Source organism: Veillonella denticariosi JCM 15641 (assembly GCF_002959855.1).
GTDB classification, from domain to species: Bacteria; Bacillota; Negativicutes; order Veillonellales; family Veillonellaceae; genus Veillonella; species Veillonella denticariosi.
In genome coordinates this window covers 288,358-346,028 of sequence record NZ_PPDB01000001.1, presented here as the reverse complement: position 1 = coordinate 346,028, position 57,671 = coordinate 288,358, and the positions used below count along the sequence as shown (strand labels likewise).

Here is a 57,671-nt window from a genome sequence, read left to right as displayed (position 1 = left end):
GAATTTTTCACATTTATTAGAAATTCTAATCTTTTCATTAATAAGATTATCTTTACTTATAAGTCTAGACCGATTATACTTATTTTGTCAACTCCATAAACGGAATTTATACATTTGAGGAGGCTACAATGGCTATTCAACGCTTATTCGTAACGAAACGAGAATCTTTCAATCAAGAATCAGAACGTATGTTACACACCTTACAGCAGGAGTTATCCTTGCCGGCTACCGCGGTAACAATCTATGAACGTTATGATATCGAGCATCTATCCGAAAAGGACCTGGGAAAAGCCAAAAATCTTATTTTCTCCGAACCGCCGGTAGATACAATCATGGATACATTACCGTCTATAGACGGCCTCGTATTCGCTGTTGAATATGTACCGGGGCAATACGATCAACGAGCGGACAGTGCGGAGCAATGCATCTCCATGCTCACCCTTACATCGGGACACATCGTGCGTTGCGCCCGTGTATATGCCATAGAGGGAACTTTCACGGAAGCACAAAAACAGGCGATTAAAGCCTACTACATCAATCCCGTGGACTCCCGCGAAGCAAGCCTCGATATGCTGAGCACATTGGCCCTCGACCTTGAGGAACCGAATCCGGTGGCGACCATCGACGGTTTCACAGAGATGAGCGATGACGATTTAAAGTCCCTCATCGACAACTACGGTCTTGCCATGACCGTAGCGGATCTTCAATTAATCCGCCAGCAATACACCGATGTGGAGCGTAGAAACCCGACGATTACGGAAATTCGCCTCTTCGATACCTACTGGTCCGACCATTGTCGTCATACTACATTTATGACGGAATTGACGGATATCACCATCGAGGATAATCGTTTCACCGGCCCTATCAAGGAAGCCCTCGAAGAGTATATAAACGGCCGCAACAAATTATATGTATCGAAAACAAAGGCTCGTTCTCTCATGGATATGGCTACCCTGGCCGTAAAGGAATTGCGTCATGCAGGCGGCTTGACGAATCTGGACGAATCGGAGGAAATCAACGCATGCACGATTATCGTACCCGTAGACGTGAACGGTACGACCGAGGAATGGCTCCTCTTATTTAAAAACGAAACACACAATCATCCGACTGAAATCGAACCGTTCGGCGGTGCCGCCACATGTCTCGGCGGATGTATCCGCGATCCGTTGAGCGGTCGCGCCTATGTATATCAGGCTATGCGCGTAACCGGAGCCGGCGACCCGCACACAAGCCTGGAAGATACATTGAAAGGTAAATTACCGCAGAAGAAAATCACCCGCGAAGCAGCTCGCGGCTATTCCTCATACGGCAATCAGATCGGTCTCGCCACAGGTGAAGTAAAAGAATACTACCATCCCGGCTATGTAGCGAAACGCATGGAAATCGGCGCCGTTATCGGTGCCGCTCCACGCAATCAGGTACGCCGCGAGGAACCCGTCGCAGGTGATGTCATCGTTCTGTTGGGCGGGAAAACAGGTCGTGACGGTTGCGGCGGTGCAACCGGTTCCTCTAAGGAACACACCACGGAATCTCTCGCAACTTGCGGTGCGGAGGTGCAAAAAGGGAACGCCCTCACGGAGCGTAAAATCCAACGCCTATTCCGCCGCCCAGAAGTAACGACACTCATCAAACGCTGTAACGACTTCGGTGCAGGCGGCGTATCCGTAGCCATCGGAGAATTAACGGACGGTGTCACCATCAATCTGGACTCAGTACCTAAAAAATATGCCGGACTTGACGGTACGGAACTTGCTATTTCCGAATCTCAAGAGCGCATGGCTTGCGTCATCGCCCCTTCCGATATAGACCGGTTCAAAAAGTTCTGCGATGAGGAAAATCTTGAATGCACAGTCGTCGCCGATGTAACAGATACGAATCGCCTCATCATGAACTGGAAGGGCGAAACTATCGTCGACATTAGCCGTGACTTCCTCAATACGAACGGAGCAAAACAGCAACAGACCGCCATCGTAACCACACCTGACGAAAAATCCTATTTCCGTCGCGGTTCCGCCAGTGTGGACAACTTTAAGGAGCAATGGCTCGCCGCCGTATCCGATTTAAACACGGCATCACAGCAGGGACTTGTCGAATGTTTTGACAGCACCGTAGGTGCCAACACGGTACTCATGCCATTCGGCGGTAAATTCCAGAAAACGCCGACCCAGGGCATGGTAGCAAAATTACCGGTTCTTCATGGCGAAACGACGACTGCCAGCATCATGACTCACGGATTCGTGCCGGAATTATCGGACTGGAGTCCATATCATGGAGCGCAGTACGCTGTACTCTTATCAGTTGCCAAACTCGTAGCCCTCGGCGGCAATCGCAAAAGCGCATATCTTACATTACAGGAGTATTTCGAGCATCTTACGACAGCAGAATCCTGGGGTAAACCGGTATCAGCTCTCTTAGGTGCTTACAAGGCGCAAAAAGAACTGGAAATCGGTGCCATAGGCGGCAAGGACTCCATGAGCGGAACCTTTATGGATCTCACGGTCCCTCCTACACTCGTATCCTTTGCGGTAGATACGACATCCGCCAAAAATATTATAAGTCAGGACTTAAAAGGCGCAGATCATCGCCTAGTATTCTTCGATGTGCCTCGAACCTATAACGATACGCCGGACTGGGATCGCTTCAAGGAAAACTGCGATATCTTACAGGAAGAAATAGAAAAAGGTCGCATTTACTCAGCCTATGTTGTTGACCATGGCGGTATTCCCGAAGCCGTTACCAAAATGGCCCTCGGCAACAATATCGGTGTGAAGTTTGACAAATACGCCGAACGAGTTCTTTTCCAACCGGCCCTTGGCGCTTTCATTGCAGAGGTGGATATCAAAGCAGTCAACCACCTGCTAGAACTATTGGATTTAAAAGTTATCGGTGTCACACAATCCGATCCGGTTATCGAGTGGAACGGTCAATCCGTATCGCTTAAAGAGGTCCAAGCAGCATACGAAGCTCCATTAAATGATATCTTCCCTATGTATGCAAAAAACGGTACGGGTGAAGCCGTAGCCTATATTCACGATCAACACGCGAAGCCTCGCAGCACATCCTTAGGGGCAAAACCGAAGGTACTTATCCCTGTATTCCCGGGTACGAACTGCGAATACGATTCAGCCCGTGCTTTTGAACGGGCCGGTGCCGATACGGACATCGTCATCATCAGAAACCAGACCCCGGAACAGCTCAAAGAATCCATCGATGTGATTAAAGGGAAATTAGCTCAATCGCAGATTCTCATGTTCCCCGGCGGCTTCAGTGCCGGAGACGAACCGGACGGATCCGGTAAATTTATGGCCACCCTCTTCCGCAATCCATACCTTGCGGAAGGCCTTGAAAATCTCCTGTACAAGCAAGACGGTTTGGTACTCGGCATCTGTAACGGATTTCAGGCACTCATTAAATTAGGCTTATTACCGGGCGGACATATTGAAACATTGACGGCAGATCATCCTACATTGACCTACAATACGATCGGTCGCCATATATCCCGCATGGTTCATACAAAGGTAATTTCTACAAAATCACCATGGATGAGCGAAGCGAAAGCCGGAGAAATCTACACTGTACCTATTTCTCATGGTGAAGGTCGCTTCATCGCCTCTCCTCAACAGGTATTGGAATTCAATAAAACCGGTCAGATTGCCACACAATACGTCGACTTTAACGGTATTGCCTCCATGGACAGCCGGTTCAATCCGAATCAATCCGTAGCCGCCATCGAGGGCATTTACAGTCCTGACGGCCGCGTATTCGGTAAAATGGCTCACTCCGAACGTTGTGGCGCGGATATCAGCAAAAACATTCCGGGCAATTTGGAACTACCTATATTCACATCCGGCGTAAAATATTTCAAATAATAAATATGTGATTCATAGCCTGCTCTTTTGAGTAGGCTATATCCTTACAGTTATAACCATATTAATGACTTTTATGCCGCCTGTTGAAAGCTGTCTTACTCATATATCGGCCCGAAATCAATCGAAAAATCAGTATTCCAAAAGTTATCATATTGATTTTTTTCGAAAATATTAGTATTATAAAGTGTCAATATAATTTACAATCATGATGATTCACGTGAATCTATATGTATACAAATGTGAGTGAAGAAAGGATTTTATTATGCATTGTGCTCAGAAAATGACTCATCATATCTACTGGATCGGTAGTAATGACTGGACGACTGAACGTTTTGAAAACTTATTCCCCATCCCGAACGGCGTAAGCTACAACAGCTATTTCATCGACGATGAGAAAACTTGTGTTGTAGACAGCGTGGATGCAGAAATCCGCGAAGAATACTTTGACAACTTGACTCACCTTCTAAATGGCCGCGAACTCGATTACATCGTGGTAAACCACATGGAACCGGATCATTGCCAGACATTACTCGAAACATTACAACGCTATCCAAATTGTAAATTGGTCGGTAACGCAACTACATTCCGTATGTTCGAGCAATTTTATCGCACGCCGATGCCTGATAATTACTATCTGGTAAAAGAAGGCGACGAAATCTGTCTCGGCAAGCATACACTCGTATCCTATACGATGCCTATGGTTCACTGGCCAGAAGTAACATGTACATACGAAAAATCTACAGGCACCTTGTTCTCCGCCGATGCATTCGGTACATTCGGCACCATTAACGGCAACATTTTTGCGGACCAGACCGATTTTGTTGCGACCTATGAGGAAGAAGCTCGCCGTTACTACACCAACATCGTCGGTAAATACGGTCCTCAAGTGCAAAATGCGATCCGTAAAGTATCCGCTCTTGAAATCAAACGTATTGCACCGCTTCATGGCCCGATCTGGCGCACACCGGAAACAATCCAGTATATCCTGCAAAAATATATGCACTGGTCCAGCTATACGGCTGAGAAAAAAGGCGTTGTTATCGCCTTCGGCTCCATGTACGGCAACACCCGCGATATTGCACAGCAATTGGCAAAACAATTAGCGAAACGCGGTATTCCGGACATCAAAATCTACGATGTATCCAAAACTAACGCGTCCTACATCATCGCTGATGCATGGAAATATACAAATTTGGTAACTATCGCGCCTACGTACAACTTGAATCTGTACCTCACCATGGAAAACTTCATCCATGAATTGAAAGCGCTCAACTTCCAAAATCACAAAGTATCCATCATCGGCAACCATTCTTGGGCATCCGCTGCGATGAAAATGATGGTGGCTCACTTTGAAAATGATTTCAAAGATATAGAAATCATATCTGAACCGCTCGATATCAAATCCTCTTTGAAAGACGAAGATCTTCCGTTAATCGAGAAGATGGCGGACGATATCAAAGCATCCATCGATGCAGCAGATATCAAGGATGTACAATAATATCCGGATAACAGTAAAAGCCACCCCATCGAGGGTGGCTTTTATATTATAAATTCACCGGATCTAACCGTATTCATCATATATTTATGGATCAGAAAACCGGATGAATCTTCTATTTTTTCCTTGACATGGACATCCCTTTTTCGTATACTATTTGAGTAGCTGTAAAACAACAGAATACATGGAGAGGTGTCCGAGCGGCTGAAGGAGCATGATTGGAAATCATGTGTGCGGTTATACCGTACCCAGGGTTCAAATCCCTGTCTCTCCGCCAAAGCAAATAAGACCCTAGGTTTAACCTAGGGTCTTACTTTTATGTATTCTCGTTGCTATACTTTCAATAATTTCAGGATTCGTCCTACAGCAACCACCGATAATATTTGCCCCTGCCTTTCGCCAGGTATCAACATAATCAATAAATGAGGTTTGACCTCCGGACCAGGTTTTAGTAACACCGTCATAGGTTTCACCGAGATTCGGATAAACTACGACGGGTTTATCCGTGACAGAGCGAATATCTTTGATCAACGATTCCACATACTCAGGTGCCGTGCAATTTATACCAAGACCCGTTACAGGACGTACCTTATCAATCATGTCGGCACATTTAATAATCGTTTCTCCGCTGGAGATGTGATGCTCATCCTTACAGGAGAAGGATATCCACGCGGGAATTCCTCTTGTCGTAAACGGATCCGATAAAGCCCTTGCAATAGCAATAGCTTCATCATAAGACGGTACTGTTTCACATGCGAGTACATCAGGATTCTCTTCGCAAAAAAGTGCAAGACGAGGAATATGGAACACCTCAAGATATTCCGTTTGTACCCCATAATCGCCACGATATTCGGAGCCGTCTGCGAGAAAGGCCCCATAGGGACCTACAGAAGCGGCTACCAAAGGTTTAGGCAAGGCTCCTTCCGAATAATACCGAACCCCATCAGCAGTTTTTTCGCCGAGCTTAATCCCCCTTAATGTAAGAGCTCCGCTCGCCTTTGCTTCTATAAACTCATTTCGCGCTTGTACGGCAAGACGGACGGATAACTTTACAAGATCCAGGGCCTCTTCCGTTCCATACCCATGAGCCTTAAACCCCGCTACGGTAGCTTGATAGCCGGAGCTTTCAATAATATCCGCCCCGGCCGCCAAATACGAGATATGCACCTTTTTGATAATATCCGGATTTTCGATGAGCATTTTGGATGACCACAGTTCATCATGAATATCACAGCCATGGCGTTCCAGCTCGGTACCAAAAGCGCCGTCCAGCACGAGTTGTCCCCTCTCCTCAATAATATCTAAAAATGCACTTCGTCTAGCCATTACATCACCCATTCCAACCATATCTCATAGCACGAGATGCGCTTCTCAAACTATACATTGACCGCTATCAACCTCAAGATTCTACTATACAAATATCTATTTCAAATCTTCTGCCGGAGGCTCCTTGCCGAACCACTTCTTATAAATCTCACGATACTTACCGTTCGCTTTGATCTTCGCAAGTCCATCATTAATTTTATTTAGTAATTCGCCATTCCCCTTTTTCACAGCGATGCCGAGCGGTGCCGCTTCATAATCTTCACCCGTTACTTTAGCGATTCCCTGCCCTTTATTCATCACATAATATTCATTAACAGGCGTATCGTTAATTACAACGTCTACGCCCCGGTTCTGCAATTCTAAAAACGCATCGACAATGAGATTAAACTCACGCACTTGTGCATTCGGAATTTTACGGGCAATTTCGGCACCCGTAGATCCGATGGATACACCGATACGCTTTCCTTCCAAATCCTTAAAACTTTTGATATTTGTATTATCCATATTCACAACCAGTCCATTACCGGCAATATAATACGGATTACTGAAATCTACGGACTTAGCACGCTCCTCGGAGATAGTCATATCTGAAATAGCGATGTCCAAGGTATTACTTTGCAATGCCGGTAACAAGGCATCAAAATTCAAATTCTGAATCTCCGCCTCCACGCCTTCTTCCTTCGCGATAGCATTAATTATATCAATATCAAATCCATCCAGTTTGCCCGTATTCTTTTCTTTAAATCCGAATGGCGCATATGTCGCATCCGTCCCTACACGCCAAACCTTATCATGATTGCTTGTATTACTGCCACAGCCGGCGATAAATAAACTGCCGGCGATTGTGAAAGCACACAGCAGTGCTCCAAATTTTGTAAATCTCATTCTATACCTCTAACAGAATTAACCCCCATTAATAAAGATATGCACGAAATCGATATACCTATAGGGGTAATATATACATATCATATCATCGTATATATACGAGGTCAATAATCCCGACTATAAAAATAGGTTTTAAGACAATATAACTTATAACTATGACCGAGGCTCAACTGAAATATCCAGATACCTGAAATGATGGCTAAAAGCTGCGTTAACTATACAGCAGAATGCACTTAGCAACACATCAAATCAGCTACGTGCCCTTATCTATATTTCCTTATCGATAACCTGAATTAGCTATGAATCGAAATATCTAATAATGCACTTATTTTCGCAAGAAAAAGAACTCCCGTTGAAAAATCTCAAAAGGAGTTCTTTTATGAATGAAAGATATTCGCAATCTATGACGACTCTATTTTGCTACTTTTTTCTCTTTTATGTACATAGCGACCTTATAAAGGAATGTACATAATAACAAATACATTACAATACCAAGATATGTAGCTTCCGGTGTTTCCACCCATGTTTCAGCAAATACATTGACCCCGGCAATGCGAAGAACCGCACTGAATAGGGATCCGATTGCACCACCGGCAACAAGACCGGATGCGATTGTACTGCCTTTAGAGAAACGAAGATCAGCTAACGCTTTATCTTTTGTACTATTTTGTACAAGGTAGGAAATCAAACCGCCGATAAGTAGAGGCGTATTGATTTCCATCGGCAAATATGTACCGAGGGCAAATGCCAAAGGCGGAACCTTTATCATCCACAAGATAACGGCAAAGAATGCACCGGCCATATATAAAGGCCACTGAGCACTACCGCCCGTCATCATCGGTTCAATAATGGCAGCCATAGCGTTCGCTTGCGGAGCATTAAGAGCATGGTCCCCTACGAATCCGTATGCATCGTTCAAGAGAATCATAACACCGACGGAAAGAACGGCGCAAAGGATGGTACCAACGATTTGCCATTGCTCCATTTTCTTAGGTGTTGCACCCGTCATATGCGCCACTTTTAGTTCGGACATGAAGTTGCCGGCCATACCGATGGTCGTACCGATAAAGGATGCCATCATGAGGACCGCAACCATACCAACTTTACCGGTCATACCTGCTGCTGTCAAACATACAGCGGAGATGATAATCATAAAAATCGTCATCCCTGAAACCGGTTCCGTCCCTGTATAAGCGATAGAGCTGATGCCTACTACTGCCAACAGGAAGGACATGATGAGAACAATAAGAAACGCTACAATTGTTTGAGCGAAGCTTTCAGCATACATCACATGGAAATATGCGGCAAATAAAACCGTACATAACAGGATACCCGCACCGATCCAAGACGTAGGCACGTCGCGTTGCGTGCGAAGCAAATTAACATCCACCGTCTTGGAGCTGAAAATATCGAGAACCGCATTTTTAACGACGCTGGCCACGACCTTGGACATCGTTAAAAGTCCGATAATACCGGCCATAGCAAGCATACCGATACCGATATGACGTACATAATCAAGGAAGACCTTACGAATAGGCGCATCCCCTAAAAGGACCTCCTGTCCGTTGATGTGCATCACATGTTCCGGTGCCAAGAAATAGACAATCGGGATGCATACAAACCAGGAGAAGAAGGAGCCGGCAGCGATGATAGCCGCATAACGAAGCCCCGTAAAGTAACCTAACCCGAGCAATGCAGCATCCGTATCGACCGCGGCAGATATTTTCGTCTTATCCGCTAAGATAGACCCCCATTTAAAGCTCATGGTGCGAATAACCTCTTGCCACCACCCTAAACTGTTGAGGATAAAATCATACAGCAAAGCGACAAGACCGGAACCGATCATGAGTTTTGCCCTGCTACCTTCATTACTCATCAACACTTCCGCAGCGGCACGACCACTTGGGAACGGATATACATAATGCATTTCCTCTACGAAATAGCGACGGAACATAACGCATAATAGAACACCTAGTACACCACCAAGTATAATAGGAATCGCCATTTGTGCAAAGGATACATCCGTTACGCCCCAAATATAGAGCGCCGGCAGAAAGAACATGGCCCCTGCCAATGTGTTCGTACTGGAGCTGGCAATCGCTTGAATATGAACGGTTTCAGCAAAAGCATTTTTCCGTTTCAAGATAACCGCCGTCCCCATAGCGAGCACGGATACCGGTGCAAAGGCATCTACAGTTTGACCGATTTTCAAGCATAGATACCCTACGGCCAGTGTAAAAATTGCCGCGTAGAACAGGCCCCAGAATACTACATAAGAATTGATTTCCGTATAGTCCTTCTTAGGATCCAACACAGGTTCTACGGGCGGAATTGAACGAATTTCGTCCGACATGGTAAAACCTCCTCACATAACATTAATAGAATCGTATATCTATTCACCTTTATACTATCACGGCATTATACATGATTCAATTACTTTATATGCATAACAGGAATATTTTTACACTTTATATTTCAATATATTTTGCATTTTCTCCGCCTCTGTTCTACAATGAAAGTATATTAAACATCTTTATTATGTAACGGCATAACAAATACTGATATGTATAACACGTATGTTTACTTACAAGGAGGCTCATTATGGAACCAATGATTGAACGTTTTGTACGGTATACGAGTATAAATACACGGTCCAACGAGGACAGTACGACCATCCCAAGCACACAAACGCAGGTGGATTTTGCCACCAATGTACTGGTGCCGGATTTGAAAGCTATCGGTCTTAACGAAGTCATCTATAATCGTGACAACGGATTTGTTATCGGAACCCTCAATGCCAATACGGATGAGCCGGCCCCTGCTATCGGCTTTATCGCGCACATGGATACAGCGGACTACAATGCGGAAAATATCAAGCCGCGCATCATCGAAAACTACGACGGCAACGATATCTGCCTCAATGAAGAGCATCAGATTTTCACGCGTCGTGCGGACTTTCCGAATCTTAAAAATTACATCGGCAAATCCTTAGTTGTAACAGACGGGCTCACATTGCTCGGCGGCGACGATAAGGCGGGCATCTGTGAAATCATGGAGGCTCTCTCCTATCTCGTGGCTCATCCGGAAATCAAGCATGGTAAGATCATGTGCGCCTTCGGTCCCGACGAGGAAATCGGCACCGGCGCCGACCATTTCGATGTATCTCAATTTCCTGTAGACTACGCATACACAATCGATGGTGAAAGCCTGGGGCAGCTTGAATACGAAACATTTAACGCCGCCGGCGGAACCGTTATCCTCAAAGGCGTATCCGTTCATACAGGCACTGCCAAGGGTATCATGATAAACTGTGCTAAATTAGCCATGCAGTTTGATGCGCTTCTACCGGGTGCAGCGGTTCCTGAGCACACAGCAGGACGTCAGGGATTCTTCATGCTCATGAGCATGGAAACGCAAGTCGACACAGGCAAAATGAACTATATCATCCGCGACCACGACAAACAGTTATTTGAAACGAAAAAAGCTTTCTTTATACAGGCAGGTCAAACGCTAAACGATATTTACGGCCGTGAAGTCTGCGAAGTCTCTGTCAAAGATCAATATTACAATATGTACGATATCATCAAGGACAATATGGAATGCGTGAACGTAGCCAAAGCGGCTATGGAAAAAGCCGGTATTACTCCGCTTTGCGACCCTATCCGGGGCGGTACGGACGGCTCAAAAATTTCCTTCATGGGCATTCCTACGCCGAATATCTTTACAGGTGTGGAAAACCTTCACGGTCGCCATGAATTCGCCTGCATCGATGACATGAAAAAAGCTGTGGAGGTTATCGTCAACATCGTAAATATTGATAAATAATTTGCACCTGCCATAACTATGTATATACACCATAAACATAAGCGTTAGGATAAATAGTATAGGAAAAAATTTTATAACACTACACCCAAACTAAACAGCAATAACAAAGCCCTCTATCCCGAACAGGACAGAGGGCTTTCATTATATACATCGCAATATAAGCAATTAAATTTCCAAATACTTATTTGCCGAACATATTAAAAATATTATCTATACGTTATTAGACCTATTCTAATAAGCGATTAAACTTTTTCTGCCGAACGTTTACGATTTTTAATTTCCTCTTCTTCGGCACGAGCTTTCAAAGAAAGATCATTATCGGTTCCCACAAGACGACCGTATAGAAAATAATACGCAACAAATGCCACGAGAGCTACCACAACGGTAAGTTGGAACATACTGGTATATCCAACCATTTCTTTCACCCCACCGAGTATATATGGCCCGAAACCGAGCCCCATATCAAGAGCGATAAAATAAGTAGATGTAGCCACGCCGATACGATGAACCGGTACGATTTTAACGGTTACCGCCTGTCCGTTGGACATGAATGTACCATAACCGAGGCCGACGAATACGGCGGACAACAATACAATCCACGTAGAATCGGCGATACTCAACAAAAAGATACCGAATGCCAACGAGATAAAACAAGGATACAATACGAAGTTTTCCCCTTTCATATCAAAGAGGAGACCCAGTAAAGGGCGTGTGATGGTAATGACCACAGCGTATACAACAAAGAAGAACGTGCCCGCCATAATGAGATTAATCTCACGCGTATAGGATGCCATAAAACCGATAACACCGGAGTAAGCAAACCCCACCAACACGGACACGAGGCTGATAGAATTCATACGAGGCTCAATATAATCGGAAATTCTGATACCCTTATGGCTTTCAGACTCAATGGCAAGATTCGGTTCTTTAAATTTCATGATAACCGCCCCGATCACACAAAGAATAATGAGGGCCACACAGAAGGCAATAATAAAATCATATCCGACGGTGTGAAGCATGAGAATCCCGAGGAATGGACCTACCGCGGCAGCGAGAGATGTAGACAGCCCGTAATAATTGATACCTTCCCCGCGACGGGACATAGGAATAATAGCGGCCACGATAGTACTCGTCGCCGTAGATGTAATACCGTAAGCAAAACCGTTCAAGAATCGTACGCTATCAAGAATCAAAAGATTCGGTGTATAAAAGTACATCGCTGTAGATGCCAGATAAATCAAAAGTCCTACATAGAGCATTTTACGACATCCGAGAATACTGATAAAGCGCCCTGCCAAGAGTCGTGCCACAACGGTACCGATAATATAAATGCCTACAGCCAAGCCGGCCTGACTCGCAGTAGCATGAAGTGTATCTTTTGCAACAACCGCAATAATAACAATCAATAAATAATAAATTAAAAATACAAGAAAATTAATCACCGTATCGAGGACAAACGCCTTCGTCCATAAGGCCTCTTTAGCCTTATCCATAATATCAACTCCAATTCTCACGTAATTGTCAACCATGTGATGACAATGGTTAATTATAGACCTCTCGCGACAAAAAGCAAGAATTAAAAAGTTATTTTTGTTATTAATTTTATTTATAAATAATTCTATAAATCTTTTATTATATTCATACTATAAGTATTTAAATTCTCATATTATTTTTTGATAATTCAACTCATTCAACAAATTTGATCGATAACAAATCACATATATTCCTGCAACGTTGTAGCAGACATAAAAATACCTTTGAAAATACATCCTGAGTCTTACTATTCTCATCTTACAGACCAGGTGAAACTGTTTTCAAAGGTATTTCTTATGATTATTTTGTTGTTAATCCGCACTGACGAAAGAAATTCTTATAAGCGTCAGCCTTTTTCACCAAACTTAACGGATAGGCTCTCGATGTCGACGGCAATCGGGTTAATGTCAATTCGCGACCATCGTATACAAAGGGAATCGTTTCTCCTGTCTTCGGCAATTTCACCTTCTCAGGCAAAAGGCTCAATAGGATTTCCGTCGCCTTACCGCCTGTAGTACCGATATGTTTGCAATCAGGAATTTGTTTAAGCACGTCTCCCAAATTAACTGTTTCCACCACATCAAGAAATGCGTCGGATGCATTACCATGCTCACGAATCGCTTTATACACAGTCGGACAAGAAGCAATCCCTTTTTCATCTAAAAACTGTTTAATTTTTTCAGGATCCATCGCCTTTTCTTCACCTTTTCTGAAATGATCTTTCTCACCAAAGAAAACAAGGCCAAATACGCGCCACATATCATTCTGAAAATTTGGATAGTGAAACTCCATAGCCCGTTTCTCCGCAGCGGGAGGAAATGTTCCCATCATCATAACCGTCGCTTGAGGCGGTAAAAACGGAGGAAACGGTCTCGTTTCAATTACTTCTGCCATACGGCATCAACTCCTTTCAACATCCATTATGCACCCAACAGTGCTAAATAATCCAATGAATAATATCACACTAAGAACTATTGTCCTAAAGGCTTGGAAACAAGCTCATTAATATAATCAAAACCGACAGGTTCCGGATATACGAGGTACAAACATATTACCGCCATTACCGCAAACCCGATAGGTAGATACGAAAAGCCGCCGGTTCTCGGGAATTCATACAGTCCGAAGAAACGAATACCGATAGCGCTACCGATAGCGGTGATTAACGACGGAATGGAGAACATACCGTATACCGCAAAAACAACCATAAGACCCGCATATCCGCCTACAACAGTAAGCATCGGCAACATACGGGTCATCGGGCTTGTAAAGGAACGCTTAATCCCTTCCGGGTAATTCGATGCTTCAACGCCGAACATACCGAGGAGTACATTAAAATCAACCCAGATAAATTCCCATGTACTTTTAAAAGCATCACGATGATTGCCTGCGTACCAGGCAAAAGCGGTGATTACCAAAATAGCCGCACCGGCACAGATAAAGTAGTATTCACTCGGAATTTGAGGTCCTGCATAAGCCCCTACCGCTGTCACAACGGCACTTAAAACAGCCAATACTATCACGCGATAAACCTGAGGACGTTGATTTTCAGGAATCCGTTTATATACAGTCGCCACCATCTCTAAAACAAAACAAGCCATAAAAAAGGCAAGTCCTGCAGCAGGGAGAAGGAAGAACGTAATAACCAAGGTTAAAATGAACGGAATGCAAATACGCCATTTAGGAAACAGAACCAAATCCTTATAATCAAGTCGTATATCCTGTGTTTCCGTCGTAAAGTTGTTGTATACCACGAACAACAACATAAACGCGATTACGTCCACCGGTGCAGCACCCCAAATCAATATAGTCGGAACAATAATCATCGATAGAGCTACCCCTGATAAACGAGACAGTCCGGCTGCAATAAACCCGAGTAATAAAAAAGGTACAAAAGCAGATATAATTTCAAGCATAATAATCCTCCCATCGTTGTATAAATTTAAGTATATAGTATCTGCCTCATTACATCAAGGATATACGATAGCGTACCTAATGATTATATGTCGAATAATTACGTTCCAGCCGTTTTCTCACCGCCGAAGCCGAACATCCCATCATTTGGGCTATACGCCTGACCCCTAGGCCTTCTCCGCGCAATGTGCGTATGCGATTTTCATCAAGGTCCAATCTATTTGAACGAAGGGTAATACCGTATTCTCTCAAATATACGGCAACCGTCGCGCCCTTTACGCCATACGCAAGGGCGATATCATCAGTGCTCATACAATGATGTGTATAAAGGTACGCCATCTCATCCACCCGATCCGACTTGTGCCTGTTCCGCCTTACCGAAAGGCCCATATGACGCAATACATGCAGCACCTTCCACCGTGACAGTCCATAAATCCGTGCAATATAATCCGTACTATTACCACTTTCATAGGCCTTACATATTTTCACTACATCCATCGATACAGGGCTATGAGATGTGGAACACAAAAGTCCATGTTCACGCATGCGATTAGCCATCGTTGTGACCGACACGCCATACAGTTTCGCCAAGGCACAGAGAGACCACCGCCCCGTTTCATACAGGGATTGAACATGTCTCATATTGATTTCTTTTTTCAGAGGTCGCCGAGGAATCTGATACGCCTTCATGCGACGTTCAATCGTATCTACGCTACACTGAAAGTATTCCGCCAAATCTCTCAAACTCCATTTCTTCTCTACATACAATTCATATAATAACCGACGCGGAATGACACGCACATTTCGATACATAAAGACACCTTCTCTCATAAACGAACTCCTCTCCCCTGTATTATGAAAGCTATACACCTAAAATACAATAAATAAGAGGTTCCCATCAGTCACAGGGGTGACCAATAGGAACCTCTTTAAATATGTAATTATATAATAACCCTAAGCCACGATAAAATCAGCGATATCTGCGTTCAAGAGCTTTCGGTTTTCCTAAAATGAAAGACCATTTCATCCCCTCTCTTACAGAGAGATGCTTTTTATTAACCTTCGGCTTTGTTATTGATGATGCAGTCACGCCTATATTATCAGCCAGAACTTTACCTATTTTTCCTGCTTTATCACGTTTAAAGGCCGCCAAGCGCTCCTGCAACGTAGGACCCTCGACAGATCCTCCAGCAGTTCCTGTAGCTGTTCCTATAGGATTTGATGAGCCTGTAGGCTTATCTTGCACAGGCTTTGCAACCGTTTTCTGTGATTCTACAGTTTCAGGCTCCTGAGTTGTAGTTTTAAAGGAAGTCGCCTGCTCTTCGGCAGCACGTTCAACCGTCCTCTCCACATCAGGTTCTGAGGAGGCTTCCTTGCGCTCTATAGAAATGCCGTACTCTTTTTCCATATCCTCCCACGTCATCTCTTCAGAGTTTGAATACGAAGTGTACGCTTCTTCATCAGAATCCTGAGAATCCTTAGATTTTGAATTCTTCAAAAAGGAAAATAAGACATATCCGATAATCATAAGCGCAAATACCGGGTTATGCTCAAAAATCGATAGCACTGTAGACAAGATAGAGTCCATAACCGCTCCTATTCACCATCCGCTAAATTTTCACGCATTTTAGTATCGGCGATAATATTATTCATATTATAGTAATCCATAACACCTAAATTGCCGTTTCTGAAAGCTTCCGCCAATGCTCTTGGCACCTCTGCCTGCGCTTCCACAACCTTAGCCTGCATGTCTTGTGTTTTAGCACGCATTTCCTGCTCTGTAGCAACCGCCATAGCACGGCGTTCTTCGGCGCGGGCCTGAGCGATTTTCTTATCAGCTTCAGCCTGATCAGTTTGTAACTGCGCACCGATATTACGTCCTACGTCCACGTCCGCAATGTCGATGGACAAGATTTCAAATGCTGTACCCGCATCAAGACCTTTACCCAATACGGTACGTGAGATGTGATCCGGATTTTCCAAAACATCCGTATGTTCTTCAGAGGAACCTACCGTAGTTACAATACCTTCACCTACACGGGCGATAATCGTAGCTTCACCGGCACCACCAACGAGGCGGTCAATATTGGCACGCACCGTTACACGAGCGCGAACTTTCAATTCGATACCGTTTTTCGCCACTGCGGAAATAATCGGCGTTTCGATAACCTTAGGATTAACGGACATCTGAACGGCTTCCAACACATCACGTCCGGCGAGGTCGATAGCGGCGGAACGTTCAAAGGTCAATGGGATCGATGCACGTTCAGCGGCAATCAACGCATCTACAACACGGTCAACATCACCGCCTGCAAGGTAATGTGCTTCCAGTTGGTTTACATTCACATCAAGGCCTGCTTTGTTCGCCTTGATGAGAGGCATTACGATCTGAGATGGATTAACGCGACGCAACCGCATCCCTACAAGGGTAAAAATACCCACATTAACGCCCGCTGCGAGTGCGGACACCCATAGTCCCAACGGAACTACATATAAAAATACCATAATCCCGATGACCAGAATGGGAATCAAAATTAAAATACCTATATCCATAATTACCTCCATAGAATCATAAAACAGCCTGAAAAATTTTTAACCTAAATTTTTTAGCGAATTTTGCGAATATTAGATAATAATTTACTCATAAAAAATATCACTAATAAAACAAACTGAGAATCTTTTAAATATCATCCCTGTTTTCTTACGATATTCCGTCCTCCCACTACACGAAGCACCACAATAGGTGTGCCCTCATCGATAAAATCCCCCTCGGTAACGACATCTACCAAGGTATCATCGATTTTTGCAATTCCTGCAGGACGCAATGTAGTGTGCGCCACACCGGTCTTACCGACTAAATCGGCCTGTACATCATTAGATATATAACCGGCTTTCGCGGTCGATCGCTGCCCTAGGGTAAAGAGCCGACCGAGCCAAGTTTTTTCAAAATGATTAAAAAATACCACTAATAATACGATTAAAAGTGCGGTCAACGCCAATACTGCATAGAGTGCTGTCGTTCCTTCCCCTAGCGCCACATAAACACCCCACAGGAAGAAACAGTATCCGATGATTCCTAAAATTCCGCCGGGTACGACCAATTCTACAGCCATCAGAGCTATCCCTATGACCATCCATATTAAAAACTCCATAGAGCCTCCTCTCTTTAATTAATTTTACACAACTTATATGTCTATTATACAATACGAACGATAATTTACAAATAAAAAACGACTACTTTCACCATCATACATATGATAAAAGCAGTCGTTTTGTCGCGTATAGATATTAATTTATCGATATACTGTACATTCAATGTTTAATTATATTTATAATACATTGTTCTGTTATATTGATTGTACATCAAATTATGTTTAAAAACAATTTTTATACATCAGTTTTCTTAAGCTGATCATTACCGATACCCGTTTTCTGCAAAATCAATAAGATGATACTCATCGCCATACCTACCACTGTAGCAAGGCCCATACCTTTCAGCACAATCGGTCCCACAACGAGTTCCGCACCGCTAAGACCTACGACGAGAATAACGGATGTAAGAATCATATTAACGGGATTCGTATAATCCACCTTGCGCTCAACGAGCATGCGCAATCCGGATGCGGCGATAATGCCGAATAGCAGAATCGATACGCCGCCCATAACCGGTACCGGAATCGCATGAATTAAGGCAGCCACCTTACCTACGAAGGAAACAATCATCGCCAGTACGGCCGCTCCGCCTATCACCCAGACGCTGAAGCATCGAGTAATAGCGAGAACCCCGATATTTTCACCGTATGTCGTATTCGGAGTGGCACCGAAAAAGCCGGATAAGATGTTAGCTAAGCCGTCCCCCAACAAAGACCGTTGCAAACCCGGTTCCTTCATCAAGTCCTTTCCTACAATGTTACTGGTAACCACCAGATGGCCTACATGTTCCGCAAATACAACGAAAAGTGCCGGCATAATCATGATAATCGCATTGATATCAAAGACAGGCATACCGTAGAACTGCGGCAACGAGAACCATGGTGCCGCCTCTACGCCGGAAAAATCCACAACACCCATAAAGGCGGACAGAATATATCCGGCCACAACACCGATAAGAACCGGAATGACCGCAAGAAACCCTCTGAACACAACCGTACCGAGCAATGTTACAACCAATGAGAACATAGAAACGATGATGGCTTGACTATGACTCATCCCGAGGTTCTGATCTCCGATGAGGCCGGACATTCCCATGGCAACCGGCGCCAGTTCGAGGCCGATGATAGCAACGATGGCCCCCATCGCAGCCGGTGGAAAAAGCTTATCAATCCAACGCGTTCCGATATATCTGACCAGAAAGGACAAAATCACAAAGGACAGACCGAATACAACAAAGGCACCCTTCGCCGCTTCATAGCCTAATCCCGCCGCTAATACGGCGCCTACAGGCGCAATAAACGCAAAGCTGGAGCCGAGGTATGCAGGGATACGTCCTTTACACACGAACAGGTATAATAATGTACCGATGCCGTTCATAAACAGCGCCGTTGCCGGATCTACTTTCAGTAAATACGGAACAAGCACGGTAGAACCAAACATGGCAAATAAATGTTGAAAGCTAAGGGGTAACATTTTCCCCCAGGACGGGCGTTCTTGAATATCAATGTAATCGTTCATCGTTTTTCCTCACACAACAACAGGAACTGGATTGATTTTAAAAGTAAGCGACAGATTAAATCATATCACTCAGTCTATACACAACATGTTATATAACACTATATATTAACGACCATCAGGACGCTTGCGGGTCCGAACAGGTCGCTTACGACTTTCGCTCGGTTTAAAAGGTCCCGGAAACGCTGTTTCCCCTGAATTTTTCACCGTTCGCGGTCTGAAGCGGCTCTGCGTTTCCTCCCGCAATGACGGTAATGCATCCGGTGTACCGACCTGTTTCACGCCTTCCACATTACGGCGTCCGATGCTGGCCAAAATCCCGACAGCCATAAAATTCATCAATAAAGATGAACCGCCATAGCTGACAAACGGCAACGGTACCCCCGTAACAGGCATGATCCCACAGACCATGGCAATATTAAAGAATGCCTGACCACTGATGAGCAATGTAATCCCCATCGCTAACCATTTGCCGAATGTATCGCGCGATTTGTTAGCAATGCGGAATCCAAAATATGTGAAAACGGCTACCAGTAAAACTACAAATACGGCACCGGCAAAGCCCATCTCTTGAGCCCACACGGCAAACGCAAAGTCCGTATGCGCTTCGGGCAGATAAAAATACTTAGACGTACCTTGCATGAAGCCTTCACCGAAAAGGCCTCCGGAGCCGACAGCCAACAAGCCCTGTACCGTCTGATAGCCCATATCCTGAGCATGAGGCCACGGATCAAACCAGGATTGTATACGCTCCCAACGGTACGGCGAAGATCGCGCTAATAAAAATCCAAGGAAAGCCGCTACTACAAAAGCACCGCCAAAGAACTTCCCGTCAAATCCGGCTAAGTAAATCAAGATAAAAGAAAACCCTAGAATGAGTACCATTGTACCCATATCAGGTTGAAGAATCGTCAACAAGCCAAAAATGATCGGCCACCCCAATGTCGGCAGCATATAACGCAATCGCTCGATTAAATAACCGCCTACATCAGGAAGAGGGGATTTAAATCTGGGGCGTTTCCACTTCATCGTACTCAATTTTGCCGATGTCCATATGATGGCCGCCAGTTTAGCAAACTCCGACGGCTGAATGGATATAGGCCCTATGACAATCCAACGTCGAGCGCCATTGATAACGGTCCCCATCGCAAAAACAATGATCAGACTGATAGCCGTAATCACCATGATTCGTTGCAGAATATGTTGCTTCTGCAATCGTCTATAATCATAACGATACAAAAGAATCCCCATTATTATAGATAAAATCAGATATGCAAGATGTCTTGGAAAATATCCTAGCAACCCCGTATTATCGGAAATAGAGCTGATATAGGTGGCACTAAAAATATTAATACTACCTATAATCGTAATAATCAATATAGGCAATAACATGCCTTGCAGGTCATTTTTGAAAAGCGACCCCCAACGACTGATGCCTTTATTTGGAGATTCCATATTAAACCTCCTTTATGACTTTCGGTTTAATCGCTTCCAAACGGAAAATCGGCTGCCCTTTTGCACTGAATTTCTCTTCGTACTCAGTTTTTACATTCGGTAAGTCGGTACTATGCAAATCATAGGTTACATTTTTAAGTTCCCAGCCGCAGGCCTTGAATTCCTCAAGAGAAAACATAAACAAGCCTTCATTATCCGTCTTAAAATGCACCTCTCCGCCGTCTTTTAAAAGGCGCGCATATCGATCCAGGAACGTATGATATGTGAGTCGACGTTTTGCGTGTTTCGCCTTAGGCCATGGGTCACAGAAGTTAATGTAAAATCTGTCTACCTCGCCCGGTGCTACAATATCTTCAATACCGGCAATATCAAACAAAGATACTTTCGCATTATCCCGCTTAGCTTCAAAAATTTTTCGTGCCGCATAATAAATAACGCCGATTTGTACCTCAAAGCCCACAAAATTCGCATCCGGATAAGCCTCTGACATGCCTGCGATAAAGCGACCTTTTCCCGTTCCAAGTTCCATATAGAGAGGCCGTTCAGAATGTGAAAAAAGGTCTCGCCACTTTCCTTTATGGTCCGCCTGTCCGGACAAAATAATATGAGAATCATATTCGTGGATAGCCTCATCAATCCACGGTTTTCTTCGAAGGCGCATATTATCTCCTTACGTTTATTTACATCGTTTATATCTATTTAAGTAGGTCATATACCTATCTTTTTAATTATAGAAAAGGGGGATATAAACGTCAATCCTATTCTAAGCACAAAAAGACCTGCTTCCGTAGAAGCAGGTCTAAGACTAGTTAAAAATCATGCTTTCAAGATTTTCTATTTGATACTTGCTAAGCCCTAATTCAGATAGACTCTTCTCAGCAGTGGTAAATAAATTGTTTTTACCAACGCGGGTTCCCAATGCTGCAGCCGCTACCAGTTCACGATCTAATTTACCTAAACGGGAGCGATTGCGGTTCTGAGGTTTCGGTTTTTTCATGCGGAACGTATTATACTGCACTGCATTCTTATCCTCATCGTTCTTAGTTTTTTCCAGTGTCCCCGCTACAGTGGTGCCATTCCCCAAAAGGGCACCCAATCCTGTACGCTTCGGCACCAATTTTTCATAATCATCCCCAAATTCAGGGCGTTCTTCACGCAATTCCGCAAAGGTGGCAAGAGCTGTATTCATCTGCTTCAACCCCGCAGCGGAATACAATTGACGAATTGCAATACTTACCTCTTGAGGTGTCAATGTACCGCTTTCTATAGCAGATGTAATAGTTTGTTTCAAAGAAGCTTGATCCCCATTTGCCGTATACCGACCAATCGACACCAAATCCTTTTGTCTTGCATTAAGCTCTTTCGGTGTATATGTATTTATTTCTGAGATAGGCGGTGCCTGCTTCGATACCTGCTCACCCGCCCCATTAGCCTCGAACATATAGCCACCGGCAACGATAGCCAAGGCTAATGTTAAGGTTAATACTCGTTTCAACGTCCTGCAATCTCCCTTACCATTAATGTTATATAGATTTATCAAGCAATAATACTGTAGTTACATACATTAACAACAATTATTCTTACTATAATACATACTGTAGGTATTATTATATAATACTTCATCTAATTTTTATAGTCCCAGTTCCAAAAAAACTATAAATTTTTAACAATTATAACAAAATTATAAATTTAATAACAATCGAGAACTGTCATCAAATCAATCTTTATGCGGACTTACAGCATTTTAAAAACCATTACCAATTCTTAACATTCGAAAACTCATACAATTATAATTTATTATGTATAGTTTTTGATGAATATATGTATATTATTATCATTAATAGAGCATCAGATTAAGGAGATTAAAACGGAGAGACACCTAAAAAATATAGATTCGTACACCATAAGAGGAGCCATCGCATTAAGATGACTCCTCTTTTAAATCATTTATTATGACTTTCGTAAATAATAGTATAGCCTGTATCGGTTACAGATACGATTTGTTCAATCTCACCGGTCGGATCATCTGTAAACGTAAAACTTTCACCAGCATCAAAGGAGGCACTGGTTCCACAGGACGAACTCAGATCGCGCGGTACAGGACGTAGTTCTATATCGGTTACCCCCTCAGGGGCCTCACGTTTAAATCGAATCGCACCGAAATGGGAATAAAAAGTAGCAATATATTTCATAGATACTCAATTCTAGGTAATTTAACAAATGGAATTATAGATTACAAATATCAACTATACATTAATCATATCACATAAAGTCCAAACTGCTACAATCTAAGCATTAGCGCGTTTTGTATTAAATATAGCAATGATGAGTGCTACTATAAATCCAACACCTACAGCAATCTGACCATTCAATGTAGGCCCTGCACCGGATGCGGCAAGGCCAAAATTATGTGCAAATGCAGCCCCTGCCGCAAGGCCAAGTACTGTAACAGCGGAATCGGAATTACCTTCACCGGTCATGATAAGTTGACGCAACGGGCAACCGCCAAGCAATACACTGCAGAAACCTGCAAGCGCCATACCCAGGAAGTTCCACAATCCATCTGTATGTGCAATCGGTTGGTTTTCAAAGCCGAGATGGAAATTACCAAAGCTGATATTTACAACGAATACACCAATGAGAACAGCTAAATAACCAAAGATAAGAATAGATTTTTTGAACAAGAATAAATCACGGAAGCCACCAACGGTGCAAAGCCGGCTTAATTGAGCAAGGCCGCCTACAACCAGACCTGCGACCAAGGAAATAAGCCAAGGTGCATGCATTGAGCCGGGACCTTTTTGACTAAAGAGGATAAATGCCGGTGCAGCCACAAGGAGAATCAGCAAAGCCACTTGGATGGCAGGCATCATGGCTGATTCCAGTTTACTCAACGCATAGGTACGTTGCAATGAATATCCGCGCTTTAAAAAAATCGTTCCGATACCGACACCTCCGGCAAAGCCGAGAATACCGAAAATAGCATTTAAATCGCCTCCGCCCAGGCGCAAAATCATGCGAAGAGGACACCCGAGAAACATCAAGGAACCGATCATGACAAAAAAGCCGAGAATAAATCGAATGATAGGCGACGAACCGCCCTTGCTCTGATGTTCCCCCCGAATAATGGATAATGCATAAGCGCCTAATATAAGCCCGATGACTTCAGGGCGAATATACTGTACCGGTGCAGCCCGGTGCAGACCAAGACTACCAACGGTATCACGAATAAAGCAGGCGATACAAAATCCCATATTAGCAGGATTACCTGCCAACACCAGAAAGCCTGCAATTGCCCCGATAATAAGACCTGAAATAATCAACGTCCGTTTCTCATGAAACCCATTCATAATAAACTCCTTTCCGCTTACCTATACAACAAAACCAAACTATATGAATCCACCAGAATAAAAATATATAAGCATGATATAATAACCATAAATATACATTATCATTCATGGAGATTGCCTATGAACTATATTTATCTGGACAATGCCTGTACGACATTTCCCAAAGCGCCGACCGTAGCGAACGCTATGGCAAACTATATTACAAACCGGGGTATCAATATCAACCGAGGCTCCTACACTCTCGCTTATGATGTAGAGGATATCATCTATACGACACGTGAACGTCTACATCATCTATTCAACGGCTGCGATCCGTCCCATGTTATCTTTACACAGAATGTTACGATGAGCCTCAACATGGTCATTAAGGGACTGCTCAAGCAGGGGGACCATGTACTCGTCAGCTCGATGGAACATAATGCCGTTATGAGGCCTCTGACCCAATTGCTTGCAGATGGCATCACATTTGATGTCATTCCTTGCGATACAACAGGATCTATCGACCTCCCTGCAATACAGAATCTCATTCAGCCCAAAACGGTGGCTATCATCATCAATCACGCCTCTAATGTATGCGGCACCGTACAACCTATTGCGGAAATCGGCGAAATATGCAAACGCCATAATTTACATTTCATCGTCGATAGTGCTCAGACAGCGGGCACACTGCCTATCGATGTGAAAGCATCACACATTGACGCACTCTGTTTTACAGGACATAAAGGATTACTCGGTCCGCAAGGTGTCGGCGGTATTGTAATGACAAAAGATATGGCAAATCAACTCATCGCACTTATAGCGGGCGGTACCGGCAGTTTTTCGCACTTGGAAACCATGCCGACCACGATGCCTGACGCCTTTGAAGCGGGCACGTTGAACTTGCCCGGCATTATCGGCCTCAACGAAGGACTTAGATTTATAGAGTCTCGAGGAATAGAATCAATTCACAACCATGAAATGGCTCTAACCAAAACATTTCTCGCAGGATTACAAGCGATAAAGGGCATTCATATCATCGGTAAACAGGATACACAGGACAGGACAGCCGTCGTGTCAATCACCGTAGACAATATGGATCCGGCCACCGTAGCCTACGAGCTCGAATCAATCCATCACATCATGACTCGTGTGGGGCTTCATTGTGCACCGCGAGCGCACAAAACACTGGGGACCTATCCCAAAGGAACCGTGCGTTTCTCCTTCGGCTATGCCAATACCCAGGAAGATGTAGCAAAAACACTGTCCGCACTGCGCATAATTACGAATACTTAAATAATCTAAAGGTTATATATTATATATAGCCTTTTTTTCGTCCAAAACATTTCATTTTTAGTAAATACATCTCCCCCTCCGGAAATATATAATTTGCCCTATGCCTCGCGTAGTCGTCCTATTGCATCGGCACGACACCGATTGCAATGTGTCATCTGAGGCACATAGTGTCGAATGAACCGGCGTATATTATCAATTTCATCCTTCGTCGGACTCCGATGATTCGCAAAGAATGTATCATGTACGGGAATCATGGCGATACAATTCATCAGGTCGACACCCCACTCTTCCGCCTGTTTAGCGATAGCCGGTACATGATCCATGTTGACTTCCGGTACAACCACCGTATTAATTTTGACGATAAAATTTCGTTCCTTTAATTTTCTGATACTTTCAGCCTGACGTTCCAATAAAATACGAGCCCCCTCAATACCTCTATAAATCGTATCATCATAGCACACCATGGAATACATATGGCTCGCCACGACCGGGTCGATAGCATTTACCGTAATCGTCACATGAGTAATTCCTAAATCATGAATAGCGTCAATATAATCCGGAACGGCAAGACCATTACTGGATAAACACAACATCACATGAGGGATTTCACGTTTCACGAGACGAAATGTTTCGAGGGTCTTATCCGCATCACACATGGGATCTCCGGGTCCAGCAATACCGACAACGGAAATATCTCGACGCGCATCAAATACCTTCCGCACAAAAGATACAGCCTCTTGAGGCGTATATATATGTTGTGTCACGCCCGGACGATTTTCATTGGCACAATCGTACATGCGATTACAATAATTACATCGAATGTTACAATTCGGTGCTACCGGCAAATGTAATCGTCCCCAGTTGGCCGCGGCATCCTTGTTGTAACACGGATGATTTTGCAAGAAACTTTGTCCTTGAATCTCTTTCATACTCAACCTTTCCGTCCGAACTTAATGGCATTCTTATGACATACATGCAAACAATCACCACAGTTAGTACAGTTCATTTCATCGGGGCGAGTTCCCATTTCACAGATGCGCAGGCACGCATCACAGTTATCACAAGCATCAGTTTTATAGACTCTGAAGATAGAAATCTTACGAATCAGTTCCATGATGCCCCCTACAGGACATACAAATCTGCACCATACATTAGCAATAATAAGGGATGCGGCGATAATGGATACCACCGTAATGGTACGGGCAGCCCAATACCATTCTGAGAACTGCATAGATAAAATGACTGCATTAAAATATTCATCACTCGTCCGTATCGGTATCATAATGCGGGGATTGCCGTATTTGAAATATACGATAGCGCCTAATACAACCATAATCACCATCCCCAGCTGGAATAAGCGCATATAGGACTTTCGATTTTTCCATTTGCTTATTGAAAGTTTCCCCAGCATTTGATTTACCCATCCACTTGGACAGAACCAACTGCAAAAAGCACGGCCAAAGAGGACTGCCATAATCAGGATGATAATCCACCATGCATAGAAATACGCTGTAATTCGCCCCCAGCAGGTAATCATGGAGCAGCTTTCACAGTTGACGAAAGGCACGATATAAGGACAGCGGAACACTCCGTAATACACCCATTTGCCCATAATAAAAAGAAATATAAACTGCACGATACGGCGCCATATGGATAGTTTTTTTACCGATCTGGATGCACAGGCATTTTCGGATTGAACAGTACAGCTTGTGGATGCATGACATTGATTACACATCTTTTACACCGAACCTTTCTATCAAATCGAGACCTCTCGCACTATGAACAGATGTAAACCCGTGATTTTCAAGGATTTGTTGCCCTTCCCTGGAGCGTGTAAACTCAATATAATCCGATGCTAATGCACGATCCTGCACATATTTCATCGTGTTAATGGTGAAAGTCAACGGTGCCGGCGGCACGAATTGTGGTGATATCGGGAAATATTCGATGCGATCCTTAAAACGGTCATGTGTAGTGAGCCGTTTTTCAATAATGGATACGTCCCCTTTCCCCTCTATAAGGTCGCACATCATAGAGATAACACAGGCATTTTCAGATACCATGTTTTTCATAATGCCCTCTGTCAAGCCGGATAATTTCATAATCCCCTTTACGGAAGCACTGCCGGGCGGTGATGCCCCCAGCGGCAACATGACCCGGACACCCGGCTCAGCCATATCCTGCAAATCTCTTATCCCCGCAGGATTTCCTTTCGGTGTCACGATAACATAGTCTGTAAAACATAGCGGTTCAAAGGCGATACTTACACCCTTCTTGCGCATAGTTTTCGCCAATTCTAAACCGCGAGCGCCAAAAATCTCGGTGCGACTCTTTCCGTCCATCAGGGATTTACCGATCGCCCCCGCAAAAGCACCTGTGTACTGAATATTATGTCCGGTATGCATCGTATAGACTTGATTTAAATCTAAAAAAGCCTCCGACAGCCCTCCACAGGTCCACACTTGAAGTGAATCAGTCTGTGTCGGTTTATACGCACCGCGTATAAACGAGGGTACTGCGGAAGCTGCGGCTAAAGCTAAAGCGCCACCAATAAATTGGCGCCGGGATATATCTTTTTTCAAAAATCCCACATACTCACCACCTTTTTACTGAACTTTACAGCATTCTATATATTTGTATTATAATATGAATTTAATGCATAATTCTAATATTCTATGCATTTTAGGTTAAATCTCTTTATACAGATTAATCATATTAAATACCATAATTCATCTAATTCTATAAAAACGATCTATATATATTTATATCGACATTATTGAATATTTATTACCTCCATATATCATGCATTTTTCGACAGATAAAGAAACGGTATATGTACTATGCATTACAGTTATAGCAAGAAGCTATCAGACAGTTTATTATTTCTAGATAATTTTACATTTATATTTACGTGCTTGGTGTAACTGATGATTACTTATACCTATTAAGCGCGTAAAAAAAGCGGTACAACCGATTGGTTGTACCGCTTTAATTTATCAATTATTCAGCAGTGAATGGCAATAAAGCGATTGCACGTGCACGTTTGATAGATGTAGTCAATTTGCGTTGATGTTTTGCGCAAGTACCGGAAATACGACGAGGTAAGATTTTACCGCGTTCAGTCGTAAAACGACGAAGTTTAGCAACATCTTTATAGTCGATTTGATCGATATGGTCTGCACAGAAAACGCATACTTTTCTTCTTGGCTTTCTGCCTCTATCTCTTCTCATTGCGAATCCTCCTTTTCGAATTAGTAGGAGTCCCTGACACTAGAACGGGATGTTTTCGTCATCGCCGCCTGTACTGAAACTATCAAAATTGGACCCACCATCGAAAGAATTAGTATTCATATCAAGGGATTGGCCCACAAAGTTCGCTACCACTTCGGTAACGTACCGCTTTTGACCATCCTGAGTCTCGTAGGAACGAGTCTGCAAGCGACCTTCTACAAAGCAACGGTTGCCTTTACGAAGATTACCTGCCGCTTCACCAAGTTTACCCCACGCAACGCAGTTGATGAAAGCAGTCTGTTCTTTCGTCTCATTCGTTGTGGAATCAATATAGGTATTCGTTGCAGCCACTGTGAAAGTTGCCACCGCACGACCTGTTTTGGTATAACGGACTTCAGGGTCACGAGCTAAATTACCTAGAATTTGTACAGAGTTCATGTTTTCCTCCAGGCTTTAATTATGCGTCGTGTTTTACAATTAAATGTCTTAGGACTTCATCGTTGATTTTTATTACACGATCGATTTCTTTGATTTCAGCAGGATCTGCTTCAAAGTTAATCAATACATAAAAACCGTCAGTGAATTTCTTCACCGCGTAAGCAAGACGTTTCTTGCCCCAACGATCTACCTTTTCTACTGTGCCGCCTACACGAGCAATTAAAGCTTCTACTTTTTCAATAACAGCGTTAGTTGCCTCTTCTTCAGCTGGTTTCACAATAAACATGACTTCGTATTTGTTCATACAAAATCACCTCCTCTTTCGGACTAATGCCCCTATCGACACATAGGGGTAGGAAGTGCTTACCATCAATAAGCCTTACTATTATAACCTAAAAATATGATGAAAGCAAGGACACATTTTGAACTGCATCTCCTAAAAATGTATCCAATTCTTGGCTCTTGGCGGCAGTTTATTTATAGCCCCTGCTTTCATAAAAATTATATTCTACTGTATCGTTCATCCTCCGGATAAGCTATTACAGCACAGAGAATAACAAATATAGCGATGATTCCCATCATCGGATATGCCGAATCGTTCGGCAGGAAGGTCAACATCAAAGATGATACGATACCGCTGCCATATTGCATAGCCCCCAATAAAGCAGCCCCTGATCCGGCCATTTTACCGGCACGATCTAATGCCAATGCATTCGTAACCGCTGCGATAATCCCATTCATGGAGAAAAATAAAAAACAACCGATAACGATTAACCACAGTGAATGATATCCTAAAAGCATCAATCCCATCACAACTGATACGCAAAAAGCGGCAAACAGAGTAGCATACCGCAATAATCGATCGAGGCGTATAGCACTGACGATACGGCGATTAATAGCGCTCAACAACATAACACCGATAATATTAACAGCAAACAGATATCCGAAATATTCGGTCGGGACTTGATATACGTCAATATATACGTATGGAGAGCCTGTTAAAAACGCATAAATGGCAATATAAAATGAACTCACACAGAGTGTATATTTCATAAAACCCTTATTGCGTAATAAAATCCAATAATTTATATATGTATGGCTGATAGAACGCTTGCTGCGTTTCTCCCGGGGATGTGTTTCAGGTAATACAGCCACCGCCACGAGCATCACTATACCGATTCCGACCAATAGCCAGAATATAGCATGCCAGGTATACCACAGAAGCAAATGCCCCGCCAGCATCGGCCCCACAATAGGCGCAATCGCCATGACAATGGCAAGGGTCGACAACATCTTAGCCGCCTCGGTCCGACCGTAAAGATCTCGAATCATAGCACGAGATAACATAGGCCCTACACAGGCACCAAACGCCTGGAATACTCGCCAAGCAAGTAACTCCAGCATAGATGAACTCAATGCACATCCTACAGAACCGATAATGAATAAAACTATCCCAATTATAAGCGGTTTCTTACGACCAATTTTATCGCTAACGGCGCCCCAGAAAAGCTGTGCCAACGCAAAACCTATTAAGAAACCGGTCAACGTAAGCTCCGCATCACCATTGAGATCTCGCCCCATTGCAGGCATAGCAGGCAAATAAATATCCGTAGATAATGATGTAAACGCCATTAAGGCACTTAATATAGAAATAAAAAGCCATCCTTTATTGCTAATCGTCAGCATAAAGTCACCACTTTCATATGCACACAGAACCACAATTTAATAACTATACATCCTCATTATACCAAAGCTAAGAATATAATAAAAAGCGTAGCAAAAACTACGCAAGATTCTATAGAAAACTATTGCACCATTATTCTATATAATTTACTATATAAACTATACATGATATAAAATCCCAATCACAGAAAAGGAGTCCTCATGGCCAATATTAATGAAAACTATTTAAACCTACAAGGTTCTTATTTATTTGCCGATATCGCTAAAAAGGTAAGTGACTACCAAACGGCTCATCCGGATGCGGATATTATCCGTCTCGGTATCGGCGATGTTACATTGCCGCTCGTACCGGCTGTAATCGATGCAATGAGTAAAGCCGTTCAGGAAATGGGAAAAGCGGAAACATTCCGCGGCTATGGTCCCGAACAAGGCTATGATTTCCTTCGCCAAGCAATCATCGACGGCGATTATAAACCATTAGGCATCGAAATCGCTCCGGATGAAGTTTTCGTATCCGACGGTGCTAAATCTGATGTCGGTAATATCCAGGAATTATTCAGCGAAGACAATATCATCGCCATCACCGATCCGGTATATCCGGTTTATCTTGATTCCAACGTTATGGGCGGCCGCACCGGCGAAGCGGTGGACGGTATTTTCCAAAAGGTTGTGTACCTGCCTACCTCCACTGAAAATAATTTCTCTCCTGAGTTTCCAACAGAGCACGTAGACATCGTATACCTCTGCTCCCCTAATAATCCAACGGGCACGGTGTTAAGTCGCACGCGTTTAGCTGAATGGATCAACTGGTGTAAAGAAAACGATGTAATCCTGATGTTTGACTCCGCCTATGAAGCTTTCATCAGTACGGACGATACGGTTCACTCCATCTATGAAATCGAAGGTGCTCGTGAGGTGGCTATCGAGTTCCGTTCCTTCTCCAAAACGGCCGGCTTCACCGGTACACGTTGTGCCTATGCAGTAGTACCGAAAGAAGTAACCGGGAAAACTAAAGCCGGTGAACGTCAAGCGCTCAATCCTATGTGGAATCGCCGTCAATGTACGAAATTCAACGGGGTTCCTTATATTATTCAACGCGGCGCCGAAGCGGTTTATACAAAAGAAGGCCGCGAACAGACACGCGCAAACATTGCATACTACAAAGAAAACGCCCGCATCATCAAGGAGGGCCTCGAATCTATCGGCCTCACTGTATACGGCGGTGTCGATGCACCATATATTTGGCTTAAAACCCCTGAAAATATGACCAGCTGGGAATTATTCGACATCTTGCTTGAAAAGGTTCAAATCGTATCTACACCGGGTTCCGGCTTCGGACCTCACGGCGAAGGCTACCTTCGTTTAACATCCTTCGGCAGTCGTGAAAATACGATTCGCGCTGTTGAAAGAATCAAAACTTTACAGTTCTGATAATCATTCAACAGTCCGATCATCGTTCAAAATGCACAAATAACTATATACATAGAAAGACCGGGTACATCTCCATTTATTCGAATGAGATGTACCCGGTCTTTTCATATCATTTAGGACTTTAATATTTACTTGATAATGCCCATATTTAGTTTACGACACTTATTTTAATTAATGACGACTACTTTTAATTAAAAGTATCCTCATAAACCAATTAGAAGCTATGCCGTATCCCCGCATCCACGCGATAGGAATTATCTACCTTAGCACCAAAGTTTTTGGTGAAAGTCCCGTATACATATGTGTTCGGACGTACACTCCAGGAACCTCCGAGTTCAAGGTCAAGCCATGTATCTTTTAAATTTACTTCACTCCTTGTTGTCGCTTCTCCGGCCGTACTGTATGTAGCATTCATTTTACCGGAAAACTCATGGGCTAACGCAGCCTTAAGGAAGATATTGCTATTCTTATTTTCCTTGCCGATGCCTACACCGACGCGGCCGATAACGGAATTAACCGCATCAGAATCAATATGTACGTTGCTGCCCGCGTCAGTTCGAGCATCAAAGCTTTTACCGGACAAACGGCTGAACGACAACTCCGCATTAGGATCGATATAAAAACCATTGTCCTTCTTAATCCGTTTACCATATTCAACACTCAAGGACGCCCCTATATTATGGTAATCACCGCTTAATGTAGTGCCTAAACTATTTCGAACGGTGAAGTCATTTTTCAAACGATTTACCTTACCAATCACATCTACGTAACGGCCATCGGTAAACTGTTTTGCACCATATAGAGCTAAGCCCGCTGTTTTACCTGAGCCGGAGCCTTGCGCATAGTCACTATTGCTCGTGCCATACAATAAAGCGCCACCGACTGTCCAGTCACCATGAAGCGTATCATAGCCCACCTGTGCCATGTTGTACGTTTGATTTACATAGGCATCATCTGTCATTTTAGACTTACCGCCAATATATTTGCCCCAAACACCATGTGCAGCCGGATTGATACGCACATCCCCGAGACGACGTTGCAAATCATTCGTATCGGCCCTCATCTGCATAACAGAAGAAGCTAACGCACTTTTAGCCCCTGAAACCAATTCACTTTCACGGGTCGTCATCGATGTTTTATCAGATACATAAGCTCTGCCGTTTACATCATACCCTTCGGTTCCAAGATTAGCGGTCACCGTCGGACTGATAATGCCTTCATCGACCTGTACCGTAGTGGACAGATTGCGTTCCCCTTTAGTATAGCCGGCATATACCAGTTTGTTGGCCAAACGATTCAATACTTCCCTGAAATTCGCCGATTTAAAATCACCGGATTCATTCAGAGCGCCTGAGGAACTGTGCATAATAAGAGCCGAACCTGTATCGGCATGATTGACAATGATGTCGCCTTTCCCGTTTTTCATGGCCGGAGCGCCCTTCAAATAATCCGCCACAGCATGGCCTTTGTAATTATTGATCGTTATAGGTCTTTCATCCACCGGCTGAATAATACCGCGACTCGCCTCATCCGCACCGCCTATAAAGTGCTCCACTTTACTGCCCGTATACAAATAATTTGCCGTATCCGGACGACCTTGTGTCGGATATACACGTTCCGCCCCTAACCATTCATTGCGCCACGTAGCACCATTCTGCAAATATAATCTTAAACCGCCATGATATGGATTGTTATTACTTTCATCAAATTCATTAAGTACACCGCCAACCAATTTAGAATTAGGCGTTGTTAACCCCAAAGAAATTTCGGATCCATGATTATGAGGATTCACTTCAATGCCGTAATTCTTATTAATAAACCCTACATTACCGTACATCTTCACATCATTTTTCCCCGGATGCAAACCATCCATCCCGGTATTCACGTAAACAAAACCTTCCTCTGAAAGTGCGGAATATGTATCCGAAGTATCCAGCGGATGTGTTTTAACATCTGCACCGCCGAGAACGCGAATATATCCGTCTTTATTTGCCTGTAAACCGACACCGACCACATCTATATCGGCATTTCCTTTTACGTTAACGCGAGTATCGTCATTATTGCCGTCACTGGTCAGACCGCCATAGCCGGCATAGATACCGCTCATATAATAATGCGCTAAATCAGGTCTTCGCTGAGCTCCGCTTTCAGCCGGAGCAGGATTTTTAACCTTTATCGTTACATTTTTATCCAATGCCACCTGCGTTCCATCAAGCGCATAAATAGCCGTTACATTGTTATGGTATTTTGTACCATTCACGCCCATCCCCGATACATCTACAGTCACATCATCCGTATAGTGCCGCGTCTCTCCCCACAAATTAAGTCCGATGGATTTACCGTCCGTATGACTCGTAATCGTCGTAGCCGATACCATAACATCTGCGCTGGCACCCGTAATAAGCAATGCCGCTATAACGGCAATATATGTAGTCCTTTTCATGTGCTGACCTCCTCAAACGTACACACAATAAATATCTACTTTTATTCTATCCGTCCAGAGGGTGTATGTGTCAATTCTTGGACATATGATGTTTTCTTTTTAATCCATAACCAGGCGCTATGTATCGATATAGTTGTGCAAAATATAATTAGGCGATTATACCTTTAAATATCCTCTAATAATATTCTATAGAATATTATTAAAAGCACTCATTCTATGCTATAATATTCAATGGAATTTACTTTAATTATATATAGGAGGCTAATATGAATATTCGTATCGGCATCGTCGGCTACGGCAATTTGGGCCGTGGCGTAGAAGCATCTGTTAAATTACAACCGGACATGGAACTTGTTGGCGTATTCTCTCGCCGAAAAGGTCTTAAAACTGTTTCCGGTATTCCGACCTATACAATGGAAGATCTACCTAACTTCAAAGGGAAAATCGATGTTATGGTTCTTTGCGGCGGCAGCGCAACGGACCTTATCGAACAGACACCGATGGTATCCAAATACTTCAACTGTATCGATTCTTTCGATACTCACGCACGTATTCCTGAACACTTCGCCAATGTAGACAAGGTGGCTAAAGAGGCTAAAACAGCTACATTGATTTCCTGCGGTTGGGATCCGGGTATGTTCTCCTTGCAACGTGTATATGCTGAAAGCATCTTGCCGAAAGGCAAATCCTACACATTCTGGGGCCGCGGCGTATCGCAAGGACACTCCGATGCAATTCGCCGTATCGAAGGCGTCGTTGATGCTCGTCAATACACATGCCCTAAAGAGGAATATCTCGAAGCGATCCGCAACGGTGAAACACCTGAGGTTGACGCATACAAGGGGCACCTTCGCGACTGCTACGTAGTGGCTGCCCCTGATGCGGACAAATCAAAAATTGAAAACGAAATCAAAACTATGGAAAACTATTTCGTAGGCTATGAAACCGTGGTTCACTTCATCTCTCAAGAGGAACTCGATCGTGACCATAAGGGAATTCCACATGGCGGTTTTGTTCTTCGCTCCGGTGAAAGCACAGACGGCACACGTCACGTTGTCGAGTACTCCTTAAAACTTGACTCCAACCCTGAATTCACAGGCTCCGTTCTCGTTGCCTACGCACGCGGTATCTATCGCCTCGCTAAACACGGCGGCACAGGTTGCTACACCGTATTCGATATTCCACCGGCTTGGATTTCCACACAATCTGCCGAAGAATTAAGAGCACATTCTCTATAATAAAAAAGGTCCTCATCGAGTTAAATAGATGAGGATCTTTTTTCATACATATTAAAAGAGACCTCCCTAAGATGGTCTCTTTTTTTATCCTATAAACCTCTTTTTACGCTTACTTAATACCAACGTGTTAACGGCAACTCGTTCGTAACACCTTTTGTCATCAGAATTTGATGCAAGTCCATATTACCGATGTAGAAACCTGCCGCACATCCGCAAAGATACAGATCCCACATACGTACGAATTCACTGCCCCGTTTCGCTTCTACTTGCTCACGGACGCCTTGAAAATTGTTATACCAATGCATTAAAGTCTTATAATAGTGATACCGTAAACTTTCAACATCGATGACATTCATATCATAGTCATAAGCGAGACTGACCATTTCGCGAAGGGACGGCAAACATCCGCCCGGGAAGATATATTTACGAATCCAGGCACTTGTTTCCTTTTCAGAAGGATCACTGATGTAATGGAGCAGGAATAAACCGCCGTTTTTAAGCATGTCCGAAGCGTCCTCCATATACAGAGGAAAATTGGGACGTCCTACATGTTCAAGCATGCCGATGCTGACAATGCGGTCAAAGGTACGCCCGGAAGCCGCTACGTCGCGATAATCTATAAGCTCAATCTCAACCTGTCCTTCAAGGCCATATTCTTTGATGCGTTCCTGCCCCTTTTTCCATTGTTCTTCGGACAGAGTACACCCATAGCCCTTAACACCGTATTTACGGGCCGCCTCAATGAGAAGGAATCCCCATCCACAACCGATATCAAGCAAGGTCATTCCCTCTTTTAAGTATAATTTATCGAGAATATGATGAACCTTTTGATATTGCGCATCTTTGAGACTATCATCGTCATGCTTAAAATACGCACAGGAATAGCTCATGGTTTCATCAAGCCATAATTTATAGAATTCATTGCCTAAATCATAATGAGAAGATACTTGTTGTTTTTGATCTTTCTTTTTAAGACCTGCATTAAAGAGCGAGCTAAGTACCTTCCGATTGATAGAGTCCTTTCCTACATGACCAAGGACTACACAAAGCGCTTTAAATAAATCCCCTTCAATTTCGATATCTTTACGCATATACGCTTCACCTAGGGCGAGTTCTGCGGATATTAACAAATCCTTCTTTGGAATATCGCGATTAACGATGACGGTAAACTCGGATTCTCCGTCACCGATCGTATATTCATTATCTCCAATTTTTACGGTAAAACAATGATCATTGAAACGTTCTAAATAATGGACTAAGAAACTATCAAATAGTTTGGAAAACATACTTAACTTCCTTTCCTATTAGCTTTCACAATATAGTTTTAGAAATATATATTAACATAATTGGATACATTCTATACCCTATTAATATATACACCTATAAATTATATCTATATAGTTACGGCGAATAAAAATCTATATTAATCCTATATTTTAATATGAACTTATCAAATTTCTTGAGGTAACATATTTAACTCTATTTATATTATAGCACTTCTTTATAGCACTTCTAAATAATCTATTCTAAATTTATAGAGCAACTCCATCGTATTAGTATGATATAATATTTATTTGATAAGGTTTGTAACGAATCATTGCTATAAGCCTTCACAATGAACGAAATCGTCCACATATTCCATGTGGCATTATGTATTATGTATATCAAAGGTGGTACCATGAGCACAAATTTAGAAGTAGGCATTGTAGGACTCCCAAATGTCGGTAAAAGTACATTATTCAACGCAATTACCAAGGCCGGTGCGGAAGCGGCGAATTATCCGTTCTGCACAATCGAGCCGAATGTGGGCGTTGTAGACGTGCCTGACGATCGTCTACAAGTATTGGCGGACATGTTCGGTTCCAAACGTATCCTGCCCGCAGCGATGCGCTTCGTAGATATTGCAGGACTCGTAGCGGGCGCATCTAAGGGCGAAGGTCTGGGCAACAAATTCCTCAGTCACATTCGTCAAGTGGATGCGATTGCACAGGTAATCCGTTGTTTCGACGACCCTAACATCACACATGTATCGGGTTCTATCGATCCGATTCGCGATATTGAAATCATCAATACCGAACTGTGCCTGGCCGACCTCGAATCCGTAGAAAAACGGAAGCAACGCATCGAAAAAATCGCTAAATCCGGCGATAAAGAAGCTCGTGCCGAACTACCATTGTTGGAACGCATCATCGAAGGTCTCGGAGAGGCAAAGCCGGTTCGTGCCCAAGGTCTCGACGAAGACGAATTGGATATGATCAAGGAATTGACTTTGCTCACGGCTAAGCCATCCCTCTATGTGGCCAATATATCCGAAGACGAAGTATCCGATTACTCCGCTAACGAGTACGTAAAACGCGTGGAGGAATACGCAAAAGCGGAAGGATCCGGCATCGTAGTCGTATCCGCCCGTATCGAATCCGAAATCGCCGAATTATCCGATGAAGAAGCCGCTGCATTCTTAGAGGACCTCGGTCTTTCCGAATCCGGTTTGACTAAACTCATCAAAGCAAGCTATGCTCTCTTAGGCCTCATCAATTACTTCACGGCCGGCGAAATGGAGGCTCGTGCCTGGACCATCGTAAACGGTACAAAAGCTCCACAGGCGGCCGGTAAAATCCACTCCGACATCGAAAAAGGCTTTATCCGTGCTGAAATTGTATCCTTTGATGACTTACAAGCTTGCGGCAGTCAGAACGCCGCTAAGGAAAAAGGACTTGTACGCCTGGAAGGCAAAGATTACGTCATGAAGGACGGCGACGTAACACATTTCCGTTTCAATGTATAAACAAATTTATAATAACAAAAACCAGTAAATCACAGGATTTACTGGTTTTTTATTGCTATGTAATAGCCTTTTATATAAATTTATTTGTCATTTTTATTTAAAACATTTTTGACACCGCTGATTGCACCATCTACGGCATCCTTAATGTCTTCAGTCGCTTTTTTAAGATCTTCAGTAACATCTTTAGCAACATCTTTAACTTTTGCCGCTGTATTTTCTACAGCACCTTCCGCTTGCATTTTTTTGTCACCGGTTAATTTACCTGCATTCTCTTTCAATGCACCTTTAGCTTGGTCAAATTTTTCATCTAAAGCCATGATTATGACTCCTTTCATTTAAACATATAATTTATACATCCAGCCTAAAACGTTTTAGTTATTTATATGTTTAACATTAAACACTTAAGATATCTATATAAATTTATAAACATATCAATATATTTTATATTATATCATTCTACAATTAAAAATTAAATGAAAGGTTTCAGTTTAAGTATAGGAACGCAATCAAATCACTCTTACGATTTCATCCATCGTGCGACGCGTCTTATTACGATGAGGTTCTTCATCACGATAGCCAAAGGCCGCCATTACGGCAATACCGAAGTGTTTTGTATCAAACAAACCGAGTTCATCACCCAAGAATGCAGTCATCTTATCCTGGTTAAAACCTTCTAACGGACAGGAATCGAGGCCTTCATACGCGGCCATCGTCAACATGTTCGCCATTACGATATAAGCTTGTTTAGATGTCCAGTCGAATGCAGCGCGTTCAGACTCAAAGGTTTTGTAATCTTCCGTAGTAAACCCTGCATAGAAATCACGATATGCCGCATCAATTTCAGCAGGTAACTGTTTGACTTCTTCTTGAATATGACGAATATAAGGAGAATCAAATTCCAAATCAATCTTCTTGCGTGCCAGGATCACTACAAAATGACTGGCTTCGAGACCTGCCTGAATCCCCCAACCATAACCCTTCATTTTTTCTCTGATTTCAGGATTTTGAATCACCAACAATTGGAACGGTTCAAAACCAAGGGATGTCGGCGCCAAGCGTGCGGCCTGCAAAATGGCATTCCAATCTTCATCAGATATTTTTTTAGACGGATCAAACTTCTTGCACGCATATCGATACGTCATGGCATATTCCAGATCCTTACGGTCAAATTTAGGTGCTTGCAGTTTTACTGTTTCTATTTCATATTTACTCATTTGTATCTCCTTATTTAATACATAAAATAATCTGAAATCACTTTATCATATCCTGTTTATAGGTTCTTCCCCAGTCACACATAGCCATGATAATAGGCCGCAATGTTTCACCGAATTCAGTCATACTATATTCCGTCTTAGGCGGCACTACAGGATAAATTTCCTTATGGATAACCCCTTCACCTTCCAGGTCTTTCAACTGCTGTGAAAGCATTTTTATCGTGGCCTGAGGAATCAACTTCTGTATTTCATTAAATCGCAACGTACCTTCCGTCATTAAATGAAATAAAATAATAGACTTATATTTACCGCCTACGACGCTCAATGAAGCTTCAACAGGGCAGTTAAATTGTTTTTCTTCCATAGCCACCTCCTCACGCGCATTCATAACCATTTCTTATTTAATAGTATCACGAGCCGCTCTGACCGACAAACTATTTCTCCTATTTGTGAAAGCTTTTAGCAGCATGCACTAACCCGTCCAGCCAATCCTGATGTCCATTAATCATAGGATTCGGCTTTGCCTGATGTAATTCTTTTGTCAAGTAATAGCGTTCATTTTAGTACTCATAATAAGCTCCTTTATATTTATCAAAATCATTAATTTCGTCAGCTGATGATGTCAGTATAACCTCTATTAAACTTTCTAACAAGAACGCACAAAAAAGTCACATAGTTACAAAAAAGTAACTATGTGACTATATATTTAGCTGTAGCTCGATACTCATCGTTAAAAGCCTAAATCTGCTACACCTTATACGGCACCGCCAATTCACCTTTTTCATACCAGAACAGCCCGGATGTACTGATGCGGTGCTCTTTTAATATAGTTTTTACATGATCCGCGATATCCGGTTCTATTTCAATGGATAGGCCGCACATATCATGCAACTCCGGCGGCGTCGCCATCAGTTGATGAGGCACATTGAGTTCGGATAGAACCTTATCCGCCTTATCCCCAAAGTAATATGACGTAAATACGACGAGTAACTTTTTATTTTCCAATACCTCACCTCCTTGATAGAAATTCTTTTATAAGAATCTTAAAGCCCGCCAAAAGATCAGATTGCAGTTTTACATTATAAAGTACACAGCCGATCTATATTAACCTTACGCTATAGTTCCGTTGCCCTCTAATGCCATTTATTTTAGCTTTTATTATAGCTTTACAATATTATCCCCCAGAATGGAGTCAGTAATAGCATACATATTAGTAATACTACCCACGCCAAGCTGGTCTTTAATGCCGAAGTAATCGAGACAGATACCACATGCCGCAATTTCAACACCGGCGTCAGCCAGCTTTTTAATATTCTCTAAATGAACGGAATCATTTGTCACCATCTTAACACCGCTATTGATAAAGCAGATTTTAGATGGTTTTACATCGGCCTCAACCATGCACACCCAGAATGTTTTCATCAAATTGCGACCCAGTTCCTCGCTGCCTTCACCGAGATAATCCTTTGTCATAAGGATAACGCGATTCCCATAATTCATAGGCGCACAGACAGTTTGTCCACCGCCGGTGCCATTTTCGCCGGGTGTCATGGTGAGATAAAAATCCTTACCATCTTGACGAATGACCACGCCATAACCGCGAGATTTACCGAACTTTTCTACATTATCGCGACTCACCTCGTTGTCTACAACAGTCGTAATAACCGCATCAGGATTAGCATCGCTCACTTTTTTGGTTTCAATAACAGGTTTCGGGCACAAACTGCCACGCACATCTACGGTCAATTCATTTTTTTTGCTCATCGTACACCTCTTATCTATATCTCAATATATTTTGTAAAAGTATCCACAATCTACAGATGATACTTAATATACTTAATTATAGATACAAAATATAAATAGTTAAACAATTATTGTATATTACCTATTTATTCGATTATGCCGTTACGCGGACCGAAAGTCCGCTGAAGCTTTCAACGGTTCCTACAATACAGGCACAGTCTATATCCGCCTCATGTAGTGCTTCAACTAAGGCTGTTCCCTCACGTTCAGGAACAGCGAATAGCAAACCGCCCGACGTTTGAGGATCAAACAGGATATCCATCCACACCGGATCAAGTTCCGCATCGACCTGCACATCAGTTATAGCCTTGCGATTACCGTATGATGCAGCCGGTACAAGTCCCATTTGAGCAGCCTCCACAACATCGTCAAAAAGCGGAATATCAAGTGCCTTGATATGAATCGTCACATCAGAAGCACTCGCCATTTCAACGGAATGCCCCATAAGACTGAAGCCTGTCACATCAGTACAAGCATGAACCGTAAACGCGTGCGCCACCTCCGCCGCCATGCGATTCAACGTACTCATACTCGTTACAGCCTGTGCCGTTCCCGTCGGAAAAAGATCCCCTTTCAAAGCGTTATTCATGATGCCCGTTCCGATCCGTTTCGTTAAAACCAGCACATCGCCCGCTTGAGCACCTTTATTTTTCCAGATGTTATTAGGATTCACTTGACCTGTCACGGACATGCCGAATATAGGCTCCTTGTTCTCTATGCTGTGACCGCCCACAATAGCCGCTCCGGACTCGGCTACAATCGCCGCCGCACCATTAAGCACATCCGTCAGCACCCCCTGTTCCACCAAAGGCACGGGAAAACCCACGATATTCATCGCCGTCAACGGTGTGCCGCCCATAGCATACACATCACTTAAGGCATTAGCGGCCGCAATTTTTCCGAATAAAGTCGGATCATTGACAACGGGCGTAAAGAAATCCAAGGTCTGCACCAATGCCAATGATTCGGATAGTTTATAAACCCCCGCATCATCCGCGCCGGTCATATCCGCCAATACATGCTCATTTGTAACGGGCATTACAGCTTTAAGGACGCGATTTAAAATGTAAGGACCGATCTTACATGCACAGCCTCCGCTTGTTACATAATCAGTGAGTCGAACCATAGGACCACCTCCTATTCATTTTCCGGTAAACGCGATACGATTTTCTTAACCGCTTTTTCAAACTTCGGACGCGGCATCAGCAGTTGATGTCCGCAACCGTTGCATACGATAAGAAAATCCGTGCCAATTCGCCTGATTTCCCATTGATCGCTGCCGCAGGGATGCGACTTTTTCATCTGTACCACATCGCCCACATAATATCTCACAAACGCCATGATGCCTCCTTATACGATATATAGTATTTATATACTTATTATACCTAAAATCCAAATGCATATATAGGTGAAAGTATATGAAGCACAATTATCGAACTCTAAACTAGAATATGAATTTGAATACCAGTTATAAGAAACTCCGGAGTCATATCTAAACAATAATGATTTTTTATTCGGCTATCATTCTCAATATCATTTTCTCTATTTCATGTAACGTCCTCACTTATCAACCTTTATTTTTCGGCGCAAATACTACATTGATAACATTTATCATTTAGATTTTTTTCGAAATAAATTTTGTAAAAACACTTGCATTTCTCATTTAGTATGTTACAATATAGTCAACAATGATTATTCGTTAAGTATACGGATAGACCATTGTATATAAAACTGTTACATCAGCAAGTGCTAAACAGATGAGTTAAGTAAGTACTGATTACATGAACAGGCAAGTGCCTCTTTCACTAAAGAATAGGTATTCTTAACTATGACGAAGTCGTCGATAAAACTTTCAGAATAAGTATTCTATTTTATCTAAACTTAAGTAGTCATTTAATGCAAGGAATAAGTATTCCTACATGTATTGCTTTCACAACCAAGTGGTTATGAAAATAAAACGTTAAGTAACATTCTAAGAAAACTGTAAGTACAAAGGAGAAATGAACATGGCAGAATTAAAAGGCTCTAATACTGAAAAAAATCTTCAAGCTGCATTCGCAGGCGAATCTCAAGCATTCCAAAAATATACTTTCTACGCATCCGCTGCTCGTAAAGCTGGCATGAACGAAATCGCTGATTATTTCGAAGAAACAGCTCATAACGAATCCGCACATGCTAAATTATGGTTCAAAGCGCTTCATGGTGGCGATGTATCTTCCGATATCGAAGCTAACCTTCGCGACGCTGCTGCAGGCGAAAACTATGAACACACTACAATGTATAAAGAATTCGCTGACGAAGCCGAAAAAGAAGGCTTTGCTAAAATCGCTTTCCAAATGCGCGAAGTTGGCAAAATTGAAGCTCACCATGAACAACGTTACCTTGCATTAGCAGCTCGAGTTTCCGGGAATAAAGTATTCCACAACGATCAACCGGTAGCATGGATTTGCGCTAACTGCGGTTACATCCATGTTGGTGAAGAAGCTCCTAAAGTGTGCCCAGTTTGTGCACATCCACAAGCATTCTTCCACCGTTATGTAGAATCCATCTAATCTGTAAGTACAGATTTTATAAAATTGCAGGTGCAGACAACCTCTATTCAGTATGCACTGACAACTTCCTTAAAATACAAAAGACGATGACTCCGGTCATCGTCTTTTTTTTACCTTTGTCGCGCTCTAACTGTTTTATTTTGCTTCCTATTTATCTTTGAAGATTTGTGTCAACTGTTGTGCCGTCTCACAAGGATCATCCGCACCGGCTATAGCCGAAATGACCGCCACACCGTATGCACCGCCATGTAAAACTTCCTTAGCATTATCCAGTGTAATGCCTCCAATTCCTACAATCGGCAACGATAAGCCTGCACGCTGCAATTCTCCAATCCGCGCAGGCCCACATGGCGCTTGCGCATCAGCTTTACTGCCCGTCGGATACACAGGACCGATTCCTGCATAGTCAGCAAAACAGATATCTGTCTGCTTCAGTTCTTCCCGTGAGTGAATTGAAATGCCCACAACCTTATGTCCCATATGGTTGCGAACAGACTCCAGGTTCATGTCCTCCTGTCCCACATGAACGCCATCCGCACCGACAGCCACGGCAAGCTCCACATCGTCATTAACGATATAAAGCACATTATAGGCAGCGCAAATATCTTTCAGTTTCTGTGACATTAAAAACTTATCGCTTCCACTTAAAGTACTGCTCCCTTTTTCTCGATACTGAAAGCAGGTCACACCGCCCCTACATGCGTCCTCAACGGTTTCCAGTAATGTATCTGCCCTATAACCTACATCCTGTGTACCGCATATGAAATACACCTTCAACTGTTCAGGTACTACTACGGATCGCATTACATCGACCTCATTCAGCACCGTATCATCCATCGTATACAGTTCATCGATGAAAGCCATGCTGAAATTGCCCGGCACCATACCGCATGATTCAGCGGCCCTTTCACCGGCAATATCGTAATAAGCCAGAACATACGCTAAAAATTCCGCCTGAGAGAACCGGCTTGAAACAGTCCGGGCAATGCTCAAAAAAGCCGCTAGTACAGCCCCGAGTAAACAGCCGGTTCCCGTCACGGATGTCATCAGAGAATGTCCGTGAGAAACGCTGTAAACACGTGTACCGTCAGACACATAATCAATCTCTCCCGTGGCAACGACAGGACAATGAAGTAATCGAGATACATTATATGTTACAGAAGAAATATCATCAACCTGTCCGCCATCGACACCTTTTCCGCTACCGGGCAGTGACGCATGTTTATCGTCACAAAGGGCTTCATAAACAGCTTTAATCTCACTTTGATTGCCCCGTAGCAAGGATATACCTTGAGTCCTCAATAAATCCATTGTAACGGATAAACGATAAGCTCCGGCGTGACAACCGACGGGATCCAGTACGACCGGGACACGATGCTGTTTTGCCAAACGCAAAGCGGATTTATAATAATCAAATTTATCCGGCGTTACCGTTCCGATATTGATGAGCATGGCCGATGCGTGAACAATGAGGTCTTCCAAATCATCCACACATTCACTCATCATCGGAGAAGCCCCTGCAGCCAATAACCCGTTAGCGGTAAATGCCTTAACCACATCATTAGTAATACAGATTACAAGGGGATTTTTTGTTCGCAATTCCTTTAATATATGTAATTCCGGCCATATACGGCCACCCATATACGGATTTTCCTGTTTTCTCATCACTCACCTCTATAATTCTAGTCATCGCTTACTCCTATTGTTTCATCGCCATATGATTAACAGGACCGCAACCATGCCCCAGCCCCGGATTATGCTTAATGGCAAGCGAAATATACTCCTTTGCGATACCGATCGCATCCATCACATCACGCCCCTTAGCGAGTTCCGCCGTAATGATCGCCGAAAAGGTACACCCCGTACCATGCGTATGAATCGTATCGTATTTCGGGCTCGTCCAGCAGCGGACCTCCCCCGTTTTTGTGAAAGCATAGTCCGTCGCATCTCTTCCTATATGTCCACCCTTGATAACGACAACCTGCGGTCCCATGTCCGATAATATACGCTTTGCCGCCGTAGCGATGTCACTTTCACAGGAAATAGCCATATCCGCCAGGACCTCCGCCTCACTGCGATTCGGCGTTACAACACTGGCCAACGGGATAAGCTTCGTTTTCAGAAAATTAATCGCTTCATCGGACACAAGTCTGTCTCCGCTGGTAGCAATCATGACGGGATCCATTACATACGGAATAGATTGATTCAAATAGGGATAGATTACATCCATCATCTCCGGTAAGGCGATCATCCCCGTCTTGACCGCTTGCGGCTCAATATCCGAATAAACGTCGTGCAGCTGTTGTTCAATACTTTCAAGAGACACATGTTCCACATGATGAATGCCTGTCGTATTCTGCGCGACTACAGAGGTTACAACGGCCATACCGTAAACATGACGACTCTGAAAGGATTTTAAATCAGCCATAATGCCCGCCCCGCCGCTCGGGTCCGTGCCGGCTATAGACAATGCAGTATGCAGTTTCATAATACCTCCTATATCTTCATTCATCCCCCACTCCGAGTGCTTTAATAACCGATAAAAAAAGACCATCCAAAATGGAATGGTCTAATTATGCATTCTGTATCACTCCACTTTCCTACGCCGGTATTATCCGGATCAGGTCTAGGGTTTTGAATACTCAATCTCAGCAAAAGCACCCCTAGTGGCAATATATTTTTATACTCTATTTATAGCATTATTATACGTCATATGCAATAACATATGTTAAATTCAATGCATTTATGTTATATACAACAAAATAATTGTTGCCGTTCAATGCGACGCCTGCATGCTATATAAGGCTATCCATTTCCCGGTATAACAATGTGCCCCCCTTCACAAATCCAATGACGATCGCCTACCGTTGCGGCTTCACTCTCGTCATGAGTCACCCATACACACGGCACATCCCATTCTCGGATAATGGATACCAAATCCTCCCGCACATGTTTTCGTAGAGTCCAGTCGAGCGCCGATAACGGTTCATCCAACAACAGTATTGTCGGTTTCGAGTAAAGAGCGCGTCCCAATGCGACTCGCTGCTGCTCGCCGCCGGATAACTGCCCTGCCTTTGTATGACGGTACTTTTCAAGACCCAGTCGCGCCAATAAACGCTCACACATTTCAGGCGTTCCGCGTTTACTGTACTTGATGTTATTTTCCACCGACAAATGAGGAAATACGATATTCCCTTGCGGCATGTATCCTACTTGACGATCTTGAGCCGGCACCCAAATTTTTCTGTCTCTATCCACCCAGGGGATTGCATCATAACGAACGATACCCGTCGTAGGCTTCACAAGGCCTGCGATGCACTTAATGAAAGTACTTTTACCGCTGCCGGATTGCCCCGTCAAAACCGTGATTCCATTCGATAAAACGCCGTCAGCTTTCACAATAACGGAAGGTCTGACTACGGAAAAAGAAAAAGTTATCATAGTCCCCTCCCTAATTATGATCGATTTGACGGAATAAAGTTCCCTTTGTAAGGATATGAATACCGCTCAATAAAGCCAATGTAAGTACACAGATATAAATAACCAGTTCAAAGGCGTCCATATACTGCCCCGCTTCTACATAGGAGTAAATCGCAAGCGGCATAGTGCGTGTGAGCCCCGGAATATTGCCGGCAATCAGAATGGTTGCCCCGAACTCGCCCATGGCACGACAAAAAGCGAGAATACTGCCTGTCAAAATGCCTTTCCAGGCCAACGGAATCGATATGGTAAAGAAGATACGCAATTCTGATGCCCCCAATGTACGCGCCACATCCTCCATGTTATGATCCACGGACTGCAATGCGGAACGCACCGTCTGATAAAACAACGGAAAAGCGATAACAGAAGATGCCACAACGGCACCGGCCGCGGAAAAGACGACGCCCAAACCGTGGCTTTCAAGCCATGCACCGAAAGCATAACCGGGCGTAAATATCATAAGCAGCGCAAAGCCTACAACCACAGGAGGAAGCACAAGAGGCAATGTGAGAATCGCATCAATAATAGCAACGCCGTTCCAGCGACATTGATTCATCAAGAAACAGGTAATCAGACCGCCGATGATAACAAACACGAGGGCAACACCTGCCACCCAGATAGACAACCATAAAGGACTCATAGTTGCCCCCTTTCTTAAAATACATAATTCATTATGTTCATTCTATCATAATAAAACGCTAGCCTTCAAAGCTAGCGTTTTAAATTTATTTTTCGGTAGAGAAACCGTATTTTTCCAATACCTTTTTACCTTCATCGCTCATCACATATTGATAGAAGTCTTTTGCCAATGCGTTATCATACTTCTTAATGATACCGATCGGGTAGATAACAGGGTCATGAGAATCCGCAGGTGTTACCGCCGCGATTTGCACCGCATCGCCTGCCGCGATAGCATCCGTTTTATAAATAAAACCTGCATCCCCCGCGCCCTGACTGATAGATGCCGTTACAGCTTTAACATCTTTTGCGTATACTACATTCGGTTCCACCTGATCCCATATGCCCATCTTTGTTAATACCTGTTTACCGTAGTTGCCGGCCGGCACCGTTTCAGGATTACCCAACACAATACGCTTCACCGTCGTGATTTGATCCAAACTGATTTGAGGTTGACCTTTCGGCACAACGAGAACTAATTCATTTGTAACGAACGGTTTCACATCAGTTACAAGGTCCTTTTCCTGTAACATTTTCATATTTTTTTCGTCCGCAGAAATAAATAGACTTGCCGGTGCGCCCTGTTCAATTTGTTGACGCAATGTACCGGAGCCTGCAAAGTTAATAGCAATCTGATCGTCCGCTAAATGATGGTCCTTCTTATACGTATCTGCCAATTCGGTAAGGGCCCCTTTGAGACTCGCCGCCGCTTGAACCGTAATCTTTTCGGATGTACTCGGCTTCGCTGAGTCTGCAGTTTTACTGCTGTCATTACCGCAACCTGCCAAAAACACAATCATGCAAATACTCATTAACAGTACTAGAATTTTCTTCATGATTCCTCCTGCATATCCCATATCGCTCCATTCTATGAAAGCCATGGTATCTTCAACGGTAATACTCATACAAAATACTGAACATACGATATACTCATATTATACTATAAAAATTTCTCTTTGACTGTATACTTTCACACTACTATGCATAAATGCTAGTAATGTATATGATAAGCATGAATAATGGATAAAATTTAGGATCCCAAAATATACGTACTATGGTATGATAATAATAGAAAATATTATAATATCTATATGCGCTAAACCTGTATAACAAATGTATATATTCATGCTCAAAGCGTCATATTTTATATCCTATCAATAAAGAAATTTCAGGTGAGATGATGAATTTATTCGAATTAATAGGCCATATTTTTATCAATTCCATGGTCCCTATATTTATGCTCATCGGCATGGGTTATGTATTAGATAGAAAATTTAAACTCGATTTATACACACTGAGCAAACTCAATTTCTATATACTGTTACCGGCCTTTGTCTTTAAAGCCTTATATGAAGCCAAGTTTTCGTGGAGCACATTGGAAATCGTGCTTTGTGCCATCTGTGTCCTCATACTGAACTATATTATTTCGGGTATCGTCGGCCGTCTAAACGGATACGATATCGCCAAGATAGCGACCCTAAAAAACTGCGTTATGTTCAATAACTGCGGTAATATGGGGGTAGCACTTGCGCTCTTCGTATTCAGCAATGTCCCTTATGTCGTCGACGGTGCTACCCCCTATGCGGAGCTCGGTATTCTAAGCGTAGTATCGATCATGGTCATTCAAACCATCACGAGCAACACCTTCGGGTTCTACCAGGCCGGTGCGGGCCGCTTGAGCTCACATGATGCACTTAGAGTCGTATTTCACATGCCCATGGTCTACGCTGTGCCCCTAGCTCTCTTATGCAAACTGCTACCTTACGACTTGCACAATATCTTCGCCTATGCACCTCTCACGATATTCGCACAAGCCTTTGTAGGTATCGCGATGCTCGCTTTAGGCGTACAGATCAATAGAACACCGCTGAATTTCTTCAAATCCGATGTTTTATTGGCGAGCAGCCTGCGGCTCATCGTGAGCCCGCTCCTCGCGGCAGCTGTAACGATCTGCTTTATCCTGTTCTACGGCCCGATGCATCCCATTGCGGCGCAGACCCTCGTCATCACCTACAGCGTACCGAGCGCCATCAATATGGCCCTCATCGCTATCGAAATGAAAAACAATCCGGAATATGCGACACAGGTCGTCATGGGATCTACCATTCTATCGGCTGTGACCATGCCTATATTTATCACATTGGCATATTATTTATTTCCGTTATATTAACAAAAAACAGGATTATAGCACAAAACGGGGTTATAGGACAAAACGTGTTGCAAATTTAATCCTATGAATTGAAATAATACAAAACACATCTCGTACAAACGACGAGATGTGTTTTTATATGCTGTATTCAAAGATTTTACATATCAATCTTCTATATTTAAAAGCGACCTTAAATTGAACGCTATTGATGCGCCACATGTTCCATACCCATTCGCACGAGACCTTCAACGTGATCATCATCGAGTGAATAATACACGGTCTTGCCTTCTTTACGATATGTAACAAGTCGAGCCTGACGCAACACGCGCAGCTGATGAGATATGGCTGATTGTCCCATCCCCATCGTCTCCGCAATATGATTGACGCACATTTCATTATCCAACAATAATTCCACTATTGTAAGGCGTGTCGGATCACCAAGGATTTTAAATAGTTCCGCTAACTTGATTAAAGATTCTTTTGTGTCCCCCATCGGTATCCCCTTTCTATGTATTATAGGTATATTATACATAAAAAAAGACTTTGTTCATAGAACAAAGCCTTTTTATGTAATTCATTTATAACATCTTATGACGATAATTATTTAATGATTAGTACAGGACATGTAGAATGGCTAGTCACATAGCTACTTACACTACCCATAAATAAGCCTTTCAATGGTCCGAGACCACGGCTGCCCATTACGATAAGGTCCGCATTGTATTTTTTTGCCACAGCGAGCAATGCAGGTCCAGGAGAACCGACTTCAAATACACTTTTAACCTTAACGCCTGCAGGGATTTCTTTCACCACATCATTCAAGATTTCCTTGCCGGTTTCCTCCATGTCCTCAGCGATTTGTTCGGACACATAACCACCGGAAATCGGAGTTTGATCAAAATTGGAAATAGCAGACACAATATTAGCAACGTGAACAACAATCAATTCAGCGTGGTTGCGATCCGCTACAGCGAGAGCATGTTCCAATGCGCGCTTAGCATTTTCAGAGCCGTCTGTAGGTACGACAATAGTTTTGTAGGTAACCATAATAACCCCTCCTATTTCTAATCCCTCAAAGGGGATATGATCAAAGATTGTTTAGCCTATATTACTATATTCTAGACAAGCAAGGAAAACTCCTCTTTTTTTCTGAGGATTTATACTCATTATAGCACAGATTCTTAAAAATTATGCAAATAATACAAATTTCTGCATATCATAATACGTAATATGATCTTACAATACTTGCGATGATTGGTTTGTATTCAATGTCGTAGTCAATTTAAAGCCGTCCAAAATGTCGATAAATTCAGGCGTCGCCAATGTTACGCCTGCAGGTCCGATCATGCGTGCCACGGCCACATTGCCTTCATTGCCGAGAATGATAGTCGCTCCGAAGGATACCTGTGCCGCTGCGGATGTATCGGCCGTATTCGGATTCTTCATATGTCCCGCAATGTAGAACATCACGTTTCCGTCTACGATATGCGTTTCATACCGTGAAATCGTGGCCTTATTCACCTCCACCAGCTGTTTCACATAGTAATCGCCCAGCATCTGTTTTCCCATCATCGTCGGCACACCCGAGCTGACCGCCTGTACAGGAATTGTGAAAGACTCAATATCGAGTCTCACGTTGTTCTTGGCAAATGCTATTTTTCCCTTTTCGTTAATCCGTGTAAAGCCCTTCGGATATGTAAATTTAATTCCTTCCACCACGTTGATATCACTTGTACCGGCGAGCATTTTCTGTACGCCTTTAATGGTGCCCGAGCCGCTCTTGCGATTCAATAACTCAAATGACGGTATCGTCGTTTCGAGCAATCCCTGTTCCATAAAGTCCTTTTGGAACGGAGGATAGGTGCTGGCCAAATTATATCGATGAGTCGGATCCTTATCCATGATAAACTCCGCTTCAAAAACGGATTGAACAGACTCCGTAGAGGTCATCTCCGCATAGGATTTCGGCGTAGTCCGGTTCCAACGGGCCGCTGTAGCACCTTTTTTAGCGAAAAAACCGCCCTCGATATCATTCGCATCAAATACATCGCTGTGTTGACGCCAAATGCTGAGATATTGCTCATTGCTCAAGCCCTTGATCGGCACACCGTACCAAGTCGTGTTCCATTCCTTCTGAGATACACCGTCCTGTGGCGTGTTGTTACGCTTCGTGAAAGAAACCGTATACGAATCTTCCTGGGTCGGTCCCGCCAAGTTAAAAGAATACCCCTGAATATGCCCGCTTTCACTGCGCACATCCATATCCACCATGACGCCGTCGGAAACACGCCACGGAATGGTGAAAGTATATCCGTTTTTATAATCCTTTACAACCGTATTCATCTTTGTCGCATACGACTTATATTGAGCCGGCAAAATAGATGCCGAATCCTTTTGCGATTCCACAATAGCATGAGGCGTCGCTTCCGTATCTGCTGCCATGGCCAATGGCCCCACAAGTGCTGTCACAACCATAAACGCTGCGGTTAAACGTAGTTTCATAGCTTCTCCTTATAACATATTATCCAAGAAAGCCTTAGTTCTTGGAGACTGAGGATTCGTAAAAATTTGTTCCGGCGAGCCTTCCTCTTGAATGACACCGTCCGCCATGAAGATAACGCGGTCCGATACTTCGCGGGCAAAATTCATTTCATGGGTGACGATGATCATCGTCATGTGGTCATCCGCCAGTTGTTTTATCGTTTTCAATACCTCTCCGGTCAACTCCGGATCAAGGGCCGATGTCGGTTCATCAAAGAGCATGATTTCAGGATTCATCGCCAAAGCGCGGGCGATAGCCACGCGCTGCTGTTGACCGCCAGATAAACGGGACGGGTACATATCACGCTTCTCCCACAAGCCGACCTTGTTCAGCAATCGTTCAGCAATCGGCAGTATATCTTCTTTTTTCATGCCTTTAACCATATGCGGAGCAATCATGATATTGTCGAGCACCGTCATGTGCGGGAATAAGTTAAACGATTGAAATACCATGCCCATACGCAACAGTAAATCATGTTGAGTCTGAGAATCCGCATATTTTACGACGCCGCTTTCATCAGTGCTCGCAAGAACGGTTCCATCAACAGTAATAGATCCGCCATCGATGGTTTCAAGTTGCCCCAAACATCGCAAAAAGGTGGATTTACCGGAACCGGAAGGACCGATGATGGATACGATTTCCCCTCGATCCATCCTGAGCGACACGTCGCGCAATACAGGCTGATTGTTAAAGCGCTTTTCGATGCGCTCCATATTTACAAATGTCATAACTACCTCTTAATTAATCGGGTTCATATATACGAGTTTATATACACGGGAAGTACATGTGCTATGCATACACTATGCACATAACAACTTACATAAAATCATCCAGGAACTCATCTACAACAGACTACTACAGAAACAGATTAATCTTCATATACGGCAAATCGTTTTTCCAAGTAGTTGAAGATATTCGTCAAAATAAAGGTAAAGATCAAATAGAACACGGCCGCCACAATGAAGGCGGAAATATCGAAATCCCGCTGCACAATGGACTTAGTAATACGCAGAATATCATTCATCGCCAAGACGTACACGAGGGATGTGTCCTTCAATAAATTGATGGTTTCATTGGCCAACGGAGGCAGAACGCGCTTGAACATCTGCGGGAGTATGATGGTACGCATAGTTTGTGCATAGGTAAAGCCGAGAACCTTCGCCCCTTCATATTGGCCACGGGAAATAGACTGAATGCCACCGCGGAAAATTTCACAGAGATAGGCGGCATAATTCAGCACAAATGTGATAACGGCCGCTGTTGCATCATCCATCTGAATAGCGCCGTCCGTGATGATTGGCAAAGCATAATACATGAATAAAATTTGTAACATCAACGGTGTGCCACGCATCAAATACACGAAGGCTTCAACGATTTTATCCACCAACGGCAGTTTTGACAAACGCAACAATGCGAGTAAAATACCTCCCGGAATCGATAAAACCCATACCACAAAGAACAGCGATACGGTTACCTTCAACCCATCCGCGATAGTAGGGATAATCTGCAATAAATAATCCATTAAATACTCCTTCAAAACACGACTAGAGAAGAGGCTTTTCCGGCCACTTCTCTAGTGTACATTTCGTTCTTTAATTATCAGTTGTACAGGCTGACCATAGCATTATTAGTATATCACGAATCGTGCTATTTAGCATCGCTCTTATCCAAGTCCGCACCGGAACCCAACCATTTTTCAGCGAACTTATCGGCAGTACCGTCTTTTTTCATTTCTGCCAAAATACCATTGATTTTTTCACGCAATGCAGTGTCTTCTTTGCGGAAACCTACGGCAAAGTCATCAACACCATAATCGGTACCTTCTACGATTTTGTATTTACCCGGTTCTTTTGTCATCAAGTAACGGGCAACCACCCCGTCAGCGATAACCGCATCGACACGTCCGATGCCAAGATCCATAAATGCACTTACGAAGTCCGCATAGGATTTAATATCTTTAACGGTTTTACCGCTTGGATCATCTTTCAATGCCTGTTCACCGGTGCTGGCCTGTTGTACGCCTATCACCTTACCCGCTAAATCAGATTTAGCCTTGACAGAATCATCGTCATTACGAACGATGATGTATTGTTTATCCTTCATATACGGATTGGAGAAGGCGATATTTTTTTCGCGATCCGGAGTGATGGTTAGCCCATTCCATAATGCATCGATTTTCTTTGATTTCAGTTCCGCTTCCTTACTGGACCAGTCGATGGCTTTGAATTCTACATCCATACCGGCACGTTTAGCCGCTTCTTTTGCCATATCGATATCAAAACCTACGATTTCACCCTTTTCATCTTTAAAACCCATAGGCGGGAAGCTATCATCCAAACCGATAACAACCTTTTTAGGCAGTTCGCCGTTATTCGTTTTCGTATCGCTGCCGCAGCCGCTTATGAAAGCCATCATAGATACCGCTGCAAGACCTGTCGCTATCACTTTTTTCCAATTCATCATTATCCTCCACGGGGCACATAGACCACCTTCACTACGAATTAATTTATCTGATGAATGTATTATACTTTAGTTCATTAAAGTTGTAAATAACTAATTTGAAGAATTTCTGTGAATCGCATCCATCATGGCCATTTTATCCTTGTACGATACGAGTTGTATATCCAAAGGAATCACATAAATTCCGCCATGCTGATTCATAGCCTGCAGTTCACGCCACGCTTCGGTAAACCCGATGATATGCTCATAATCGACAAATACATAGTACTCATCCCCATTAAACAGACTGTGAAAGTACTCTCTAAAAGAAAGAGGCCTACGTTTTAACACGAGGCCCTTTTCACAGATGAAAGCGATGCTTTCACCTAATCCATGGAGCCACCACAATATGCAAAGCAGCAGTAGATAGTACCACAAACGCGCAGCCCATTCGGACGGCATATAGCGCACCAAAAGCACGCACCCCAACACGCCGAGGGTACGACCGATCCACTGTACCCACCGATGTATTTCTATGCTCTGTTGTACGTTTCCTGATGAAAAGCGTTCCATCGCCTCTTTTTTCGTCATGGTTTGCCTCACGGATAGTAAAGTTTAATATATGATTTTATTTGCGGCACAAACCCATAGCCTGTTCGACCTTACGGTACATACGACTAGCCTTGGCATGTGCCTTTTCAGCACCTTCATCAAGAATTGTATCGAGCTCGGAACTCGTAATCAATTCATTGTAACGCTGCTGAATCGGTTCAAGTGTTGCCACCAGTAAGTCGGCAATATCGGACTTAAATACGCCGTAACCCTTGCCGGCATACATATCTTCGATTGCTTCATAGCTATCCTTCGTAATAGCGCGGTAAATGCCCATCAAGTTGGAAATTCCCGGCTTATTATCCTTGTCATAACGAACGGCATTGTCCGAATCCGTTTGAGCCCGTTTCAATTTCTTCACGATCTGATCCGGCGCATCAAGCAGACGAATCGTCGCATTCTGATTATCATCGGACTTGCTCATCTTCTTCGTCGGTTCCTGCAGACTCATGACGCGAGCGCCCCCTTCACCGACCTTGATTTCAGGAATCACAAAGGTTTCCCCGAAACGACGGTTAAAACGTTCCGCCAAGTTACGGGTCAACTCAAGATGCTGCTTCTGGTCATCGCCGACAGGCACATAGTTTGTACCATATAGCAGGATATCCGCCGCCATCAACGGCGGATACGTAAGCAATGCGGTCGGGATGGAATCCCCCTGCTTTTGAGACTTGTCCTTGTACTGCGTCATGCGTTCCAATTCACCTACATAGCTGATGGATTGCATAACCCAACCGAGTTTAACGTGCTCGGGCACTTCGGATTGAACGAACAATGTCACCTTCTTCGGATCGAGTCCGACAGCAAGGTACAAGGCCGCCAGATTACGAGTATTTTGAAATAGCTCCTTCGGGTCCTGCGGCACGGTAATCGCATGTTGGTTAACGATACAATAGTAGCATTCATCTGTATCTTGATAGTCTAAAAAATTACGTAAGGCCCCCAAATAATTGCCCAGTGTTAATTCCCCACTCGGCTGGATGCCGGAAAATATAACTGCCATAATAAACTCCCTATAGTGAACAAACCAACAGGACTTAAGCCCTGTTGGTCATGTATATTACTCTACTGTTACGGATTTTGCGAGATTACGAGGTTTATCCACGTCCGCACCGCGTGTAATCGCCGCATAATATGCCAATAATTGCAACGGCACAACCGCCAGGATAGGTGCGATAAACTTATTCGCACGAGGTACATAAATCGTATGATCCACATGTTTGGACAACTCGTCGTCACCCTTCATGCCGATACCGATAACGATAGCTTCACGAGCTTTTACTTCGCGAATGTTGCTGATCATCTTATCGTATACATCTTCCTGTGTCGCCAAAGCGATAACAGGTACGCCTTCCTCGATGAGG

General features: G+C 43.4%; 55 protein-coding genes, 1 tRNA gene and 1 riboswitch (1 of these 57 running past the window's edge). Of the genes, 10 read left to right on the top strand and 46 right to left on the bottom strand.

Features of this window, described 5'->3' with window-relative positions; all coding sequences use genetic code 11:
• Positions 1 to 128: 128 nt before the first annotated feature.
• The 3 genes from VEHSUH05_RS01665 (at position 129) to VEHSUH05_RS01655 (ending at position 5,641) form a co-directional block, all read left to right on the top strand.
• The gene (locus tag VEHSUH05_RS01665) at positions 129 to 3,869 is read left to right on the top strand and encodes a phosphoribosylformylglycinamidine synthase (RefSeq protein ID WP_105090550.1); all 3,741 of its coding nucleotides are present in this window, start codon (positions 129 to 131) and stop codon (positions 3,867 to 3,869) included.
• Positions 3,870 to 4,131: 262 nt separating this feature from the next.
• Positions 4,132 to 5,367, top strand: a complete 1,236-nt coding sequence (locus VEHSUH05_RS01660) for an FprA family A-type flavoprotein (RefSeq protein ID WP_038118110.1) — start codon at positions 4,132 to 4,134, stop codon at positions 5,365 to 5,367.
• Between the two features lie 183 nt (positions 5,368 to 5,550).
• Positions 5,551 to 5,641 (top strand) — tRNA-Ser (locus VEHSUH05_RS01655).
• 20 nt (positions 5,642 to 5,661) lie between these two features.
• Here the strand turns inward: VEHSUH05_RS01655 and mmuM are convergent.
• The 3 genes from mmuM to VEHSUH05_RS01640 form a co-directional block, all read right to left on the bottom strand.
• The gene (gene mmuM, locus VEHSUH05_RS01650; RefSeq protein ID WP_105090608.1) at positions 5,662 to 6,690 is read right to left on the bottom strand and encodes a homocysteine S-methyltransferase; all 1,029 of its coding nucleotides are present in this window, start codon (positions 6,688 to 6,690) and stop codon (positions 5,662 to 5,664) included.
• A gap of 96 nt (positions 6,691 to 6,786) precedes the next feature.
• Complete coding sequence (locus tag VEHSUH05_RS01645) at positions 6,787 to 7,575, bottom strand: basic amino acid ABC transporter substrate-binding protein (RefSeq protein ID WP_054673866.1); 789 nt, start codon at positions 7,573 to 7,575, stop codon at positions 6,787 to 6,789.
• Positions 7,576 to 7,987: 412 nt separating this feature from the next.
• Positions 7,988 to 9,928, bottom strand: coding sequence for an OPT family oligopeptide transporter (locus tag VEHSUH05_RS01640; RefSeq protein WP_105090549.1), 1,941 nt, complete (start codon positions 9,926 to 9,928; stop codon positions 7,988 to 7,990).
• Positions 9,929 to 10,176: 248 nt separating this feature from the next.
• On the opposite strand from VEHSUH05_RS01640, the gene pepT reads away from it, so the two are divergent.
• A complete protein-coding gene (gene pepT, locus VEHSUH05_RS01635) occupies positions 10,177 to 11,400 on the top strand; it encodes a peptidase T (RefSeq protein WP_105090548.1) in 1,224 nt (407 codons plus the stop codon).
• A gap of 242 nt (positions 11,401 to 11,642) precedes the next feature.
• Here the strand turns inward: pepT and VEHSUH05_RS01630 are convergent, their stop codons facing one another.
• The 13 genes from VEHSUH05_RS01630 to yedE all read right to left on the bottom strand — a co-directional run bounded on the left by VEHSUH05_RS01630 (position 11,643) and on the right by yedE (position 24,317).
• Positions 11,643 to 12,893, bottom strand: a complete 1,251-nt coding sequence (locus VEHSUH05_RS01630) for an MFS transporter (RefSeq protein ID WP_105090547.1) — start codon at positions 12,891 to 12,893, stop codon at positions 11,643 to 11,645.
• A gap of 340 nt (positions 12,894 to 13,233) precedes the next feature.
• Positions 13,234 to 13,827 (bottom strand): uracil-DNA glycosylase family protein, encoded by a 594-nt coding sequence (locus tag VEHSUH05_RS01625; protein WP_054673871.1) that lies wholly within the window; start codon positions 13,825 to 13,827, stop codon positions 13,234 to 13,236.
• 77 nt (positions 13,828 to 13,904) lie between these two features.
• Positions 13,905 to 14,846, bottom strand: coding sequence for a hypothetical protein (locus tag VEHSUH05_RS01620; protein ID WP_105090546.1), 942 nt, complete (start codon positions 14,844 to 14,846; stop codon positions 13,905 to 13,907).
• Positions 14,847 to 14,922: 76 nt separating this feature from the next.
• The gene (locus tag VEHSUH05_RS01615; RefSeq protein WP_245875909.1) at positions 14,923 to 15,675 is read right to left on the bottom strand and encodes a helix-turn-helix domain-containing protein; all 753 of its coding nucleotides are present in this window, start codon (positions 15,673 to 15,675) and stop codon (positions 14,923 to 14,925) included.
• Between the two features lie 139 nt (positions 15,676 to 15,814).
• Positions 15,815 to 16,432: a hypothetical protein gene (locus VEHSUH05_RS01610; protein ID WP_054673875.1), complete on the bottom strand. Its 618-nt coding sequence runs from the start codon at positions 16,430 to 16,432 to the stop codon at positions 15,815 to 15,817.
• Positions 16,433 to 16,440: 8 nt separating this feature from the next.
• Positions 16,441 to 17,397 (bottom strand): flotillin-like protein FloA, encoded by a 957-nt coding sequence (gene floA, locus VEHSUH05_RS01605; RefSeq protein WP_105090545.1) that lies wholly within the window; start codon positions 17,395 to 17,397, stop codon positions 16,441 to 16,443.
• A gap of 134 nt (positions 17,398 to 17,531) precedes the next feature.
• The gene (locus VEHSUH05_RS01600) at positions 17,532 to 17,996 is read right to left on the bottom strand and encodes an NfeD family protein (RefSeq protein WP_105090544.1); all 465 of its coding nucleotides are present in this window, start codon (positions 17,994 to 17,996) and stop codon (positions 17,532 to 17,534) included.
• 235 nt (positions 17,997 to 18,231) lie between these two features.
• The gene (uraA, locus tag VEHSUH05_RS01595; RefSeq protein WP_105090543.1) at positions 18,232 to 19,515 is read right to left on the bottom strand and encodes a uracil permease; all 1,284 of its coding nucleotides are present in this window, start codon (positions 19,513 to 19,515) and stop codon (positions 18,232 to 18,234) included.
• A gap of 105 nt (positions 19,516 to 19,620) precedes the next feature.
• Positions 19,621 to 20,967 carry an FtsW/RodA/SpoVE family cell cycle protein gene (locus VEHSUH05_RS01590; protein ID WP_105090542.1) on the bottom strand — a complete coding sequence of 449 codons (1,347 nt, stop codon included), beginning with the start codon at positions 20,965 to 20,967 and terminating at the stop codon, positions 19,621 to 19,623.
• Between the two features lies 1 nt (position 20,968).
• Positions 20,969 to 21,628, bottom strand: a complete 660-nt coding sequence (gene trmB / locus VEHSUH05_RS01585) for a tRNA (guanosine(46)-N7)-methyltransferase TrmB (protein ID WP_054673877.1) — start codon at positions 21,626 to 21,628, stop codon at positions 20,969 to 20,971.
• Positions 21,629 to 21,772: 144 nt separating this feature from the next.
• Entirely contained in the window at positions 21,773 to 22,462 is a 690-nt protein-coding gene (locus tag VEHSUH05_RS01580; protein WP_105090541.1) for a hypothetical protein, read from the bottom strand.
• A 448-nt stretch (positions 22,463 to 22,910) separates the two neighbouring features.
• The gene (locus VEHSUH05_RS01575) at positions 22,911 to 23,159 is read right to left on the bottom strand and encodes a putative Se/S carrier protein (RefSeq protein WP_105090540.1); all 249 of its coding nucleotides are present in this window, start codon (positions 23,157 to 23,159) and stop codon (positions 22,911 to 22,913) included.
• Positions 23,160 to 23,255: 96 nt separating this feature from the next.
• Positions 23,256 to 24,317 carry a YedE family putative selenium transporter gene (gene yedE, locus VEHSUH05_RS01570; protein ID WP_105090539.1) on the bottom strand — a complete coding sequence of 354 codons (1,062 nt, stop codon included), beginning with the start codon at positions 24,315 to 24,317 and terminating at the stop codon, positions 23,256 to 23,258.
• Positions 24,318 to 24,437: 120 nt separating this feature from the next.
• On the opposite strand from yedE, the gene VEHSUH05_RS01565 reads away from it, so the two are divergent.
• The gene (locus tag VEHSUH05_RS01565; RefSeq protein WP_105090538.1) at positions 24,438 to 25,589 is read left to right on the top strand and encodes an aminotransferase class V-fold PLP-dependent enzyme; all 1,152 of its coding nucleotides are present in this window, start codon (positions 24,438 to 24,440) and stop codon (positions 25,587 to 25,589) included.
• Positions 25,590 to 25,687: 98 nt separating this feature from the next.
• Here the strand turns inward: VEHSUH05_RS01565 and VEHSUH05_RS01560 are convergent, their stop codons facing one another.
• The 7 genes from VEHSUH05_RS01560 to VEHSUH05_RS01530 all read right to left on the bottom strand — a co-directional run bounded on the left by VEHSUH05_RS01560 (position 25,688) and on the right by VEHSUH05_RS01530 (position 30,944).
• Positions 25,688 to 26,518, bottom strand: coding sequence for a radical SAM protein (locus VEHSUH05_RS01560; RefSeq protein WP_054673882.1), 831 nt, complete (start codon positions 26,516 to 26,518; stop codon positions 25,688 to 25,690).
• A gap of 2 nt (positions 26,519 to 26,520) precedes the next feature.
• Positions 26,521 to 27,324, bottom strand: coding sequence for a 4Fe-4S binding protein (locus VEHSUH05_RS01555; protein WP_105090537.1), 804 nt, complete (start codon positions 27,322 to 27,324; stop codon positions 26,521 to 26,523).
• Positions 27,317 to 28,180 (bottom strand): substrate-binding domain-containing protein, encoded by an 864-nt coding sequence (locus VEHSUH05_RS01550; RefSeq protein ID WP_105090536.1) that lies wholly within the window; start codon positions 28,178 to 28,180, stop codon positions 27,317 to 27,319. Before VEHSUH05_RS01550 ends, VEHSUH05_RS01555 begins: the two co-directional genes overlap by 8 nt.
• A 409-nt stretch (positions 28,181 to 28,589) precedes the next feature.
• Positions 28,590 to 28,820 (bottom strand): 30S ribosomal protein S18, encoded by a 231-nt coding sequence (rpsR, locus tag VEHSUH05_RS01545; protein ID WP_004693795.1) that lies wholly within the window; start codon positions 28,818 to 28,820, stop codon positions 28,590 to 28,592.
• A gap of 39 nt (positions 28,821 to 28,859) precedes the next feature.
• Complete coding sequence (locus VEHSUH05_RS01540) at positions 28,860 to 29,258, bottom strand: single-stranded DNA-binding protein (protein ID WP_038118163.1); 399 nt, start codon at positions 29,256 to 29,258, stop codon at positions 28,860 to 28,862.
• A gap of 19 nt (positions 29,259 to 29,277) precedes the next feature.
• Positions 29,278 to 29,562, bottom strand: coding sequence for a 30S ribosomal protein S6 (rpsF, locus tag VEHSUH05_RS01535; RefSeq protein ID WP_038118165.1), 285 nt, complete (start codon positions 29,560 to 29,562; stop codon positions 29,278 to 29,280).
• 197 nt (positions 29,563 to 29,759) lie between these two features.
• Positions 29,760 to 30,944 carry a multidrug effflux MFS transporter gene (locus VEHSUH05_RS01530; protein ID WP_105090535.1) on the bottom strand — a complete coding sequence of 395 codons (1,185 nt, stop codon included), beginning with the start codon at positions 30,942 to 30,944 and terminating at the stop codon, positions 29,760 to 29,762.
• Positions 30,945 to 31,142: 198 nt separating this feature from the next.
• Here VEHSUH05_RS01530 and VEHSUH05_RS01525 point away from each other — a divergent pair, with 198 nt between their 5' ends.
• Complete coding sequence (locus tag VEHSUH05_RS01525; RefSeq protein ID WP_105090534.1) at positions 31,143 to 32,372, top strand: LL-diaminopimelate aminotransferase; 1,230 nt, start codon at positions 31,143 to 31,145, stop codon at positions 32,370 to 32,372.
• Positions 32,373 to 32,586: 214 nt separating this feature from the next.
• On the opposite strand, the gene VEHSUH05_RS01520 is transcribed toward VEHSUH05_RS01525, so the two are convergent.
• A complete protein-coding gene (locus VEHSUH05_RS01520) occupies positions 32,587 to 34,815 on the bottom strand; it encodes an autotransporter outer membrane beta-barrel domain-containing protein (RefSeq protein WP_105090533.1) in 2,229 nt (742 codons plus the stop codon).
• Between the two features lie 266 nt (positions 34,816 to 35,081).
• Here VEHSUH05_RS01520 and VEHSUH05_RS01515 point away from each other — a divergent pair, with 266 nt between their 5' ends.
• Positions 35,082 to 36,053, top strand: coding sequence for a diaminopimelate dehydrogenase (locus VEHSUH05_RS01515; protein WP_105090532.1), 972 nt, complete (start codon positions 35,082 to 35,084; stop codon positions 36,051 to 36,053).
• A 113-nt stretch (positions 36,054 to 36,166) separates the two neighbouring features.
• On the opposite strand, the gene VEHSUH05_RS01510 is transcribed toward VEHSUH05_RS01515, so the two are convergent.
• On the bottom strand, positions 36,167 to 37,339 hold the full coding sequence (locus tag VEHSUH05_RS01510) for a class I SAM-dependent methyltransferase (protein ID WP_105090531.1): 1,173 nt from the start codon (positions 37,337 to 37,339) through the stop codon (positions 36,167 to 36,169).
• Between the two features lie 392 nt (positions 37,340 to 37,731).
• Here VEHSUH05_RS01510 and ychF point away from each other — a divergent pair, with 392 nt between their 5' ends.
• Positions 37,732 to 38,838: a redox-regulated ATPase YchF gene (gene ychF / locus VEHSUH05_RS01505; protein ID WP_054674179.1), complete on the top strand. Its 1,107-nt coding sequence runs from the start codon at positions 37,732 to 37,734 to the stop codon at positions 38,836 to 38,838.
• Positions 38,839 to 38,918: 80 nt separating this feature from the next.
• Here the strand turns inward: ychF and VEHSUH05_RS01500 are convergent, their stop codons facing one another.
• From VEHSUH05_RS01500 to VEHSUH05_RS01465, 7 genes are all read right to left on the bottom strand, one after another.
• Positions 38,919 to 39,155: a CsbD family protein gene (locus VEHSUH05_RS01500; protein WP_054673887.1), complete on the bottom strand. Its 237-nt coding sequence runs from the start codon at positions 39,153 to 39,155 to the stop codon at positions 38,919 to 38,921.
• 189 nt (positions 39,156 to 39,344) lie between these two features.
• On the bottom strand, positions 39,345 to 40,052 hold the full coding sequence (locus VEHSUH05_RS01495; RefSeq protein ID WP_105090530.1) for an NAD(P)H-dependent oxidoreductase: 708 nt from the start codon (positions 40,050 to 40,052) through the stop codon (positions 39,345 to 39,347).
• Between the two features lie 37 nt (positions 40,053 to 40,089).
• Positions 40,090 to 40,416: a winged helix-turn-helix transcriptional regulator gene (locus VEHSUH05_RS01490; protein ID WP_095065201.1), complete on the bottom strand. Its 327-nt coding sequence runs from the start codon at positions 40,414 to 40,416 to the stop codon at positions 40,090 to 40,092.
• Between the two features lie 383 nt (positions 40,417 to 40,799).
• On the bottom strand, positions 40,800 to 41,057 hold the full coding sequence (locus tag VEHSUH05_RS01480; protein ID WP_038118181.1) for a putative Se/S carrier protein: 258 nt from the start codon (positions 41,055 to 41,057) through the stop codon (positions 40,800 to 40,802).
• Positions 41,058 to 41,210: 153 nt separating this feature from the next.
• The gene (gene yedF, locus VEHSUH05_RS01475) at positions 41,211 to 41,816 is read right to left on the bottom strand and encodes a sulfurtransferase-like selenium metabolism protein YedF (RefSeq protein ID WP_054673895.1); all 606 of its coding nucleotides are present in this window, start codon (positions 41,814 to 41,816) and stop codon (positions 41,211 to 41,213) included.
• 133 nt (positions 41,817 to 41,949) lie between these two features.
• Entirely contained in the window at positions 41,950 to 42,981 is a 1,032-nt protein-coding gene (gene selD, locus VEHSUH05_RS01470; protein ID WP_105090529.1) for a selenide, water dikinase SelD, read from the bottom strand.
• An 11-nt stretch (positions 42,982 to 42,992) separates the two neighbouring features.
• Positions 42,993 to 43,196: a DUF951 domain-containing protein gene (locus VEHSUH05_RS01465; RefSeq protein WP_054673897.1), complete on the bottom strand. Its 204-nt coding sequence runs from the start codon at positions 43,194 to 43,196 to the stop codon at positions 42,993 to 42,995.
• A 665-nt stretch (positions 43,197 to 43,861) separates the two neighbouring features.
• Between VEHSUH05_RS01465 and rbr the strand changes: the two genes are divergently transcribed.
• Positions 43,862 to 44,407 carry a rubrerythrin gene (gene rbr, locus VEHSUH05_RS01460; protein WP_105090528.1) on the top strand — a complete coding sequence of 182 codons (546 nt, stop codon included), beginning with the start codon at positions 43,862 to 43,864 and terminating at the stop codon, positions 44,405 to 44,407.
• A 147-nt stretch (positions 44,408 to 44,554) separates the two neighbouring features.
• Here the strand turns inward: rbr and thiM are convergent, their stop codons facing one another.
• The 5 genes from thiM to modA form a co-directional block, all read right to left on the bottom strand.
• Positions 44,555 to 46,072: a hydroxyethylthiazole kinase gene (gene thiM, locus VEHSUH05_RS01455; protein WP_105090527.1), complete on the bottom strand. Its 1,518-nt coding sequence runs from the start codon at positions 46,070 to 46,072 to the stop codon at positions 44,555 to 44,557.
• Positions 46,073 to 46,106: 34 nt separating this feature from the next.
• On the bottom strand, positions 46,107 to 46,895 hold the full coding sequence (thiD, locus tag VEHSUH05_RS01450; protein ID WP_105090526.1) for a bifunctional hydroxymethylpyrimidine kinase/phosphomethylpyrimidine kinase: 789 nt from the start codon (positions 46,893 to 46,895) through the stop codon (positions 46,107 to 46,109).
• A gap of 92 nt (positions 46,896 to 46,987) precedes the next feature.
• A riboswitch (TPP riboswitch) is annotated at positions 46,988 to 47,082 on the bottom strand.
• Positions 47,083 to 47,212: 130 nt separating this feature from the next.
• The gene (locus VEHSUH05_RS01445; protein WP_105090525.1) at positions 47,213 to 47,848 is read right to left on the bottom strand and encodes an ATP-binding cassette domain-containing protein; all 636 of its coding nucleotides are present in this window, start codon (positions 47,846 to 47,848) and stop codon (positions 47,213 to 47,215) included.
• Positions 47,849 to 47,858: 10 nt separating this feature from the next.
• Positions 47,859 to 48,527 (bottom strand): molybdate ABC transporter permease subunit, encoded by a 669-nt coding sequence (gene modB / locus VEHSUH05_RS01440; RefSeq protein ID WP_105090524.1) that lies wholly within the window; start codon positions 48,525 to 48,527, stop codon positions 47,859 to 47,861.
• Positions 48,528 to 48,612: 85 nt separating this feature from the next.
• A complete protein-coding gene (gene modA / locus VEHSUH05_RS01435; protein ID WP_105090523.1) occupies positions 48,613 to 49,401 on the bottom strand; it encodes a molybdate ABC transporter substrate-binding protein in 789 nt (262 codons plus the stop codon).
• Between the two features lie 344 nt (positions 49,402 to 49,745).
• Here modA and VEHSUH05_RS01430 point away from each other — a divergent pair, with 344 nt between their 5' ends.
• Positions 49,746 to 50,735, top strand: coding sequence for an AEC family transporter (locus tag VEHSUH05_RS01430; RefSeq protein WP_105090522.1), 990 nt, complete (start codon positions 49,746 to 49,748; stop codon positions 50,733 to 50,735).
• Between the two features lie 181 nt (positions 50,736 to 50,916).
• On the opposite strand, the gene VEHSUH05_RS01425 is transcribed toward VEHSUH05_RS01430, so the two are convergent.
• From VEHSUH05_RS01425 to glmS, 9 genes are all read right to left on the bottom strand, one after another.
• A complete protein-coding gene (locus VEHSUH05_RS01425) occupies positions 50,917 to 51,207 on the bottom strand; it encodes an ArsR/SmtB family transcription factor (protein ID WP_095065157.1) in 291 nt (96 codons plus the stop codon).
• A 107-nt stretch (positions 51,208 to 51,314) separates the two neighbouring features.
• Positions 51,315 to 51,761 carry a universal stress protein gene (locus tag VEHSUH05_RS01420; RefSeq protein ID WP_038118201.1) on the bottom strand — a complete coding sequence of 149 codons (447 nt, stop codon included), beginning with the start codon at positions 51,759 to 51,761 and terminating at the stop codon, positions 51,315 to 51,317.
• A gap of 189 nt (positions 51,762 to 51,950) precedes the next feature.
• The gene (locus VEHSUH05_RS01415; protein WP_054673910.1) at positions 51,951 to 53,216 is read right to left on the bottom strand and encodes a hypothetical protein; all 1,266 of its coding nucleotides are present in this window, start codon (positions 53,214 to 53,216) and stop codon (positions 51,951 to 51,953) included.
• Between the two features lie 9 nt (positions 53,217 to 53,225).
• Positions 53,226 to 53,984, bottom strand: a complete 759-nt coding sequence (locus VEHSUH05_RS01410) for an amino acid ABC transporter ATP-binding protein (protein WP_105090521.1) — start codon at positions 53,982 to 53,984, stop codon at positions 53,226 to 53,228.
• A gap of 140 nt (positions 53,985 to 54,124) precedes the next feature.
• A complete protein-coding gene (locus VEHSUH05_RS01405) occupies positions 54,125 to 54,778 on the bottom strand; it encodes an amino acid ABC transporter permease (protein WP_105090520.1) in 654 nt (217 codons plus the stop codon).
• Positions 54,779 to 54,903: 125 nt separating this feature from the next.
• Positions 54,904 to 55,716 (bottom strand): amino acid ABC transporter substrate-binding protein, encoded by an 813-nt coding sequence (locus VEHSUH05_RS01400; protein WP_054673911.1) that lies wholly within the window; start codon positions 55,714 to 55,716, stop codon positions 54,904 to 54,906.
• Between the two features lie 93 nt (positions 55,717 to 55,809).
• A complete protein-coding gene (locus tag VEHSUH05_RS01395; RefSeq protein WP_105090519.1) occupies positions 55,810 to 56,286 on the bottom strand; it encodes a hypothetical protein in 477 nt (158 codons plus the stop codon).
• Between the two features lie 37 nt (positions 56,287 to 56,323).
• Positions 56,324 to 57,310, bottom strand: a complete 987-nt coding sequence (trpS, locus tag VEHSUH05_RS01390; protein ID WP_105090518.1) for a tryptophan--tRNA ligase — start codon at positions 57,308 to 57,310, stop codon at positions 56,324 to 56,326.
• Between the two features lie 57 nt (positions 57,311 to 57,367).
• Positions 57,368 to 57,671, bottom strand: the end of a protein-coding gene (glmS, locus tag VEHSUH05_RS01385; RefSeq protein ID WP_105090517.1) for a glutamine--fructose-6-phosphate transaminase (isomerizing). The gene runs 1,529 nt beyond the window's last position; 304 of the gene's 1,833 nt are visible here — the last part of the coding sequence; the start codon falls outside the window, past its right edge — the gene reads right to left on this strand; its stop codon occupies positions 57,368 to 57,370.

Coding starts and splice junctions, on each gene's coding strand:
- VEHSUH05_RS01560 (WP_054673882.1), bottom strand. CDS start 26,518: ATGAAAGAGATTCAAGGACAAAGTTTCTTGCAAAATCATCCGTGTTAC.
- yedF (WP_054673895.1), bottom strand. CDS start 41,816: ATGAGCAAAAAAAATGAATTGACCGTAGATGTGCGTGGCAGTTTGTGC.
- VEHSUH05_RS01610 (WP_054673875.1), bottom strand. CDS start 16,432: ATGGACTCTATCTTGTCTACAGTGCTATCGATTTTTGAGCATAACCCG.
- VEHSUH05_RS01465 (WP_054673897.1), bottom strand. CDS start 43,196: ATGGCGTTTGTGAGATATTATGTGGGCGATGTGGTACAGATGAAAAAG.
- VEHSUH05_RS01615 (WP_245875909.1), bottom strand. CDS start 15,675: ATGAGAGAAGGTGTCTTTATGTATCGAAATGTGCGTGTCATTCCGCGT.
- VEHSUH05_RS01445 (WP_105090525.1), bottom strand. CDS start 47,848: ATGATAACTTTTTCTTTTTCCGTAGTCAGACCTTCCGTTATTGTGAAA.
- VEHSUH05_RS01645 (WP_054673866.1), bottom strand. CDS start 7,575: ATGAGATTTACAAAATTTGGAGCACTGCTGTGTGCTTTCACAATCGCC.
- VEHSUH05_RS01495 (WP_105090530.1), bottom strand. CDS start 40,052: ATGAGTAAATATGAAATAGAAACAGTAAAACTGCAAGCACCTAAATTT.
- VEHSUH05_RS01400 (WP_054673911.1), bottom strand. CDS start 55,716: ATGAATTGGAAAAAAGTGATAGCGACAGGTCTTGCAGCGGTATCTATG.
- VEHSUH05_RS01665 (WP_105090550.1), top strand. CDS start 129: ATGGCTATTCAACGCTTATTCGTAACGAAACGAGAATCTTTCAATCAA.
- uraA (WP_105090543.1), bottom strand. CDS start 19,515: ATGAACGATTACATTGATATTCAAGAACGCCCGTCCTGGGGGAAAATG.
- VEHSUH05_RS01420 (WP_038118201.1), bottom strand. CDS start 51,761: ATGGTTACCTACAAAACTATTGTCGTACCTACAGACGGCTCTGAAAAT.
- VEHSUH05_RS01630 (WP_105090547.1), bottom strand. CDS start 12,893: ATGGATAAGGCTAAAGAGGCCTTATGGACGAAGGCGTTTGTCCTCGAT.
- VEHSUH05_RS01425 (WP_095065157.1), bottom strand. CDS start 51,207: ATGGGGGACACAAAAGAATCTTTAATCAAGTTAGCGGAACTATTTAAA.
- VEHSUH05_RS01510 (WP_105090531.1), bottom strand. CDS start 37,339: ATGTTTTCCAAACTATTTGATAGTTTCTTAGTCCATTATTTAGAACGT.
- VEHSUH05_RS01415 (WP_054673910.1), bottom strand. CDS start 53,216: ATGAAACTACGTTTAACCGCAGCGTTTATGGTTGTGACAGCACTTGTG.
- floA (WP_105090545.1), bottom strand. CDS start 17,397: ATGGATATAGGTATTTTAATTTTGATTCCCATTCTGGTCATCGGGATT.
- yedE (WP_105090539.1), bottom strand. CDS start 24,317: ATGAATGGGTTTCATGAGAAACGGACGTTGATTATTTCAGGTCTTATT.
- VEHSUH05_RS01520 (WP_105090533.1), bottom strand. CDS start 34,815: ATGAAAAGGACTACATATATTGCCGTTATAGCGGCATTGCTTATTACG.
- thiD (WP_105090526.1), bottom strand. CDS start 46,895: ATGAAACTGCATACTGCATTGTCTATAGCCGGCACGGACCCGAGCGGC.
- ychF (WP_054674179.1), top strand. CDS start 37,732: ATGAGCACAAATTTAGAAGTAGGCATTGTAGGACTCCCAAATGTCGGT.
- VEHSUH05_RS01590 (WP_105090542.1), bottom strand. CDS start 20,967: ATGGAATCTCCAAATAAAGGCATCAGTCGTTGGGGGTCGCTTTTCAAA.
- VEHSUH05_RS01395 (WP_105090519.1), bottom strand. CDS start 56,286: ATGACGAAAAAAGAGGCGATGGAACGCTTTTCATCAGGAAACGTACAA.
- VEHSUH05_RS01540 (WP_038118163.1), bottom strand. CDS start 29,258: ATGAACTCTGTACAAATTCTAGGTAATTTAGCTCGTGACCCTGAAGTC.
- VEHSUH05_RS01660 (WP_038118110.1), top strand. CDS start 4,132: ATGCATTGTGCTCAGAAAATGACTCATCATATCTACTGGATCGGTAGT.
- selD (WP_105090529.1), bottom strand. CDS start 42,981: ATGGTTCGACTCACTGATTATGTAACAAGCGGAGGCTGTGCATGTAAG.
- VEHSUH05_RS01525 (WP_105090534.1), top strand. CDS start 31,143: ATGGCCAATATTAATGAAAACTATTTAAACCTACAAGGTTCTTATTTA.
- VEHSUH05_RS01620 (WP_105090546.1), bottom strand. CDS start 14,846: ATGCTTGAAATTATATCTGCTTTTGTACCTTTTTTATTACTCGGGTTT.
- VEHSUH05_RS01430 (WP_105090522.1), top strand. CDS start 49,746: ATGAATTTATTCGAATTAATAGGCCATATTTTTATCAATTCCATGGTC.
- VEHSUH05_RS01625 (WP_054673871.1), bottom strand. CDS start 13,827: ATGGCAGAAGTAATTGAAACGAGACCGTTTCCTCCGTTTTTACCGCCT.
- VEHSUH05_RS01490 (WP_095065201.1), bottom strand. CDS start 40,416: ATGGAAGAAAAACAATTTAACTGCCCTGTTGAAGCTTCATTGAGCGTC.
- VEHSUH05_RS01555 (WP_105090537.1), bottom strand. CDS start 27,324: ATGTGTAATCAATGTCATGCATCCACAAGCTGTACTGTTCAATCCGAA.
- VEHSUH05_RS01410 (WP_105090521.1), bottom strand. CDS start 53,984: ATGACATTTGTAAATATGGAGCGCATCGAAAAGCGCTTTAACAATCAG.
- modB (WP_105090524.1), bottom strand. CDS start 48,527: ATGAGTCCTTTATGGTTGTCTATCTGGGTGGCAGGTGTTGCCCTCGTG.
- mmuM (WP_105090608.1), bottom strand. CDS start 6,690: ATGGCTAGACGAAGTGCATTTTTAGATATTATTGAGGAGAGGGGACAA.
- VEHSUH05_RS01530 (WP_105090535.1), bottom strand. CDS start 30,944: ATGCTGACGATTAGCAATAAAGGATGGCTTTTTATTTCTATATTAAGT.
- trmB (WP_054673877.1), bottom strand. CDS start 21,628: ATGCGCCTTCGAAGAAAACCGTGGATTGATGAGGCTATCCACGAATAT.
- VEHSUH05_RS01500 (WP_054673887.1), bottom strand. CDS start 39,155: ATGGCTTTAGATGAAAAATTTGACCAAGCTAAAGGTGCATTGAAAGAG.
- trpS (WP_105090518.1), bottom strand. CDS start 57,310: ATGGCAGTTATATTTTCCGGCATCCAGCCGAGTGGGGAATTAACACTG.
- VEHSUH05_RS01565 (WP_105090538.1), top strand. CDS start 24,438: ATGAACTATATTTATCTGGACAATGCCTGTACGACATTTCCCAAAGCG.
- thiM (WP_105090527.1), bottom strand. CDS start 46,072: ATGAGAAAACAGGAAAATCCGTATATGGGTGGCCGTATATGGCCGGAA.
- VEHSUH05_RS01575 (WP_105090540.1), bottom strand. CDS start 23,159: ATGAAATATATTGCTACTTTTTATTCCCATTTCGGTGCGATTCGATTT.
- VEHSUH05_RS01640 (WP_105090549.1), bottom strand. CDS start 9,928: ATGTCGGACGAAATTCGTTCAATTCCGCCCGTAGAACCTGTGTTGGAT.
- rbr (WP_105090528.1), top strand. CDS start 43,862: ATGGCAGAATTAAAAGGCTCTAATACTGAAAAAAATCTTCAAGCTGCA.
- pepT (WP_105090548.1), top strand. CDS start 10,177: ATGGAACCAATGATTGAACGTTTTGTACGGTATACGAGTATAAATACA.
- VEHSUH05_RS01600 (WP_105090544.1), bottom strand. CDS start 17,996: ATGGAGTTTTTAATATGGATGGTCATAGGGATAGCTCTGATGGCTGTA.
- modA (WP_105090523.1), bottom strand. CDS start 49,401: ATGAAGAAAATTCTAGTACTGTTAATGAGTATTTGCATGATTGTGTTT.
- VEHSUH05_RS01405 (WP_105090520.1), bottom strand. CDS start 54,778: ATGGATTATTTATTGCAGATTATCCCTACTATCGCGGATGGGTTGAAG.
- rpsR (WP_004693795.1), bottom strand. CDS start 28,820: ATGAGAAGAGATAGAGGCAGAAAGCCAAGAAGAAAAGTATGCGTTTTC.
- rpsF (WP_038118165.1), bottom strand. CDS start 29,562: ATGAACAAATACGAAGTCATGTTTATTGTGAAACCAGCTGAAGAAGAG.
- VEHSUH05_RS01515 (WP_105090532.1), top strand. CDS start 35,082: ATGAATATTCGTATCGGCATCGTCGGCTACGGCAATTTGGGCCGTGGC.